Source organism: Bradyrhizobium uaiense (assembly GCF_010811875.1).
GTDB classification, from domain to species: Bacteria; Pseudomonadota; Alphaproteobacteria; order Rhizobiales; family Xanthobacteraceae; genus Bradyrhizobium; species Bradyrhizobium uaiense.
The window spans coordinates 1-53,775 of record NZ_VKHP01000028.1 but is presented as its reverse complement, the minus strand read 5'-3'; the positions used below and the strand labels follow the sequence as shown (position 1 = coordinate 53,775).

Below are 53,775 nucleotides of genomic sequence, written 5' to 3'. Positions count from 1 at the left end.
CCTGCTGCGCGGCTTCGCCAACTGGGCGATCTATCGCGACCATATCCCGAACAACGCGGTGAACTGGATCACGCAGAAGAATTTCGGCTTCAGCGACGCGGCCGATCTGTTCGTGTTCATCTCCGGCATCGACAAGCTAGCCCAGATCTCGGCCGATCAGATTTCGTCGATCGGCTCGCAGGACATGAACGACAACGTCTGGTTCGACCTCGTCAAGCGCATCCGCACGGCTATCGACAACAAGGAGGTCGACGGCGTCGTCATCACGCACGGCACCGACACGATGGAGGAGACGGCGTTCTTCTTGCAAAACGTGCTCGACACCGACATGCCGGTCGTGCTGGTCGGATCGATGCGGCCCTCGACCGCGATCGGCGCCGATGGTCCCGCCAATCTTTACGATGCGATGCGGGTCGCCTCGGCGCCGGAATCCCGCGGCCGCGGTGTGCTTGTGGTGCTCAACGACACCATCCATGCGGCGCGCTGGGTTCAGAAGACCAATACCACCAGCGTCCAGACGTTCCGCTCGCCCGATGCCGGGCCGATCGGTTACGTCGACACCGGTTCGCTGCGCTTCCTGCACCCGGCGGCACCGGTGAAAGCCGCCGCGCTGAAGCTGCCGGACGCTCCGCCCTTGCCGCGGGTCGACATCATCTATTCGCACGCCAACATGGACGCCGCGGAGGTCGAGGATGCGGTCAAGCGCGGCGCCAAAGGCATCGTGCTGGCCGGCGTCGGCGACGGCAATTCATCTAAGGGCGCGATCGATGCGCTGGCGGCGGCGGCGAAACAGGGCGTCGTGGTGGTGCGCTCGACCCGCGTCGGCTCGGGTTATGTGAACCGCAACGTCGAGGTCGAGGACGACAAGCTCGGCTTTGCGGTCTCGCTCGATCTCAATCCGCAGAAGGCCCGCGTCTTGCTCGAGCTCCTGATCGCCAACGGCATCACCGATCCCAAGGCGGTGCAGCAGGCGTTCGCCCAGCCGTGATCGTGCGGCCCGCGGGTCGCGCCGCTAGTGGCTCTTGGAGCGGTTTGGCTGCTCGCCGTGCCGCGAGCAGCAGGGCGCGGGCCTGTGCGATGCGTGACATCACGGTGGTGACGGGAACGCCGGTGACCTCGGCGATCTCCTTGTAGGAGAGGTCGATCACGTCGCGCAGGGCGATGACCTCGCCGAGCGGCGCGGGTAGCTCGCCAATGAGTTGCCGAATTGTCGGGACGTCGCGATGCTCCGACGCTGCGTTGTTGTTCGTCGGTGTAGCGCGGCGGCCGAGCATCTCGCCACGTCTTTCCTGGCAGACGGCTCTGAGAATCGCGAGCAGCCAAGGCCTGACGGCCGGACCGCGAACGCCGTCGAATTGCCGCAGCGCACGCAGATAGCAGTCCTGCACGGCCCGTTCGGCGTCCACCTCGGTTCGCATCAGGATTTGGGCGAGTGCATAGGCATCGTCGAGCCACGGCAGGGCCGCGTCACGAAACTGCTGCGCCGTTTTATTCCCGGCTTTCGCGCTTCGCATCATAGGGTTGCATCTCGTGAATAGCTTTACCAGCAATCGGCGGAGTGGTATCAGGCTCCCCACCGGGGTCGTGGACCGTCGCGCCAAGCGTAGGGACAGGAACGACACGCGCACGACACATGCGCATATCGGGCGACAAGTGATCGATCGTGCCAGCGTTGTGGTCGATCGGGCGTTCGGAGCGGATCATGTCCGAGACACAGGTGCCCAACCGTTTCTCGATCTTCCATCGCGGGCTGGCGAAAGGGCCGGCCTATGAGGCGTGGCGCGAAGGCATTTGCCGCGGCTTCTGCCGGCTCGACGTCGGACCGACCGACGACGTCAGCATCGATTGCCACAACGAATTCACGCTGCTGCACACGGTCGCGATCGCGACGCCGCGCGGCGGCTCGGCCCGCTTCGCCCGTACCCGACCCCTTCTGAACGACGGCTGCGACGACCTGGTGCTGATCTTTGCGACCCGCGGCACGGTGCAGGTCACGCAAGGCAGCAAGGCGATCGAGATTACGTGCGGCCAGATGTGTCTCACCGAGATGAACATCGTCGGCACTGCCGACCTCACCCAGTCCGGCAGCTTTACGACCACGCGGTTTCCGCGACGCCTCCTGCTTCAGGTCGCACCATCAGCGGAGACGCAACTGGCGCGCGCGCTCGGCCGCGACATTGCCTTGAGTGCGATGATCGAGCGCTATTCGGCGCTCTGCACCGATCTCGCCAGCGACCTGGACCTGCCGGGCCAGCAGGCGGCGGCGCATCACCTCGCCGATCTGGTCGGTCTCGTGCTCGGCAGCAGTGCCGAGACGAAGGAATTGGTTGCACGGGATGGCATCGCGACGGCGCGGCTGGAGCTGATGAAGGCCGATGTCCTGAAGAATCTCGACAACGGCAAGCTGACGATCGAGGCCATCGCAAAAGCAAACGCGCTGAGTACGCGGCAGGCGCAGCGCCTGTTCGCGTCCGAAGGCACCACGTTCTCGGAATTCGTGCTGGAGCAGCGCCTGCTGTTGGCGCGCCGGCTGCTGCTGCACGAGCAGGGCAGCGGCCGCAAGGTCAGCGACATCGCCTATACGGTCGGCTTCAACGACCTGTCCTATTTTCACCGCTCGTTCCGCCGGAAGTTCGGTATCGCGCCGGCGGAGATGCAGATGGAACTTGGGCGCCGGCATTGAACGCGTCCCGCTGGTGACGTAGAGCAGGGGTCTGGCTCCATCTTAAGCACGTGTGTCTCCATGCCTCTCTGGACCTGCGAACAATGCGGCGCGCAATTTCCTGAAACTGCGGCGCCGCCGCCGGCTTGCCCGATCTGCGAGGACGAGCGACAATATGTGAACTGGAAGGGGCAGGCTTGGCTGACGCGCGAGGAGCTCGCGCAACGTCACCAACTGGTCTGGCGCGACGATCTCGGCCTGGTCGGGATCGCGCTCGAGCCGCCATTCGCGATCGGGCAACGCGCGCTGCTGGTGCCGGATCGTGGGGGTTGCGTGATGTGGGACTGCGTGCCGCTCGCAACGGTGGAGGCGATCGCGCATGTCAGATCGCTCGGCGGGCTGAAGGCGATCGCGATCTCGCATCCGCATTACTATGGCGCGGTCGCCGACTGGAGCGCGGCGTTCGACGACGCGCCGGTCTATCTGCACGGCGACGACGCGCAATGGGTGACGCGGCCCACTCCATCGATCGTGCCGTGGCAGGGTGACAGCCACCGCATTTCCGACGACATCCTGCTGGTGCGCGGCGGCGGACATTTCGCCGGCGCCACCATGCTGCATTGGCGCAAGGGCGCCGACGGGCGCGGTGCGCTCTTGACCGGGGACATCGCGATGGTGGCGATGGATCGCCGATCGGTCAGCTTCATGTACTCCTATCCGAACTATATTCCGCTCAACGCTGCAGCGGTCCGCCGCGTCGCGCGCGCGGTCGCGCCGCTGGCGTATGATCGGATCTACGGCGCGTGGTGGGGCAAGAACATCGCCACCGATGCCAAGGCGGCGTTCGACCGTTCAGTCGAGCGCTATATCGCAGCGATTTCGGACTGATGGTTCCCCCCGCTCGCCTTGCCACGCGGCGCGTTCGCGCTATATCAGGGCTTTCCCGCCACTTAAGGTTTGTCCGAGTTTCCGCATGACCACAACTGCCGCCGCCGAATCCCAGCCGTTCCAGGCCGAGGTTGCCGAATTGCTGCACCTGATGGTGCATTCGGTCTATTCCGAGACCGATATCTTCCTGCGCGAGCTGATCTCGAACGCGTCGGATGCCTGCGACAAGCTGCGCTACGAGGCGATCGCCAATCCCGGCCTGATCACCGACGGCACGCCGCCGGAAATCAGGATCGTGCCGAACAAGACGGCCAACACGCTTGCCGTGGTCGACACCGGCATCGGCATGGAGCGGCAGGAGCTGATCGACAATCTCGGCACCATCGCGCGCTCCGGCACCAAATCGTTCCTGTCGAAGCTGACCGAAGCCAAGGACGGCGCCAATCTGATCGGCCAGTTCGGCGTCGGCTTCTATGCCGCGTTCATGGTCGCCGAGAAGATCGTCGTCACCAGCCGTCGCGCCGGCAGCGATGAAGTCTGGGTGTGGTCGTCGGAAGGCGGCAGCGGCTTCGAGATCGCCCCCGCCAGCGAGGAAGCCGCACAGCGCGTGGCGCGCGGCACCGAGATCGTGCTGCATCTGAAAAAGGACGCCGCCAAATATCTCGAGATCTACGAGATCGAGCGCATCGTCCGGGAATATTCCGACAACATCCAGTTTCCGATTCTGTTGGTGCCGGAGGAAGGCGAGCCGCGCCAGATCAATTCGGCCAGCGCGCTGTGGCAGCGCTCGAAATCCGAGCTCAAGCCGGAAGACTATGCGCAGGCTTACAAGCAGATTGCGGGCGCGTTCGACGAGCCGGCGATGACGCTGCATTACCGCGCCGAGGGCCGGCAGTCCTACGCCGTGCTGCTGTTCGCGCCGTCGCAGAAGCCGTTCGACCTATTTCAGGTCGAGCGCAAGGGCAAGGTCAAGCTCTACGTCCGCCGCGTCTTCATCGCGGACGACGCCGAGCTGTTGCCGGCTTACTTGCGCTTCATCCGCGGCGCGATCGACAGCGAGGACCTGCCGCTCAACATCTCGCGCGAGATGCTGCAGAACAATCCGCAACTCGCCCAGATCCGCAAGGCCGTCACCAGCCGCGTCGTCAGCGAGTTGGAAACGCTCGGGGAGAAGGAGCCGGAGACCTTTGCAAAGATCTGGGACGCGTTCGGCCCGGTCATCAAGGAGGGCCTGTGGGAAGACTTCGAGCGCCGCGAGAAGCTCTTGGCGCTGGCGCGTTTCACCACGACGTCGGGCGAGAACCGCTCGCTGAAGCAATATGTCGACGACTTCAAGCCGAACCAGACTGAGATCTATTATCTGGCCGGTGACAGCGTCGAGCGGCTGAAGTCGAACCCCAAGCTGGAATCGGCGCGCGCCCGCGGCATCGAGGTGCTGCTCTTGACCGATCCCGTCGATGCGTTCTGGACCTCGGCGCCAATTGATTTCGGCGGCAAGCCGCTGAAGTCGCTGAGCCAGGGTGACGTCGATTTCGGCCTGATCCCGCTCGTCGACGACAAGGCCGAGGACAAGGCGGACAAGCCCGAGGCCGATGCCGCGACCACGATCGCCGTGATCAAGGATGCGCTCGGCGAGCGCGTCTCCGATGTCCGCGCCTCGCAGCGGCTGACGTCGAGTGCGTCCTGCCTCGTTGCCGGCGGCGACGCGCGCGACCGCGCGCTGGAGCGGCTGCTCGCCCAGCAGAACCGCGGCGAGATCACCAAGCCGATCCTCGAGATCAACCTGCGCCACCCGCTGGTCGCCGCACTCGCGACCGACACCGCGCAGGGCAAGGACCTCTCGCTGCTGCTGTTCGAGCAGGCGCAGATCCTCGATGGCGAGATGCCCGACGACCCCGCCGCATTCGCGAGCCGCTTGAACCAGCTCGTGCTGCGCGGACTGGGGAAGTAGGCGAGATTCCCAGATCTGTAGCCCGTCATCCTGAGGCGCGAGCTCTTGCGAGCCTCGAAGGATGCACGGTCGAGCTGTTGCAGCGGGGCCCGTCGTGCTTCGAGACGGCCGCTGCGCGGCCTCCTCAGCATGACGGGACGGGCAGCCGTCGGTTCACCGACGAGCTTGACATGCCGCGGGTAATTGATGTTATGTTATAACATAACATCAAGCGAAAGCCGCATGTCCCGCCGCCGCCTATCCCTCCAGCAACTGTTTGATCTCGATGCAAAAACTCCCCGTCACCATCTTGTCCGGCTTCCTTGGGGCTGGAAAGACCACTTTGCTGAACCACGTCCTGAACAACCGCCACGGCCTGAAGGTTGCGGTGATTGTGAACGACATGAGCGAGGTGAACATCGACGCCGACCTCGTTCGCGATGGCGGTGCGAACCTGTCCCGGACTGACGAAAAACTGGTCGAGATGAGCAATGGCTGCATCTGCTGCACCCTGCGCGACGATCTCCTGAAGGAGGTGCGCGCGCTCGCCGAAAGCGGCCGCTTCGACTATCTGCTGATCGAATCGACCGGGATCTCCGAGCCGCTGCCGGTCGCCGCGACCTTCGAGTTTCGCGATGAAGATGGCGAGAGCCTTTCCGATGTCGCGCGCCTCGACACCATGGTCACGGTGGTCGATGCCGCCAATCTGCTGAAGGATTACGCATCGACCGATTTCCTCAGCCAGCGCGGCGAGGCGCTCGACGGCGACAAGCGCACGCTGGTCGATCTCCTGGTCGAGCAGATCGAGTTCGCCGATGTCGTCGTGCTGAACAAGGTCGATGCCGCGACGCCCGCGCAACGCGAAGCTGCCCGCACCATCGTACGCGCGCTCAATCCCGATGCCGACCTCGTCGAGGCGAGCTTTGCACAAGTCCCGTTCGACCGCGTGCTCGACACCGGCCGCTTCGCCTATGAACGGGCGCAGCAGCATCCGCTGTGGCACAAGGAGCTCTACGGTTTTGCCGAACATGTGCCGGAGACCGAGGAGTACGGCATCAAGAGCTTCGTCTATCGCGCACGGCGTCCGTTCGACCCGGTGCGCTTCCATGCCTTCCTGCGCGAGAGCTGGGCCGGCGTGATCCGCGCCAAGGGCCATTTCTGGATCGCGACGCGGCCGGATTGGTGCGGTGAGCTGAGCCAGGCCGGCGCGATCGTCCGCACCGAAGGCCTCGGCTCCTGGTGGGCGGCAATCCCGCGCGAGCGCTGGCCGGATCATCCCGACTGGCGGCTGATGATGCAGCGGAGCTGGAACGATCTCTATGGCGACCGCCGGCAGGAGCTGGTCTTCATCGGCTCCGGGATGAACGAGGACGACATTCGCCGTCGTCTCGATGCCTGCCTGATCGCGGGCAGGCCGGGCATGGACCCGCAAGCCTGGACCGAGTTGCACGATCCGTTTCCGCCGTGGAGGAGGGCAGGCGAGGCGGCGTGAGGTGATCGAAGTGCGCCCTCTATGCCCCGTCATCCTGAGGTGCGAGCGAAGCGAGCCTCGAAGGATGAATCGGCCACGGATGTCCCTGCGACGCACCATCCGATCCTGGCGAAAGTCGGGCCGTCGACCCTTCGAGACGCGCGCCAAGGCGCGCTCCTCAGGGTGACGGTGAACAGACGCCACAGGCTCCGGGGAAAACCCGGTCCAAATCCGCACCGTATCTGCTAGAGAGTTTCACAGCAGGGCGGAAACGGCGGCGTTGCGATGGCTGGCGGCAGCGAGATCTTCTACGGCAGCATTCCGGTGTTTCGCGGCTTCGCGCGGCTGATGGATCCCGCGCTGTATGCGCCGTTGCCCGATGACTGGACCGTCGGCGTCGCCGATATCGTGGAATCGACCAAGGCGATTGCGGCGCAGCGCTACAAGGCGGTCAACATGGCCGGCGCCGCGGTGGTCGCCTCGGTCACCAATGCGCTGGATGGCCGCGAATTCCCCTTCGTGTTCGGCGGCGATGGCGCGAGCTTCGCCGTCTCCCCAGCCGATCTCGACAAAGCGCGCGAGGCGCTGGCTGCGACCGCGCGCTGGGTGCGCGACGATCTCGATCTCGTGCTGCGCGTAGCCTTGATGCCGGTGTCGGCGATCCGCGCGGCGGGCGCCGACGTTCGCGTCGCGCGCTTCGGGCCGTCGGCCAATCTCTCTTACGCGATGTTCTCCGGTGGTGGTCTCGCTTACGCCGATGCCGCGATGAAGCGCGGCGAATTCGCGGTCGATCCGGCGCCGCCGGGCACCCAGCCCGATCTGTCCGGCCTGTCCTGCCGCTTCGAGGTGATGCCGTCCGCGCGCGGCGTCATCCTCTCGGTGCTGGTGCTGCCGGCAAAGGACGCCGATCCCGCTTCCTTCCGCAAGGTGATCGAGGACATTGTCGTCCGCATCGAGAAAAGCCCCGATGCCGGACGGCCGGTGCCTGCAGACGGCCCGCCGCTGCGCTGGCCGCCGCAGGGGATGGAGTACGAGGCGCGGGCGCGACGCGGCCGCTCGCTCGCGCTGCGCCGTGCCACGGTGCTCGCGTTCACGTTATGGGCCTACACGTTGATGCGGTTCAATATCCCGGTCGGCAAGTTCGTGCCGAAAAATTATGTGCGGCAGCTGGTCGAGAACTCCGACTTCCGCAAGTTCGACGACGGCCTGCGCATGATCCTGGACTGCACGCCGAAGCTCGCCGCCGAGCTCGAGCAGCGCCTGGTTGCGGCAGCCGCGCAAGGCGTCGTGCGCTACGGCCTGCATGAACAGGACGCTGCGATGATGACCTGCTTCACCCCGTCGGTGATGCGCGCCGACCACGTCCATTTCATCGACGGCGCCCGCGGCGGTTACGCCTCGGCCGCCACCGTGCTGAAGACGCGCGCGGCGTAGATTCGGGGCGAGGGAGCACGCAGTCCCCCTGCGGCTTACCTTCCGACGCGCGTCCAGGTTTCGCCGCCGCACAGGGCGCCGACGCAGCCTTCGACGCGCAGCGTGCTCTCGCCGGTCACCGAGATGCTGCTCGCATAGGTGCCGCCGTCGTCGGCATTGTAGATCTGTCCCGACCATTTGCCTGCGGCGACCGGCTGCATGCCGGAGAACAGCGGCAGCCCGATGATCGGCCGGTTAGCCAGCGACGGATTGGAATTCTTGTTGTCGACCTGCGGCTTGCCGGTCATCGGATCGATCGGGTCGCGCAGGCTCACCACCACGCCGCAGATGCCGCCACCGCATTTGCTGATCTTGACGCGGGCGTCGCCCGCCTGGGTCTGCCAGACGCCGAAAGGCTCAGGCGCGCCCTCCGCATGCGCGGCAGGCGCGGCGAGCGCCGTCGCGATGATTGCGATCACGAATCCGAATTTGCAGACCATGGCTGTTCCCCAAAAGGTCGGCCTGCATAACAAGTCGAAAGATTTCTGCAATGTCATATTCGTCCGGCCAGGCGCGTGTGGCCCGGAAAATTTTGTTGTGTATTCCGGCGATGGTCATACTCAGGCAGGGCTTGTGGCGATGCTATCCCCAGCGGGTCAGCCGAATCGATATGATGGTGGCGAGGCCGAATGCGACCATCGCAGCCCCGACCAGTGCAAACAGCGTCCAGGCCGGGGCGCTCACGGTAGCAAGCCACCAGCCGCCGATGCCGACCAGCAGCAGGCGGATGGTGCCGGCCAGCACCGGTCCACCGACCTTGGCCGCGCCTTGCGAAGAGAAATAAAGGCAGACGCCGACGCCGAAGAAGCCGAAGGCCGGACCCGCCAGCGCGAAATAGGACGAGGCGGCCGCGGTGACGCCGGGATCGCTGGTGAACAGCGCAATCCACAGCGTCGGCTTCAGTGCGACCACAAGGCCGACCAGCCCGACGACAAGTCCGGCGACCGTGCCGGCCGTCCACGCGACCTTGCGGGCCCGCGTGACAAGTCCGGCGCCGATCGCCATGCCGACCATCGGCACCGAGGCGACGCCGACCGCGAACGCGATCGGGATCAGCAGGAATTCCAGCCGCGAGCCCATGCCGTACCCGGCCAGCGTCTCGGTGCCGAAGCCTGCCAGGATCTTGGTGAAGATCAGGATGGTCAGCACGCTCTGCAACGGCGACAGGCAGGAGATCGCGCCGACCTTGAGGATGTCCAAAAACATCGCGCGCTGGAAGCTGAAGGCTTTGAAGTCGAGCTTCAACCGGCTGCGGCCGGAGGCGAGATACCAGGCGAGGAAGATCGCACCACACGTGAAGGCCGTGAGCTGGCCCGCGGCGACGCCGCGCATGCCAAGGCTCGGCACGCCGAACAGCCCGAGACCCAACACGCCGCCGACCGCGATCTGGATCATCGAAGTGGTGATCAGCGTCATCGAGGGGATTCGCATGTCGCCGGTGCCACGCACGACGGAGGCAAGCGTGTTGACCAGCCAGATCGAGATCGCGCCGGAGAACAGCACCTGCGAATAGTGCATCGATTGCTCGAGCACGCCGCCGCGGCCGCCGAGCAGCGCATAGAAGTTGCGGCCGAAGCCGAGCATCATCACGGTGAAGAACAATCCGCCGCAGGCCCCGATGATCGCCGCATGCAGCGCGAGATCCGCGGCGCGGTCGCGGTCGCCGGCGCCGATCGCGCGGCTGATCGCCGACGAAACGCCGCCGCCCATCGCGCCTGCCGACATCATCTGCGTCAGCATCGCGAACGGAAACACCAGCGCGATGCCCGCCAGCGGCTCGGTGCCGAGCCGGCCGATGTAAGAGGTCTCGGCCACTGCGACCAGCGTCGAGCCGAACATGGCGATAGTATTGGGGACCGCGAGTCTGAGCAGCGTCGGCAGGATCGGCGCCGTGAGCAGGTGATCGACCGGCACCGCGGGCGTGGCTGGTCGGATATCCTCGATCGCCGCTTCAATGGTCATGCGTCGCGACTCGCGGGTATCGGAGGGCGATTGAACGGCTTGTCCGCGAGCTCGCTTCGCCTCTCCCGCTTGCGGGGGAGGCCGACGCGCGCGCAGCGCGTGGCGGTTGGGGGCTCTCTCCAAGGAGTGACTCGTGGAGAGAGCCCCCACCCCGACCCTCCCCCGCAAGCGGGAGAGGGGGTCCACTGTCGATGCGGCTGGATATCGATGCCAAAACGATCGGGCTCGCAGGAATAAATGATGGTCGACATGTTACAGTGTGCGTCACATGCAAGCCACCCGTGCCCGCGCAGGGGTCACCACGGCAGGCCGCATAGGTCGATCTTGCCCTGGCGCGGCGCGCGGACGATGTCGTTGACGAATGGCGCTATCGCCTCGAAGCGGATCTGCCCCGAGGGCTGTTCGCAAACGACTTCGCCGGTGAAGGGATGCCAGCCGCGCGCCTGGTAGAACGCGAAATTGTGCGGCTCGCAGAATAAGATTGCAAATTTCACCGCATCGTTGGCACGAATGGTGTGCACGGCGGCGTCGAGCGCGAGTGACGCATAGCCGCGCCCTCGGCAATCCGCGCGGGTCGAGACCCCGCCGATGCCGCCGACATGCACCTTGTGGCCATTCCAGGTGATGGTCCGGAAATAGATACCGACATGGCAGGCCAGTCCGCTGTCGTCGGGCGCGTCGAGCAGCACGCGCAAAGCCGCATGAGCCCATTTGATATCGGCCCAGCTCTTGTTCTGCATGACATCCGGGCTCCAGACCGCCCGAAGCAGCGGCTCGGCGCGCTGCCATGACGCATCTCCGTTGAGAATGTCGATTTCGATGCTCATCGTCGCCGTCCTGGGTCTGCTTTGGGCTGTGCCGATCCGTCATACACGATCTGAAAATGCGGTGTTTCTCCGCCGTGGAACCTTCTATAAGGGGGACCCGTTAAGTGTAGTCTCCCACCCTCTGTTGGACATTACCCCATGACCTTCACGCTACCCGATCTGCCCTATGCCCACGACGCCCTTGCGCCCTACATGTCCAAGGAAACGCTGGAGTTTCACCACGACAAGCATCACCAGGCCTACGTCACCAACGGCAACAACGCGATCAAGGGGACCGAATTCGAAGGCAAGTCCCTCGAAGAGATCGTGAAGGGTTCGTTCGGCAAGAACGCGGCCGTCTTCAACAATGCCGGTCAGCACTACAACCACATCCACTTCTGGAAGTGGATGAAGCCGAATGGCGGTGGCAGCAAGCTGCCCGGTCGCCTGGAAAAGAAGATCAACGAGGACCTCGGCGGCTTCGAGAAGTTCAAGGCCGATTTCGCCGCCGCCGGCGTTGGCCAGTTCGGCTCCGGCTGGGCCTGGCTTCAGGTCAAGGGCGGCAAGCTCGAGATCGCCAAGACCCCGAACGGCGAGAACCCGCTGGTCCACGGCGCGGTGCCGATCCTCGGCGTCGACGTCTGGGAGCACTCCTACTACATCGACTACCGCAACCGCCGTCCGGACTATCTGAAGGCGTTCGTCGACAGCCTCGTTAATTGGGACTATGTCGACGAACTGTTCGGCAAGGCCGGCTAAGCGCAGGCGATGTCATTCCCGGGTGCGCAATTGCGCACCTGAGGGCGATGCGAAGCATCGTCCCCGGAATCCATCGGGCCGCACGCTTGATGGATGAAGGGATTCCGGGGTCGGTCCTGCGGACCGCCCCGAAATGACGACGAGAGCTTTTTTGGAAGGGCGGCAGCATCGATTGCCGCCCTTTTTGTTTTCTTGCGACATCATCCGCCATGCGGCACAAAGCCCCCATGGGGCAACTGACCAGCTATCTCCTCGTCTTCTTCGGCGGCGGCCTTGGTGCGACGCTGCGCCACCTGATCAACGTCACCTGCGCACGCTGCATCGGCATCGCGTTTCCCTGGGGCACCTTCATCATCAACATCACCGGCTCGACCGTGATGGGCCTGATCGCCGGCTATCTCGCCTTCAAGGGCGAGGCCTCGCAGCCCTGGCGACTGTTCCTGATGACCGGCATCCTCGGCGGCTACACCACCTTCTCCGCGTTCTCGCTCGACACCGCGCTGCTCTATGAGCGTGGCGAGCTCGGGCTCGCGGTGCTGTATGTCGCGGGTTCGGTGGCGTTGTCGATCATGGGGCTGTTCGCCGGATTGGCGATCGTGCGGCATTTGACCTGAGACGCGCCTCGCGCCGTCGTCATTCCCCGATGCGCAATTGCGCACCTGAGGGTACGCGACAGACGCGTGCGAGAAGGCGTGCAGCAAATCGAGTGATGTAAGCACCCCTCTCCCCACCCTCTCCCCTTGCGGGAGAGGGTGGGGAGAGGGGTGGCCCCGGGCGAGATGATCGATGAGTGTATCGCGCCCGCAAATTGTTCGCTTGTCGTCGTGATGAATACGGAGCGCGCACGTCGTGTGGCGCCCCTCTCCCCAACCCTCCCCCGCAAGGGGGGAGGGAGCCCTGCCGCCGGTGGCTCCCTCACGCGCGTGCGACTGAGTTGATCCAGGACGATGCGGAGAAGGCGTGCCGCCTTGCACACATAACCTGCAACCGGCCGCAACCCGTTCATCTCGGGAACCCGCCAACTCCCTGCGCCGGCGGCAATTCCCGCCTCCAAATTTCCCTTTGGTAACTTCGCCTTAACCATGATTAGCGTTTGGTTAGGGTCGGAATGCCGCGTGAAAAGCCCTCGTTTTGACATGTTGGCAGGGGAATCAGGACCCGGCTTTGGACGGGCCCCCCATGCGACAGATGTAAGAGGCTCTCGCGCAGTTTTTGCCGCGCCGGGCGCGCGGCCGTCGAACCGCTGCCGGTTGGCAGCCCGCCGAATTGGGACACTTGCGTTGAGAGGATATTGCCGATGAATCCCGCCGATGTGGCTCAATCAACTCTGCCACTGGCATCGAGCGATGTGTCGCTGATCGCATTGTTTTGGCAGGCCCATTGGGTCGTCAAATGCGTGATGTTGGGACTTCTGTCCTGCTCGGTGTGGGTCTGGGCGATCGCGATCGACAAGATCCTGCTCTACGCCCGCACCAAGCGGGCGATGGACAAGTTCGAGCAGGCATTCTGGTCCGGCCAGTCGATCGAGGAACTCTACCGGGCGCTCTCGGCCAAGCCGACCCAGTCCATGGCGGCCTGCTTCGTGGCGGCGATGCGGGAGTGGAAGCGCTCGTTCGAGAGCCAGTCGCGGTCCTTTGCCGGCCTCCAGGCCCGGATCGAGAAGGTCATGAACGTCTCGATTGCCCGGGAGGTGGAGCGGCTGGAACGGCGGCTCCTGGTGCTGGCCACCGTGGGCTCGGCCGGCCCCTTTGTCGGCCTGTTCGGCACCGTCTGGGGCATCATGTCGAGCTTCCAGTCGATCGCGGCCTCGAAAAACACCTCCCTGGCCGTGGTGGCGCCCGGTATCGCGGAAGCGCTATTTGCCACCGCAATCGGCCTGATTGCCGCAATTCCGGCGACTATTTTCTACAATAAGTTCACTTCGGAGGTGAACCGGCAGGCCGCGCGCCTGGAGGGGTTCGCCGACGAATTCTCCGCCATCCTGTCGCGTCAGATCGACGAGCGGGGCTGAGAGGCGTGATGGTCAGTTTTGCGAGCGCACGATCATGGCGATGAGCATGGCAGGGTCCGGCGGTGGTGGCAGACGCCGCCGCGGACGCAAGCCGGTCATGGCCGAGATCAACGTCACGCCGATGGTCGACGTGATGCTGGTGCTGCTCATCATCTTCATGGTGGCGGCGCCGCTGATGACGTCGAACATCGACATCGACCTGCCGGTCGCGAGCGGCGGCAAGTCGATCTCGTCGAACCAGCCGCCCTTGACGCTGTCGGTCAAGCGCACCGGTGGCGGCTGCAACTCGAATGTCGAGCTCTATCTGGGTGACGCGCCGGTCACGGCGGCCGATTTTCCGGCCAAGATCAAGGCGATCGGAGATGCCCGGTCCGATGCCGAAAAAGTGGTCTATCTGCGTGGCGACAAGGACGTCTGTTACACGGATATGATGAAATTGCTCGGGGAAGTCCGGGCCGCGGGATTCAAGGCGAATATCGTCATCATCCCGGAAGGCGGATAACCACCATGCCAAGGCACGGGGAAGCCTGATTTGAAGGTCAAGGTCGACAAGACTCTGGCGGCATCGATTGTCCTGCACGTCCTCGTGATCGGGTGGGGCCTCGTATCGTTTTCGACCAGGGCGTACGTGATGCCCGAAGAGGAATCCGTTGCCGTCGATGTGATCTCGCCCGACCAGCTCTCGCATGTCATGGCCGGCCAGAAGGACGGCAAGAAGGAAAATCCCAAGCCACTGGTCGACAAGGTCGCCGAAGCCAAGCCGGTCGACGACACCGTCGGCAAGGTCGAGGAAAAGAAGCCGCCTGTGGTGACCGATACCGCGCCGCAGCCGGCGCCGAAGGTGGAGAAGCCGGAAGACAAGAAGCCGGATCCGCCGAAGAAGGTCGAGAATAAGCCGAAGGAAGAGCCGAAGCCGGTCGAGAAGAAGCCCGATCCGGTGAAGCCCGACCCGATCGCGGAAGCGATCAAGAAGGAAGAGAAGAAGCCGCCGCCGAAGCCGGTCCAGCAGGCCGCCAAGCCGCCGCCGGAGCAGAAGCCGAAGGATCGCGTGTTCGACCAGAGCAAGATCGCAGCGCTGCTCGACAAGCGTGACCCGACGCGCGCCGCGGCGACCGGCGATACGCTCAATGCCAATGCGGCGCTCGGGACGGCGAAGGGCAAGGCCGCCGACAATTCCGCGACCTGGGGCGCGATGTTCCGGCAGCAGGTCGAGCGCTGCTGGAAGAAGCCTTACGGTGGAATAGAGGCACAGATGGCAGAGGCCGTGTTCTCCATCCATTTGAAGCGCGACGGCACGCTGGAAGGCATGCCGGTCGTGGTGGGAACGGCGAAGACGCCCTATCTTCGGGTGTATCAGGAGAGTGGCTTGCGCGCGATCATCGAGTGCCAGCCCTATCGATTGCCTCCAGGTTTCTTTGAGGAGTGGCAGTTCTTTGAGCCGGCCTTTACCGAGAGGCAGAGCTGAAAATGCGCGCCACTGTTTACGAGCATGAGTTCGAGCGATGATTGACAAGACCCGATTGCCTGAAACGCTATTCCGTCCGAGCCGCCGGCATATCCTGGCCGGAATGGCGTCCGCTGGCGCGATGCTGGGCGGACTCGCCGGTCCCGCGTTCGCTCAGAAGCGGATCACCATCACCGAGGGCGAGTTCGCTCCGGTGCCGATCGCGATCCCGAACTTTGCCGCCGGCACACCCGGCGACGCCGAAGTTGGCGTCGGCGTCACGCAGGTGATCACCAACAACCTGAAGCGCAGCGGCTTGTTCGCGCCGATCGATCAGGCGGCCTATCTCGAGAAGCAGATCAACATCGACGCTGCGCCGAACTTCAACAACTGGAAGAGCATCAACGCGCAGGCGCTGGTGACCGGCCGGATGACGCGCCAGGGCAACGGCCGCGTGAAGGCGGAATTCCGGCTCTGGGACGTCAACACCGGCCAGCAGCTTGCGGGCCAGCAGTACGACACCTCGGCCGAATACTGGCGGCGCATCGCGCACATCATCTCCGACCAGATCTACGAGCGCATGACCGGCGAGAAGGGCTACTTCGACACCCGCGTCGTGTTCGTCGACGAGAGCGGCTCGGCGGATCGCCGCGTCAAGCGGCTCGCGCTGATGGATCAGGACGGCGCCAATGTGCGCTATCTGACCCGCGGCTCGGATCTGGTGCTGACGCCGCGCTTCTCGCCGTCGACCCAGGAAATCACCTACATGGAGTTCGGGCAGGGCGACCCGCGCGTCTATCTGCTCAACATCGAGACCGGCCAGCGCGAGATCGTCGGCAACTTCCCGGGCATGTCGTTCTCACCGCGCTTCTCGCCCGACGGCCAGCGCGTGATCATGAGCTTGCAGCAGGGCGGCAACTCCAATCTGTTCGTGATGGATCTGCGCTCGAAGTCGATGACGCGGCTGACCGACACGCCGGCGATCGACACCTCGCCGTCCTACGCGCCTGACGGCACGCGGCTCTGCTTCGAATCCGATCGCGGCGGCAAGCCGCAGATCTATGTGATGCCGGCAACCGGCGGCGGCGCCCAGCGCATCTCGTTCGGCGACGGCACCTATTCGACGCCGGTTTGGTCGCCGCGCGGCGACTACATCGCGTTTACCAAGCAGGGCGGCGGGCAGTTCGCGATCGGCATCATGAAGCCCGACGGTTCGGGCGAGCGCATCCTGACCTCGGGATTCCACAATGAGGGGCCGACCTTCGCGCCGAATGGGCGCGTCGTGATGTTCTTCCGCGATCCCGGCGGCAACAGCGGTCCGTCGCTGTTCACCATCGACGTCTCCGGGCGCAATGAGTTGCGGGTCCCGACCCCCGGATTTGCTTCCGATCCGGCCTGGTCGCCGCTGTTGTCGTAAGCTCGCGCAGACCTGCTCCGGGGAACCCCGGTGCTGGTCGGCAGTTCTTACCTAGCGCACTGAATTTCATGGTGAATTTCGGTCGCCAGCGGGCCGTGGCAAGGACTCGCTAACGATGTTCCCTCAGAAAGACTTCACCTGCGATCAGTAAGAGTGCGAGCTGAAAAGGACGCGCGCTCTCACAATGCAGTTTGCAAGTCAGACGGGAGAACCGGACCAGTCGATGTCGCCGACGATCTCCGCGGCGTTGGTCGATTCCCTGTTCATGAACCCCGCGCCCATGATCTTCGGCGCCTTCGGCCCCGCCATTGCGGGCGCCGTGATTGCGTTCGTCACCGGCAATCTCCTGTCCTGGCTGTGCGTGCCGCTGTTCATCGTGGTGGGTCTGGCGCGCGCGCTGCAGATGTACCGCTACCAGCAGCGCAATTCCCGCCTCACCGTCGAAGAGTCCGTGGCCTGGGAGAAGCGCTACCGGATCGGCAGCCTCGCCTACGGCATTGCGCTCGGCCTGTGGGGCGCCGCCGTCCTGCTCACGACCAGCGACGCCGCCGCGCATATGCTCTGCGTCACCACGGTGGTCGCCTACACCTCGGCGGGGGTCGGACGGACCTTCGGCCGGCCGCAGATCTTCCACCTGCATCTGTTGATGTCGATCGGTCCCCTGATCGCCGCGCTGATGTATGTCGGTGGTCCCTATCACATCGCGTTGGCGCTGCTCAGCCTGGTGTTCTTCAGTGCCATCCGCCACCTCACCACGAGCCTGCAGCGCATCTACGTCAATGCCTGGATCGCCAAGGAGCGCGAGGCGGCGCTGGCGGGCCAGTTCGATACCGCGCTGAACAACATGCCGCACGGCCTCTGCATGTTCTCCGCCGACGGCCGCCTTGCGGTGATGAACCACCGCTTCATCGAGATGATGGAGCTGTCGGAGGATTTCGTGCAGCGCGGCGCCAGCGCGACCGATATCTGCAACGCCTGCGTGCTGTCGGGCGCGATCTCGGCCGCGGCCGCGCAGCAGATTCTCTACGAGATCGAGAGCTCGCAGCGCGGCGACATCGTCACCAGCGATCCCGATCCGGCGCAGAACCGTTCGCTCGACTGGACGTTCCAGCCGATGGCTGGCGGCGGCACCGTCGTGCTGGTCGAGGATATCACCGAGCGCAAGGACGCCGAGGCCAGGATCAGCCACCTCGCGCGCTACGACGAGCTGACCGCGCTCCCCAACCGCGTCAATTTCCGCGACGAGATCGGCCGGCTGCTCGCGATGCAGCACGGCGACCATCGCTCCGCATTGCTGTTCGTCGACCTCGACCAGTTCAAGCAGGTCAACGACACGCTCGGCCATCCCTGCGGCGACCAGCTGCTTTGCGCGGTCGCCGAGCGGCTGCGCGAGATGCTGCGGCCGGAGGATTTCGTGGCGCGGTTCGGCGGCGACGAGTTCGTCGTGTTCCAGCAGAACATCAACTCGCATGAGGATGCCGCAGCGCTGGCGCGGCGCATCGTCGACCGCCTCAGCGAGCGCTACAAGATCGACAACCACCTGGTCGAGATCGGCGCCAGCGTCGGCATCGCGATGACCGCGCCGGGCGTCGGCGCCGATACGCTATTGAAGAACGCCGACATGGCGCTCTACCGCGCCAAGGCCGATGGCCGCGGCACCTTCTGCTTCTTCCGCGACGAGATGGCGCAAACCGTCGAGGCCCGCCGCATCCTCGAGCTCGATCTGCGCAAGGCGCTGGCCAACGAGGAATTCGAGCTGTTCTACCAGCCGCTGATCAACCTGAAGTCCGGCAAGGTATCGACCTGCGAGGCGCTGTTGCGCTGGAACCATCCGGCACGCGGCACGGTCTCTCCGGTCGACATCATTCCGGTCGCCGAGGACATGGGCCTGATCGTCGACCTCGGCCGCTGGATCCTGCGCAAGGCCTGCATGGAATGCATGAAGTGGCCCGAGGCGGTCAGCGTCGCCGTCAACTTCTCGCCGCAGCAGTTCCATCAGCGCGACGTGCTGAGCGAGGTCCGCTACGCGCTCGAGGTCTCCGGCCTGCCGGCACACCGGCTGGAGATCGAGATCACCGAATCCTCGCTGCTGCACAACACCGAGCTGACCCACGACGTGCTGTCGCAGCTGCGCTCGCTCGGCGTGCGGATCTCGCTGGATGATTTCGGCACCGGCTACTCGTCGCTCAGCTACCTGCACAATTTCCCGCTGCAGAAGGTCAAGATCGACCGCTCCTTCCTCGAAGGCATCGACAGTGATCGTCCGCTGACCCTGCTGCGCGGCGTGGCTCGGCTGTCCGCGGATCTCGGCATGTCGGTCGTGGTCGAGGGCATCGAGACCAATGAACAGCTCGAACTGATCAGCGCCGACGGTGCGGTGACCGAAGCACAGGGATACCTGTTCAGCCGGCCGGTTCCCGCGGTGCGCATCCGCCAGCTGCTCAATGCCTCGCACGGCCGGCGGACCGACGAGCAGCTGCACGTGGTTCCCTCGCGCTCAATTGCTTGATCCAGCGCAATAAACTCAATCGATAGTTGTGAGAGCATCCGGCTGCACGGTTTGAAGTGCACCGTTGCGGTCGCGGGTTAACTGTATTGCCTCGATTGCTTTGACGAAAATTAAGAAGCTGTTAATCTTTTGCCACGCGCGTTGAAGTTGTTGGGTTGTTAGGGGAGTACTGCATGAGGTCCGCGGCCGAAGCCATCAAGCCCGCGTCAGGAAGGCTTGCGGACCCTCTCGACCAAGTCGACTACCGCCTCGCTCAGACCCCCGAACAGAAAGACGAAATCTACCGGCTTCGCTATCGCGCCTATCTGCGCGAGGGAGCGATCCGGCCCTCCGCCGATGAGCGCGTCGTCGATCAGTTCGACGATGCGCCGAATGCGTGGGTGTTCGGCGTCTATCTGCAGGGCGAGCTCTGCAGTTCGATCCGCATCACCGTGGCGACGCCGGAGTGGCGCTCCTCGCCGACGCTCGATGTGTTCGGCGATGTGCTGCTGCCGAAACTCGATCAGGGTCTGGTGTTCATCGACTCGACGCGCTTCGTCGCCGATCCCGAAAAGGCGCGGAACAATCCGGAACTGCCCTATGTCACCGTGCGCCTCGGCTCGACCGCGGGCGTGCATTTCAATGCCGATTACGGCCTGGCGCCGGTCCGGCCCGAGCACATGGCGTTCTACCGGCGCGTGTTCCTGCACGAGACCTGGTCGGAGCCGCGGCTCTATCCCGGGCTTGTGAAGCCGGTCGGGCTGATGGCCTCGCATCTGCCGACGGTGCGGGAGCGCGTGCTCGCGCGCTATCCGTTCCTGCGTTCCAGCGCCTTCGAGCGGCGGATGCTGTTCGACCGGGAGGGCCAGTTGCAGCCCGACGGTATTGTCCGGCCGTTCGAGCGCGCCTCGATCGTGCCGAATCCCTGAGAAAACCGGCGTCCCGATCGATTTGACGCCGACCACCTGTTGCGCAGGTCAAATTGTCCTGCAAAAGCGCCCGGTTCCCGCGAAGCTTGCCTTCCCTTCACCGTCGCGCCACATTTGCCACCCATTAACCATCGGGGGCGCTTTTCGCCATTGCTTGGCATTTGATGAGGTTCAGCAAGGTCTCGTCAAGGTTGACGGAACGTTCGCTTAACCATCGCCCTGTAGACCCAATGGACAGTACGAAGAGCGTGAGCGTGGAGGCTCCGGGAATGAAATATCTCCAGGGTATGAAGCTGGTTGCGGTTCTGGCGGTGGCGCTGTCGATGGGTGCCTGCGCCAACAAGAACCCGTTGGACGCCAATGGCGCGATCGGGGGCGCCGCGACCCCGGGCAGCCAGCAGGATTTCGTGGTCAATGTCGGCGACCGCGTGTTCTTTGAGAGCGATCAGACCGATCTCAGCCCGCAGGCGACAGCGACCCTCGACAAGCAGGCGCAGTGGCTGCAGACCTATGGCCGTTATTCCTTCACCATCGAAGGTCATGCCGACGAGCGCGGCACGCGCGAATACAACATCGCGCTCGGTGCTCGCCGTGCCCAGTCGGTTCGCGCCTATCTGGCCTCGCGCGGCATCGATCCGAGCCGCATGCGCACCATCTCCTACGGCAAGGAGCGCCCAGTCGCGGTTTGTAACGACATCTCCTGCTGGTCGCAGAACCGTCGCGCCGTCACCGTGCTGAACGCCAGCTCCTGACGCTACTCCCGAGGGATTTTTTTGAAGCCGGCGCCTTCGGGCGCCGGTTTTGTTTTTGGGCCGCGTGAAAGCCTGGCCCGCCTTCATCAAGATGAACGAAGCTGCGCGCAATTGGCCGCTTGCTTGTTCCACCGTCCGTACTAAACCGGTATCCGCGACGCTGTCCCGGATTTGAAGTGCCAGTCACAATTCCGGCGTACTCCGTCCCTCAATGTCGCTCGCTTTTCACGTCGATCTCGTCGTCAGGGCAAAATGTCATCCAGGCTTCATTTTCTTTCCTCCGCCGCGGCGATCGCGGCGTTGTTCGCGGTTTCTGTTCCGGCTTTTGCTCAATCCGACGATTCTGACGCCGAAATGCGGATCGAGCGGCTCGAAAACCAACTGCGGCAGCTGACCGGCCAGAACGAGGAGCTGCAGTACCGCAACCGCCAGCTCGAGGAGCGGCTGCGCCAGCTTGGCGGCCAGCCGCCCGGCGCTCCTGGACAGGCTCCGGCAGGTCAACCCAATGTCGCGGCCGTGCCGCCGGCGCAGCAGCCGCAGGGCTACCCGCAAGCTCAGCCGGGCTACCCCCAGCCGCAGCAGGGATATGGCCAGCCACAGCAAGGATACGGCCGGCAGCCGCAGGGCGGCTATGACCAGCAACAGATCGCTGCGCCCGCGCCGATCGTGCAGGAGCCGGCGCCGTCTGCGGCTCCCGGCCGCCGCGGTCGCGGCGATGCTTTCGATCCGAACCAGAATCCGAACGCTCCGGGCGCTCCGCGCGTACTCGGTGGTGGCGGGCAGATGCCGATGCAGGGCGATGCGGCGGTCGGTGCACCCGGCGGGCGCGGGGCGGGCGAGCCGCTCAATCTCGGCAACACCAGCCCGCAGCGTGGTGCCCCCGGCGCAACCGCGGCCCTGACAACGTTGCCGCCGTCGGCGACGTCGAAGGACGAGTTCGACCTCGGCATCGGCTACATGCAGCGCAAGGACTACGCGCTCGCCGAAGAGACGATGAAGAACTTTGCCCAGAAATATCCGAGCGATCCTCTGGTGGCGGACTCGCAATACTGGCTCGGCGAAAGCTATTTCCAGCGCCAGCAATATCGCGACGCCGCGGAAACCTTCCTCGGCGTGACCACCAAGTTCGACAAGTCCGCGAAGGCGCCCGACGCCCTGCTGCGACTTGGCCAGTCGCTGGCGGCGCTGAAGGAAAAGGAAGCCGCCTGCGCCGCGTTCGGCGAGATCGCGCGGAAATATCCGCGCGCGTCCGGCGGGGTCAAGGCTACGGTTGACCGCGAGCAGAAGCGCGTGAAGTGCTAAACCAGCGCGCGGAGGCCGCTTCCGGCCTTTCCGCAACAAGCTGGTTTTGCGATGCCTGACGACCGATCCGCCATCCCGGCACGGGACGCCAAGCGCCTGTTCGCAGGCCTCGCGCGTGCACCGGCGATTGTGCTCGCGGTGTCCGGCGGTCCCGATTCAGTCGCGCTGATGTGGCTGGCCGCGCGCTGGCGCCGCGCGCTTGCGTCAGGACCGCAACTGGTCGCCATCACCGTCGATCACGGCCTGCGTCCTGAAGCGGCGCGCGAGGCGCGCGACGTCAAGCAGCTGGCGCGAAGCCTCGACCTGCCGCATCACACGCTGCGCTGGCGCGGGCCCAAGCCGGGGACCGGCGTGCCCGCGGCCGCGCGTGAGGCGCGCTATCGCCTGCTCGCGCAAGCCGCGCGCAGGCACGGCGCCACGCACATCCTGACCGCCCACACCCGTGACGATCAAGCCGAGACGCTGTTGATGCGGATGCTGCGTGGCAGCGGCGTCGCGGGCCTCTCGGCGATGGCGCGCGAGATTGAGCGCGACGGCGTTTTGCTGACGCGGCCGCTGCTCGATATCTCCAAGGCGCAGCTGATCGCGACGCTGAAGAAGGCACGCATCGGCTTTGCCGACGATCCGACCAATCACGATCCGGCCTTCACGCGGCCGCGGCTGCGCGCGTTGATGCCGATGCTGGCGGAGGAGGGCGGCGATGCGCGGAACCTGGCACGGCTTGCCGCGCGGATCGCACGAGCCAATGTCGCGCTGGAGGTGCTGGTCGATGGCGCTGAGCGCTATCTCGCGTTGAAAGATGAGGATAACCCGCGCACCGGCTTCGACGCTGCGCTGTTTGCAGTGATGCCCGAGGAAATCCGCCTGCGTCTGCTCAAGCGCGCCATCGATCGTACCGGACATGAAGGGCCGGCCGAACTCGGCAAGGTCGAAACCCTGCTCGCGGCGGTGGATGCGGCCTTGGATGGGACCTTCGGACAACGCGAATCCAAGCTGAAACAGACCCTTGCCGGAGCGGTCATTAGCGTCGCCTCCGGCCGCATCAGGATCGAGCCGGCGCCGCCGCGCCGGGCGCGTTCCCGCTGAGCCGGGTTCGATTGCTTCAATCGCTGTCATAAACCGGCAAGGAGGCTTAACCACCCCGGAAAAACACCGGATTCGACGCCATTTTTTGACCGGGAATCGGGCTAGGATGCGGTAAATAGTCGTGCGTGGTTCCCTTGGCATCGACCCCAGCGGCACCTAGATTGTAGGCATCGACGGGATGGATTCCCTGGGGATTCCCACAGAGCCTGCCCAAGGATAGAGAGAGGCCGCGATCCGCGCGACCACGAAGGAAGACCATGAACGCCAATCTGCGGAATTTCGCCCTCTGGGTCATCATTGTCCTGCTGTTGCTGGCGTTGTTCACGCTTTTCCAGAATCCCGGTCAGCGTTCGTCGTCTTCCGACATCTCGTTCTCGCAGCTTCTCACTGAAGTCGATCAGGGCCATGTCCGCGACGTCGTGATCCAGGGCCCGGAGATTCACGGCACCTTCAACAACGGCACGAGCTTCCAGACCTACGCGCCGAGCGACCCGTCGCTCGTGAAGCGCCTCTATGACGCCAAGGTGCAGATCACCGCGAAGGCGCCCGGCGACAACGTGCCGTGGTTCGTCTCGCTGCTCGTCTCCTGGTTGCCGTTCATCGCGCTGATCGGCGTCTGGATATTCCTGTCGCGGCAGATGCAGGGCGGCGCCGGCAAGGCGATGGGCTTCGGTAAGTCGCGCGCCAAGATGCTGACCGAGGCGCATGGCCGCGTCACCTTCGAGGACGTCGCGGGTGTCGACGAGGCCAAGCAGGATCTGCAGGAGATCGTCGAATTCCTCCGCGACCCCGGCAAATTCCAGCGGCTCGGCGGCCGCATTCCGCGCGGCGTGCTGCTGGTTGGCCCTCCCGGCACCGGCAAGACGCTGATCGCGCGCGCGGTCGCGGGCGAAGCCAACGTGCCGTTCTTCACCATCTCCGGTTCCGACTTCGTCGAAATGTTCGTCGGCGTCGGCGCGAGCCGTGTCCGCGATATGTTCGAGCAGGCCAAGAAGAACGCGCCGTGCATCATCTTCATCGACGAAATCGACGCGGTCGGTCGTCATCGCGGCGCCGGCCTCGGCGGCGGCAATGACGAGCGCGAGCAGACGCTGAATCAGTTGCTGGTCGAGATGGACGGCTTCGAGGCGAATGAAGGCGTGATCCTGATCGCTGCGACCAACCGTCCCGACGTGCTCGATCCCGCGCTGCTGCGCCCGGGCCGCTTCGACCGCCAGGTCGTGGTGCCGAACCCGGACGTCGTCGGTCGCGAGCAGATCCTCAAGGTTCACGTCCGCAAGGTGCCGCTGGCGCCGGATATCAACCTCAAGACCATCGCGCGCGGCACGCCGGGCTTCTCGGGCGCCGACCTGATGAACCTCGTCAACGAGGCTGCTCTGACCGCCGCCCGCCGCAACAAGCGGATGGTGACGCAGGCCGAGTTCGAAGAGGCCAAGGACAAGGTGATGATGGGCGCCGAGCGCAAGTCGCTCGTCATGACCGAGGAAGAGAAGTTGCTGACGGCCTATCACGAGGGCGGTCACGCCATCGTCGGCCTCAACGTCGTCGCGACCGATCCGATCCACAAGGCGACCATCATTCCGCGCGGCCGTGCGCTGGGCATGGTGATGCAGCTGCCGGAGCGCGACAAGCTCTCGATGTCGCTGGAGCAGATGACCTCGCGCCTCGCCATCATGATGGGTGGCCGTGTCGCGGAAGAGCTGATCTTCGGCCGCGAGAAGGTGACCTCGGGCGCCGCCTCCGACATCGAGCAGGCGACCCGCCTCGCTCGCATGATGGTGACGCGCTGGGGCCTGTCGGAAGAGCTCGGCACCGTCTCCTACGGCGAGAACCAGGACGAGGTGTTCCTCGGCATGTCGGTCTCGCGCACACAGAACGCGTCGGAGGCGACCGTCCAGAAGATCGATTCCGAGATCAGGCGTCTGGTCGAGGAGGGCTACCAGGAGGCGACCAAGATTCTCACCGAGAAGCGCGACGATCTCGAAGCACTGGCCAAGGGCCTGCTCGAGTTCGAGACGCTGACCGGCGACGAGATCATCGACCTGCTGAAGGGCAAGAAGCCGAACCGCGAGTCGGTGCTGGAGCCGTCGACGCCGCGCGCGTCCGCCGTGCCGCCGGCCGGCAAGCCGCGCCCGCGTCCTGATCCGGACACCGGCATGGAGCCGCAGCCGCAGGCGTAAGCCGCGCCTGCCATGGCCGGCAGCCCCGGCAAACCGATTGTGCAAAAGCTCGGCCTCAAGCCGGGCTTTTGTATTTTTGTCGACGGGTTGTCCGTCCCCTATGGCGATGTGGTCGGCGCATTGCCCGCCGATGTGCGGATCGCGAAGACGGCGCGGGCGCCGCTCGATGCCGTGCATCTGTTCGCCGCCGAGGCGAGGGGGCTCGCCGCCAGGCTGCGGCACTACCGGGAGGCGATCGCGCCGGACGGCATGATCTGGGTGTCGTGGCCGAAGAAGAGCACGGGCGTCGCGACCGATCTCGACGACAGGGCCGTGCGCGAGGCCGGGCTCGCGGCCGGCCTGGTCGACATCAAGGTCTGCGCCGTCGATGCGGTGTGGTCGGGGCTGAAATTCGTGATCCCCGTCAAGGAGCGCGGCAGGCGCTGAGATCGCTGCGCCGAATAGGCTTGGCCGCGGTTGGAGCGCCGTGGCACCCTCGCGCCAAGTCGCTGGACGGCACGGTCGCGCCTTACTCAGAGCGCGGCAGGAAAACGGGGAGGGGTGGCCGATGCGCGAGGCATTCAAACCCGTCATCCTGAGGAGCCGCGAAGCGGCGTCTCGAAGGATCGACGGCCCGGCTGGTGGCCGATTCATCCTTCGAGGCTCGCTCCGCTCGCACCTCCAGCGACAAAGGCGAAGCCCTTGCGCGGGGATGACGGTGAAGGCAATGCAGTTGAGGCTAGTTCGAGCTCGCCGCCGGCGTCGCTGCGCCGGTCCTCTCATCCGATCGCACGTGGATGACGGCGATGTCGTCCTTGTACAGCCGTTTCCAGCCCTTGAGGTGGTCCAGCGCGTTTCCGGCCGGAGAGTCCGAACTCAGCAGCGTGGCGTCGATCCGGTATTTGTCGAGCAGGTCGAGCAGCTGTCCGACGTCGCGGGCGTCGAGCGCGGCGTAATAGTCGAGCACGAATTGCTCGCCGTACAGTTCGGCGCGGCCGTCGATGAACACCTTCACGTCGCGGCTCACCATGTAGCCGCCGAACGGCGCGGTGCTGAACACGCGCTGCGCCTTGTGCTGCTGGAGGACGTCGACCGCGGCAACGGGCGAGACCGCCGGGAGGAACTTGAACTCGTGCTGTGCGACGAACATCGTCGTCGTCACCCACGCTCCGATCACCATCGCGATGACAGCCAGGATCGTGACGACAGGGACCGAGCGGGCCTCCTCGAAGCGGGAGGCGGCTGCGCCTGCATTTCCCCATTGTTCTGATATCGGCTTGGCGAGCACCAGCGGCGCGATGAACGCGAACACCTCGATGTTGCGGACGTGACTCAGCGCCATCCAGATCAGGCCGAGCAGCAGCAGAATCCGCGGCACCGACAGGGTCAGTCTGCGATAGGTGATGAGCCCGATCAGGCCGAGCAGCGTGGCTTCGAAGAAACTGGGCTTGCTGAAATCCGCGGGCTTCCATTCCCCGATCAGTGTCAGCAGCTTGCCGAGGCTGAGGATTTTGGTCGCGCCCATGAGGCTATTCCAGCCGTAAGGCGTCACGCAGCTCGCAGCGAGGGCGGCGAGGCCGAACAGTCCCCATCGTGCGACGAGCTGACGGCGGCGGCTGGGCTCCGCGCTCCAGATCGCCTCCAGTCCGATCGGTCCGATCAGCGCCAGGCCGAGAACGAAGCCGCCATGCAGATTGGCCCATAGTGTCATCAGCGGCAGCAGCCACCATGACGGCGAGGTGCGGCGATCCGCAGCCGACATCAGGCCGCCGATGAACGCCAGCAACACCGGCAGCGCCAGCATGTGCGGCCGCGCGAGGAAGTGGATCGTCGACAACAGCAGCGCCAGCGCCGCGATCAGCAGCGCACGCGCCGGATCGAAATGCGGGCTCAACAGATGCAGGAAGACCGCGACCGTCGCGCCGATCGCGATCGACGTCAGGATGACCGGCCCGGCCCAATCGCCGCCGTACACGAGGGCGTACACCACCTGCGACAGCCACGAGCTCGAAATCCAGGGCTCGCCGAAACGGGTGAACGAGAACACGTCTGACGTCGGCATCGCGCCGTGGTCGAGGATCCACTGGCCGACCCTGATCTGCCACATCGTGTCGGTATCGCGCAGCTGGATCTCGCCGGCCGAGAGATAGAACAGATAGGCGCCGACGGCGGCGCAGAGCGGCAGCAGTCCTCGTGCCGCATTGCGGCTGCTCACGCTGCTGGTGACGGACAGTGACATGCGCTTTCTTGGTTCGGCCGGGGACATCCAGAGGCAACGCCACGCGTGACGCTAGCGGCGCACTCGACCACGGCTTCCGATAAATTCGGGTAAATGCGGCCCCGGGATCGCGCGGCCTGCGCGAGATCGGATGTCTCGATTGCGAGCAATCATCTTAGCTTGCGATTTACCATCGCAGTCCTGATCCGATCCTGCGGATTGCCGGAAGCTAGCGATATCTCGGCGATTCCGGTCGGTCAGGGCCTCCCTTGGGCCGGAGTGCCGCCGGCTCAATCCGAGGTGGCACGCGGCTGTCGCAAAATCCTTACAATTCCACCTTGTCATTCAGTCTGAATAGTTGTTCACTTCTTCAGACGGTTGCGGGATCAATCGTTCAAAACATTGAAGACGCGTGTGTTCTGCCGGTGGGCGCCGGCCGGGGCGCACGGTGGGGGGACGGAACGCCATGGTCTATCGGCGAACTCATCAGGTCGTGAAGCGGCTGGCTGCCCGGCGCAGCGCCATCCTGTCGGCTGCGCGCGACGCGGCGGCGGCGGGCGGCATGGCGGCCGTGCAGATCGCACCCGTCGCGGTGCGGGCCAATGTCGCAGCGGGGACGGTCTATCGCTATTTCCCGTCGAAGGCGGAGCTGATCTCGGAATTGATCACGGAGGTCTCGCGCGACGAGCTGTCCGCGATCCGCCGCGCCGCCGATGCCGCGCCCGGGCCATCGTCGGCACTGGCTGCCGCGGTGACGACGATTGCGGTCCACGTGCTGTCGCAGCGCAAGCTCGCCTGGGGCATCCTGGCCGAGCCCGTCGATGTCGACGTCACCGCCTCGCGCCTCGCCAGCCGCCGCGATATTTCCGGCGAGCTCGCCATGCGCATCGACGCCGCCGTGCGTGCCGGGCATCTGCCGGCGCAGGATACGGCGCTGGCCGCCACCGCCTTGCTCGGCGCGCTGCACGAGGCGCTGGTCGGTCCGCTGGCACCAAGCAATCTCGAGGATCCGATCAAGCTGCGCGATGCGGTGCAGACCGTGACGCTGCTTGCATTGCGCGCGGTCGGTGTGATGGACGCGCGCGCGCGCGGTCTCGTGGTGCAGGCGACGACCCCGGCGAAGGCGCTGGTCGGGGCTTAACATTCAGGCGCGCGGCGAACACTTCTGTCGCATAGGCGTTGTAGCTTTGCGGGCTGGGTTCAACCAACCTCTGGGAGCAACAGATGACGACGACCCATGGTTCGGCCAAATGGCAGGGCGGCATCAAGGACGGCAAGGGCGCGATCTCGACCAAGAGCGGCGCGCTCTCGGATTATCCCTACGGCTTCGCCAGCCGCTTCGAGGGCAAGCCCGGATCGAACCCCGAAGAGCTGATCGGCGCGGCGCACGCCGCCTGCTTCACGATGGCGCTGTCGCTGATCCTCGGCGAAGCCAAGCTCACTGCGGAGCACATGGAGACCAAGGCCGACGTGACCCTGGAGAAGGTCGCCGACGGCTTTGCCATCACCGCGATACACCTGACGCTATCGGCGAAGATCCCGGGCGCCGATAACGCGGCATTCCAGGAGCTGGCGGGCAAGGCCAAAGCCGGATGTCCGGTGTCGAAGCTGCTCAACACCAGGATCACGCTCGACGCATCGTTGCAGGGCTGATCGTCGCGCCCACTGCCGGGCGCGCTGATGCGTGGCCCGGCACGGAGGAAATGATCGTCAGATCTGCGCGTCGCCGTTCGGCCCGACCGAGGCGATGCGCAGCATGTTGGTGGTACCGGGCGCGCGCAGCGGCACGCCGGCGACGATGATGACGCGCTGGCCGGCCTTGGCAAAGCCGTCGCGGAATGCAATCGAGCCGGCGCGGTCGACCATGTCGTCGAGATCGTGCGCGTCCTCGGCCACCACGCAATGCACACCCCACACCACTGACAGCTTGCGGCCGGTGGCAAGATTCGGCGTGATCGCGACCACCGGCACCTTGGGCCGCTCGCGCGCCACGCGGATGCCGGTCGAGCCCGACGACGTCCAGCAAATGATCGCCGACAGATCGAGCGTCTCGGCGATCTGCCGCGCGGCGTCGGCGATGGCATCGCCGACCGTCGGCTCCGGATCGACGCGCTGCGCGTTGATCACGTTGCGATAGGTCGGGTCGCGCTCCACTTCCTCGCCGATGCGGTTCATGGTCGAGACCGCCTCGACCGGGAATTTGCCGGCAGCGGATTCCGCCGACAGCATGATGGCGTCGGCGCCTTCGTAGACCGCGGTGGCGACGTCGGAGACCTCGGCGCGGGTCGGCACCGGCGCCTGGATCATCGATTCCAGCATCTGGGTCGCGACCACCACAGGCCTGCCGGCGCGCCGCGCCATCCGGATCATCTGCTTCTGCAGGCTCGGCACCCGCTCCAGCGGCAGCTCGACGCCGAGATCGCCGCGCGCCACCATCAGCGCGTCCGCCGCATCGATGATGTCGGCGAGGCGATCGATGGCCTGCGGTTTCTCGATCTTGGCCATCACGGCGGCGCGGCCGCGGATCATCTTCTTGGCTTCGAGCACGTCCTCGGCACGCTGCACAAAGGACAGCGCGACCCAGTCGATCCCCTCCGGCAGCGCGGCCTCGAGGTCGGCGCGGTCCTTCGGGGTCATCGCCGAGACCGGCAGATCGGTGTCGGGCAGGCTGACGCCCTTGCGGTCCGACATCTTGCCGCCGATCACCACGCGCGTCACCGCACGCTCGGGCGAGGTCTCCTCGGCAATGAGGCGGACCTTGCCGTCGTCGAGCAACAGGGCGTGGCCCGGGCGGAGCGCGGCGAGGATCTCCGGATGCGGAAGCTGGACACGGCTGTTGTCGCCCAGTGCCTTGTCGGAATCCAGAATGAAGCTCTGGCCGTTCTTGAGCTGGGTCGAGCCTTCCGCGAAGGAGCCGAGCCGCAGCTTCGGCCCCTGCAGGTCGACCAGGATGCCGATCGGCCGGCCGTAGCTCGATTCGACATTGCGGATGGTCTTGACCAGTTCCCGCATCTTGTCATGCGGGGTGTGGCTCATGTTGATGCGGAAGACGTCGGCGCCCGCCTCGAACAGCTTGCGGATCATCGCGCTGTCCGAGGAGGCCGGGCCGAGCGTTGCGAGGATCTTGATTCGGCGCAGTCGTCTCATGGCTTGTTTCCGGGCGTTGCGGCTGGCGGCAGACCCGGCGCGCCCGGCGGTGCTGCGCCCGGCGGCGGGTTCGGCAGGCCTGGCATCGCCCCGGGGCTTCCCGGGCCGACGCCGCCCGGCATTCCCGGTACTTTCTGCGGCTGTTGTTCGTTGGCTTCGGTCAGTTGGACGGTCCATGCACGCTGCTCGCCGGTGTCGACCTCGAAGAAGCCGGTGCGGTCAAAACCGCGCGCTAGGCAATTCTCGGTACCCTTGATGGTGAATTCCTTGTCGCGCGAGCACATGAAGGCCTGGCCGGACCATTCACCGCCGCGATCATAGTCGAGAGCGTAGATGTAGTAATAGCGTGCGACAAGGTTGCCGCGCAGCAGGGTCTCGCAGGTCCGCGACGACACGTTCCACCAGCCTTCCGTGGTCCAGCCCTCGGCGTCCTTGTAGCCCAGCGCGATCCCGACGCGGCTCGATGTGTTGTTGCAGAGCCGGAAATCGGCGGCCGCCGGGCTCGTCCACAGGCACGCCGCAACGAGCGCCAGCCCCGGAAGGAGGCCGGCGAGGGTCAGGCGGATATTGCGGGGAGTTGAGGCGAGAGAATCTATTGGGCTCATGCGGCGAAGCTATATCAAATCATTGACGATTTCGCGTGTCCGGCAGGCACAGTCAACGGGCGGGCGCCCGTCTCCCACAGGGTGGGATCGCGGCACGTCTGGCCGAACCGGTCCATTTTGCGCGCCGATATGGCAAAATCTGTGACAATTCCCATCTGATATCAATATGGTGAGCGCCACAGCCGGGATCACGAAAATGAGCATTGACGACAAAACCAGAACGGAACTTGAGGCCGCGGTCTTCCGGCGCCTCGTCAATCATCTGCGCAACCGGACCGATGTGCAGAACATCGACCTGATGAACCTGGCCGGCTTCTGCCGCAATTGCCTGTCCAACTGGATGAAGGAAGAGGCCGACGCCAAGGGCCTTGCGGTGAGCAAGGACGAGAGCCGTGAGGCGGTCTACGGCATGCCCTATGAGGAATGGAAGGCGAAGCATCAGGGCAGCGCGACGCCGGAGCAGCTTGCGGCGATGAAGAAGGCCCAAAGCGGGCATTAAATCTCACTCTATGTGACATCCGTTCCGTGGCTCTCAGCATCTCCTGTGGGCGCGCTGTGGATGAGCGCGATGTTTCCTTGACGGAACGCGCTCCAAAATCGAGGGTCGCCCGCGACAAGCGGTGCGCGTGGCGCGTATTCGCGCGACATTTCATTGCCATTTCAGGAGTACGCGATGGCCACCACGTCTGCCGCCGTTCAGGATGAGCCCGCAACGCGATTTGCCAAGGACCAGCTCAGGTCCATCATCGAGCGCATCGAGCGGCTGGAAGAGGAAAAGAAGACGATCTCGGACGATATCCGCGACGTCTATGCCGAGGCCAAGGGCAACGGCTTCGACGTCAAGGCGCTGCGCACCATCGTGCGCCTGCGCAAGCAGGATGCCAACGAGCGCCAGGAGCAGGAGACCATCCTGGAGACCTACATGCAGGCGCTTGGGATGCTCTGACGTCAGCGTTTGGTCGGGCGGCTCGCGCACGACGCTCGGCCTTCGCTCAAAACAGGGATCAGGTCGCGCGCGGAGCGCGCCCTGTCATGGCCTTCGATTCATGCCCCTCGTCACACCGGCTCCATGCCGTAACGACGCTTGGGCGCATCGGCTTCCGCCGGCGTCAGATATCTGATCAGGTCGCGCGCGCTCTCTCCGTTGGAGGCCGTGGTAGCTAGCTGAAGCTTCCCCGGGGCCTGCATCGTGCACCGTTGATCACATGGTGAACGCAAGTCCGCGCACGGTCTGATCCGTAGTGTGTACGAGTGCGCGGAATGCCACGGTACTCGTCGATCCCCAGCGACGCGCAGGCGAACCCGTTCCGGCGGTCGTCTAAACGGTGGGTTCTAGTCGAGGGAAATCGAAAATGCCTTATCTCTCGATGAGGATTGATTAACGCGCTCTCCGCAATTTGCAAGATTTCCGTACGCCAACCTACGGTTTTCCGCGATGTCATGCGCCGGATGGCAACGCTTGCGCGTTGACTGAAACCCTCTTCGGCAATTAGCTTTTGTACAGTCCAGGCACCAATGTAATTAGCCGCATCTCCACGGGTGACAAGCTCGCGCCGAAGGGACCGTTGAGGAGTTGCCATCCGAAACATCCGAGGTCGTGCTGCATGAAGCGCAGTACCCAATGCTTTGGTCGCTCTGCCGAGGCGTCGGCCGACCGGCTGCGCCGCAAGGTGACGATTGATGTACATCAAACCAAAGCAAATCCATCACCGCTAAGCTGATTTATCCGAAAGCCGGGGGGCGCGAAAAGCCAGGGGGCGGGATATGAGGACTCGTTGCTTCAAGCCGCTGATGATTGCCAGTCTGACCGTTGTTTTCGCCGCGGCCGTCCACGCTGAAGACGCCGATGTCGGAAAGGCGGAATTTCAGGCTTCGTGCGCAAGCTGCCACGGTGCGGATGGAAAGGGTAAGGGACCGGTTAGCGAGCAGCTGAAGGTGCCGCCTGCCGATTTGACGGCGTTGGCGAAGCACAACAACGGGGTCTTTCCCATAAACGCCGTTTACGAAACCATAGACGGACGGAAAGCAATTTCCGCGCACGGCACCCACGAGATGCCGATTTGGGGAGAACGGTTCAACCCCGTCAAGAGCCTGCCTCACACTGTTGATCCAACCTACGACGCGCTCGATCTGTCGCGGGACTTGCGGGAAGTCGTCGTGCGAACGCGCATTCTCACCGTTATCGATTACCTGAATCGCATTCAGCAGAAGTAAGCGGCCCACGAAGGCGTCCGGGTCGGCGCTGCCGACGCTGCTCGGCAGCGGCAACGCGATCTGCCGCCATAGATGAGCGGCAGCCGCACGCGCCGCAAGGCAGTTGCCGCATCATTGATCCCTGTCAAGGCCGCTGCGAGCAGACTAGTGGTCGTATGGAAAGTGGAGGATCAACGATGACCAGCATAATGCTTGACGCCCAGCAAATTCAGAATGCCCCGGCTCCTGTTCGCCTCTGGCTTGAGCAGCAGATATCGGTGGTTCTGGGTCCGGTGTCGGTACCCGGAGCGTCGTCGCCTCGCCTGGTTGCCTGCACGGAAGCTCAGGCAGCGAACCTTCTCAATCGAATCAGACAGGCGCCGTCTGCTGTCGAAATGTTCTTCGGGCTCGCCCATCCCGAGATCTCGTTCGGCGACCCGCCAGTCGTGACGTTCCGGCTCCTCGATCTTCAGCGTCGCGCGGGCTTGGAGACCATCACCAAACTCCTGGAATGTCTCGACCTCATCAACCGGACGTTTGCGGAGATGTGTGACGATCCGGCAGCGCGGTTCTGTGATTTTGACGCCGCAGGGCATTGCTCGATTCTGCCAGCCACTCAGGGCCGCATCGCTGCATTGTGGAAGGCAATCGTCGCGGCGGAGCGGCCTGGCGTGCTGCCGATCGCCGCAGCCGAATAGGCGAGGCGGCGCGAGATGGACCCGAGAAGATCCTGCTGCAAGTTGGTGCGGAAGTGGTCCGACCGCCTGTCGTCATTCCTCGTCGTTATGACGTGGATGCTCCTGCTCTGGCCGGGGCAAGTGCAATCAGGGGAAATCCGGGATATGCAACCGCTTGCGCCCCTGGTCGGGAAGGTCATCCAAAGTGTCGTCGGCATAAGGGTCAGCACGGAGACTACAGCAGCCGCCCGGTCAATGGACTCTGGTGCCGAGCTTCCCAATGGACCGCCTCGCACGACGAACGACGTGTATGGTGCGGGCGTCATCATCAAGGCGGAGTCCGGATTGATCGTAACAACCAACCATCTGGTCAGCGGTGCCAAGACACTTGCGGTCCGATTGTCCGACGGGCGCCAGCTTGACGCCAGATTCGTGGTGGCTGACGAGAGATATGACCTGGCGATGCTGAGAATTTCGGCCTCCGGCCTGACCGCAGCCCGCGTCGGTCGATCGATCGACGCCGAGCCCGGGGATTTCGTCCTTGCGGTCGGCGGCTCCTCGGGATCCGCTCCAAGCGTTAGCTTCGGCATTGTCAGCGCTCTGCATCGTTCGCGGCCTGGCATCCCCTGCCAGGATCTCATTCAGACCGACGCCTTGCTGGATCGCGGCAGTTCAGGCGGAGCGCTATTCAATCTGCGGGGCGAAGTGATCGGCATTGTTGCCGCCGGCGCCGATGAGACTGAATCCGAGCGCGCCTTTGGCCTCGCTATTCCCTCCGATGCCATCGATCGTCTCTACATCAGAATGAATTAGGCGTTCCACGGATCGCGGATCGTTTTGAGGTGCGACCGATTTGATCAGCAGGCTGAATGGTGGCCGCTCAATGATCGTGCACCGAGATCAGTAGACCATGATCGGCGTTTCCAGAAGGTGATCGTTCACAGCAACGACACCGGGGATTGCCTCGGCGGCAATCCGGATCGCCGTGCGCTCGGCGGCGGTTGGCGCATATCCCCACAGGTCGACGACGCCGTTCTGTACGGTCGCGGTCAGATTGAATGTGTGTGCCCATGGTTGCCCGCGAAGCTCGCCGAGCAATTTCTTTCTGATGACGGAATCGGCGGGTGATATCTCCAGCTTCGGCCGGGCGCTCGCGACAGCCTGGAGCAGATTGGCCCGGCTGACGATGCCGACGAGGTGGCCGGTTTCATCGACGATGGGTATGCGCTTGATGCCATGTTTTTCGAGCAGCATCGCAATTTCATGCAGAGGCGTCTCCGGCGTTGCGGTCACGACCTTGCGGGTCATGATGTCTGAGATCTTGACCGCATGGGATTTCACGTAGTCGGACGCCATTTGTGCGTCTCCGACCAGAAGCCGCAGCCACCACGAATACGGTCGCTCGGTGCCCGCTTCAGTCCGATGCATCAAGTCGCTTTCCGTGACGATCCCGACGAGTTCGCTGTCCTTGCCCACAACGGGGACGGCGCTGATGCGGTGCTGGAGCAGCAGGGAAGCGACGAGCCGAACCGTTGCGTTGGAGTCCACCGTAATGACGGGTGACACCATGACGTCGCGTGCTTGCATGATCGTGCTCTCTGTAGACGGGAAGATGTCGCATCCTGCGGGATCGCGCGGATGCGTGATTTGACCCCGATCAATCGATTCGGAGTTCCCTGGCCCTAGTGTGGAGGCGCTCGCGGCACCTATACGATAGACGCTGTACGGCCAACCGTGTCTCAAGAGCGAGTTCAAGAGTAAGTCCGTCTCGTCGTATAGAACAGCCAGATTGCGACAACGGCCAGCAACACTGCCATTATCCGCCCGATGAGCATTGTGTTTGCCCGCTTTTCGATGGTTGGCCGGATGGCGTTCGCTGAAATCACGACAGCCGCATGAATTGCGGTAGCTATTGCAATGTACGTCGTCAGCAGGATCGCTGTCTGCTGAAGCAGTGGCCGTGCCTCATCGATGAACGTCGGAAAAATCGATAGATAGAAAACGCCGGCCTTGGGATTGAGTAGATTGGTAATCAAGCCCCTGAAGAAGAATTTGGAGTGCGCCGCCGCATCGACTGGCTTGACGATCTCTTGCGGAGCATCGCGCCATCCTTGCCAGGCAAGCCAAAGCAGGTAGAGCGCGCCACCCCAGCGAAGGGCTTCGTAAAGCGGGGTGGAGGCCGCCACGAGAGCTGCAAGGCCGAGGGATGATGCGATCCCAACTCCTAACAAGCCGCAGGCGACACCAGCCGTTGCGGCAAGACCGGCTCGCCGACCGACCGAAACGGCCAGTACCGCGAGATAGCCCATGTTAGGTCCCGGTGTCAGTTCGATGAGCGTGGCCGTGAGTGCGAAAGCAAATAGAGAGTTTCCACCCATGGTTCGATCCGTGCGTTTCCGAGGCGGGATTGCCCTAGATGTTGGTTTGATGGCTTGATCACGGTCAAATTTTCCATTTCGAGCTTACGTGGGTGCTGCCGGCAAGGGCGGCAACAGCCGCGAGCTTCTGCGAGTAGCTTTCGACGTGGGCAATCGGGCTGGCGGTCCCATCCTCTACCGGCGCTGCCCATGTGAGCTGACAACCCGCAGAGCGATCCTGCGGCGAAAACCAGCGGTTACAAAAGCTGCGCGGTTTATTGATCCAGGTCAGCCCGGCCTTCCGTTTTTGATCGATGCTGGCGGATCATCGCGTACAAAAAAACTCTAGGGAGTTTGCCATGTTGGCGTTGGATGTCATGCGTACGTCGTTCGTGACGATCAAACCCGCCGCGCCATTGCTCGATGCCGTTCGTCTATTGCTGGAAACCGGCCAGCGCGGCTTGCCTGTGCTCGATGGCTCAGGGGCGCTGATCGGTGTTATCTCCGAGGGCGACTTCCTTCACCGCCGCGAACTCGGCGTGCATTGGCCAGAGGGCTTTTGGCTCGAATGGCTGCTGAGCAGAGAGGAGGGGCGGCTGGTCCGCGAGCGGACTCGGGCCCTGAGTGTCGACGCCGTGATGAGCCGCAAGCCCGTTTGCGTCGATGAATGCGCGACTGTGGACGAGATCGTTGTCGAAATGGACAAGCATCAGATATCGCAAGTCATGGTCCTGCGGGATACTCGTGTCGTTGGCATCGTTGGCCGCGTGCAGCTGATCACCGCGCTTGAGCGAATACTCGCGCGATCCGAGGGCGACTGATGCGGAGACCGCCTGGCAGCCAGTTGTGGGGCGCGCGATTGATCCGAGCGCGCTTCCGGTCGAGTGCAAGAACAGCAAGAAGCAGGCTCATGCCGTGCCTTGCCCCTCAAGGAAAGCTATCGCTGAATTGACCCTGCTCAAGGTTTCCGTGGAGGCGATCGCGGATGCTGGCAGTGTCCATCGAGCGCTGATGAGGTTCGCCATGACTGACCGAATGAAGTTGCTGGCCGTCGAGCAACCTGTGAAATATGAAGCAGATAGTGGTTGCGAGAGGTCGGCTGATCGTCGCTGGCTGCTGGATGCGTTGGAAGACGACGAGGTTCGTGAGGCCCTGAAGGACGCTATGGCGCTCACATCCTCCGAGACGGACGGCATGCCGGCGCATGACTGACGAACGCGATCTGCCATCGGCTCGTCCGAACCCGAGGCGGGCCTACCGTGTCGACAGGATCGCGGCATTCCCGGGAGAGCAGCCCCAGGACGCGGAGGAGGACAGTCGCGCGCCCAGCCTTCTGCGCAGCATCCTGCAATCGCCAAGCTACCAAGAGGCGGATCGGGACGGAGATTTCCTGCAGAGCGAAGCTGCACGCGGCATCCGTCTCCAACTTGATTTCCTCAAGGCCGAGACCCTGCTCCGGGAACATCAGATCGCTCATACGATCGTCGTCTTTGGCAGCACTCGCATCTGCGAAGCACAAGCGGCCCGTCGGGCCGTCGTCTCGATAGCTGACGAGCTCTCGTTGAATCCCGATGATGACGATTTGCAGCGCCGTCTCAAGACGGCACGGAGTATTGCGGCGAAGAGCAAGTATTACAGGATCGCGCGCGAGTTCGGCCAGATCGTCGGTGCCGCGGGCGAAAAGGCCATCGGTGGCCGCCTCATGATCATGACCGGTAGCGGCCCGGGCATCATGGAAGCAGCCAACCGGGGTGCGCGCGACGTCGGGGCCCAGTCGATCGGACTGAACATCACGCTTCCGAAGGAGCAGGACCCGAACCAATATGTCACGCCCGAGCTCTGCTTCAGGTTTCACTATTTTGCGATGCGAAAGTTGCATCTCCTGATGCGCGCGCGGGCGCTGGTGGCATTCCCGGGCGGGTTTGGCACGATGGACGAACTGTTCGAAGTGCTGTCATTGGCGCAAACCCGAAAGATCGCGCCGGTGCCGGTCGTGCTGGTCGGCGAGTCGTATTGGCGTCGCGCGTTTGATCCAGACTTCCTCGTCGAGGAGGGTGTCATCGATCCGGAAGACCGGGACCTGTTTTGGTTTGCAGAGTCCGCCGAGGAAGCCTAGCAAGGCATTCTGCGGTGGTACCAGGCGGCGGGCCAGCCGCTTCTTCCGTTCGAAGCCGACGACGCCTCACGAGACCGGTCGATCAATCGAGAGGTCGAATCGTGAAGCTATCCTTTCATGGCGCCGATCGAGCGGTGACCGGGTCCTGTCACCTGGTCGAATGCCTGAATCGTCGCATCCTGGTCGATTGCGGTCTTTTTCAGGGAAGCCGCGACCTGGTGGAAGAGAACATCGCCGCTTTCGGGTTCGATCCTGCAACCATCGACTATGTTCTGCTGACCCATGCCCACCTGGATCACTGCGGCAGGATTCCATTGCTCGCCAAGCGAGGGTTCAGAGGCGAGGTGATCTCGACTCCGGCCAGTCGCGAATTGGCCCGTCTCGTGTTGGTCGATGCCGCACATCTTCAGGAGGAGGACGCGCAGCGGAGAGCCCGCCAATGGCGCAGGCGTGGGGAAGAGGATCCGCCTTCGCCGCTCTACAGCGTCGTCGAAGCGCTTGATTGCTTCGATCGATTTGGAAGGACGGCAGAGTATGGACAGGCGCTGCAACTCGCAGAGGGACTCCGCGCGACCTTCTTCGATGCCGGCCATATCCTGGGCTCCGCGAGCATCCTGATCGAGGCTGCCGAGCACGACCGCACGCGTTCGGTGCTGTTCTCGGGCGATCTTGGCAACGCGGGTCGCCCGCTGCTGCGGCTGCCGAGCCCTCCCGCTCGCGCCGACATTATCGTCATGGAATCGACGTATGGTGACAGGCGCCATCGGTCGCTGCAAGACTCCATCGAGGAGCTCTACGGCGCGGTCAGCAGCACGCTGGCGCGCGGTGGCAACGTCATCATCCCGACCTTCGCGCTCGAGCGCGCCCAGGAGATCCTCTATGCCCTGCGCCAGGGGGTGGCGTGCAGCAGGTTGCCGCCAGCCATGCCAATCTTCCTGGATTCGCCGATGGCGATCTCGGCGACCGAGATATTCAAGCGGCATCCCGAATGTCTGAGCTCCGAGGCCGCCTCCATGTTTCGTGAGGGCCGGGATCCGCTGCAGCCGGCAAATCTGCGTCTCGTCCGCGAGAGTGCTGATTCGGTCGCTATCAACAGGATAACGGGCGGTGCCGTCATCATGGCCGGGTCCGGGATGTGCACGGGCGGCAGAATTCGCCATCATCTCCGGCACAACATCTGGCGCAAGGAATCGGCGATCGTATTCGTCGGATACGCCGCCTCGGGAACGATTGCGCGGCAGATTATCGATGGGGCCAAGTCGGTGCGGCTGTTCGGCGAGGACATTGCGGTTCGCAGCGCGGTCTACACGATCAACGGATTTTCAGCTCACGCCGATCAGCCGGAACTGCTCGCATGGCGACGCGCGATCGAGGGATGGGAGGCGACCTTCCTGGTTCATGGCGAAGAGCCCGCGATGCAGGCGCTCGCTGCGCATTTGGACGGACAGCGGGTGGAGCTACCGCGTCTGGGCGACGTATTCGATCTATAGGCGGTCTGCGAAGATGAGCCGGACGATCCTCGGCCAAGCGAGTTCTTGGTCGTTTCAGCGCGTAGCCCTCTTGTCCTCGGGAGATTCAACGTAGAAGCCGGTATAGGTATCCACGAAGCAGAGGTGATCGTGCACCTCCTTGACGCCAGCGGTGTTCTCCGCGGCCACAATGGTCGCCTCGCGCGCATGGTCACTGGTGGCGATGCCATGCAAATGGACAACGCCGTTGCGGACGGTCACCTCGAATCCGATGGGATGCCAGCTCGCGGCGTCGACCTGCCGTAGGACACGATCGCGGATATGATCGTCGTCCACGGTCGGATCCGGAATCTCGTGCGCCAGACTGGCCACGGCCTGGAGCAGATTTGACCGGGTCACGATGCCGACAAGTTCCTTGCCGCGCATCACGGGTAACCGCTTGATGTCCTTTTTCTCCATCAGGCGCACCAGCTCCTCGAGCGGCGTTTGTTCTTTGACCGTGACCGGATCCAGTGTCATCACGTCCTCGATCCTGCGACCGCGCTCGTGGACGAAGTCGTCGGCTGCGCGGCCGGATCCGAACAGGAACTGGAGAATGGCCGAACGCTTGCGCCCGGTCCCGATCTCGCCGCGGCGCAGGAAGTCGCTTTCCGACACTATTCCCACCAACTTGCCGCCGTCGACGACCGGCAGGCCGCTGACGTGGTTTCGAAGCATGATGTTGGCGGCGTCCTCGATTGCGGTCCGGGGCGTGACGGTGACGACATTCTTCGTCATGATCTGATGGGCGCGCATCAATGCCTCCGATGGAGCTTGTCGATTCCAAATTAGTAGCTTTCGCGCGGCGCTCCTTCTGACGAGGCTCAGCCGGGCGAGCGAGCGCGACGTAGCGCCAATGCTCTCAGTCGTTTCGTCGCGATGCGTTCCCACATGTGGATGGCGATCAAAAGCGATCCGAACAGGAAAATCATCATAATAGCCTTCGCTGTTTCAATGGCCATTGCAGAAACTCCGAATGCGCGGTCGTTCAAAGTTGAACGCATCGCAGCGGAATGGCGTTGCTCTGGATCAATAAAGCGACGAGCTATTTGGAGATTTGTCTGCGCCATCAAACGTTCATGACGCATCTGGGATGTTGCTCGTCAAGTCGCTTCTAGTGAGCCTGCTTCTCCAGCCCCTGATCGTCCGGCGATTTCAGGTAGAAGCCCGAGAAACTATCGCCCCAGCAGAGGTGATCATGCACCTCGATGACTCCGGGAACGTTCTCGGCCGCGACGATCGCGGCCTTGCGAAATCTGCTTTCGGTAATCAAGCCGCTTAAGTGGACGATGCCGCCCCGGACGATGACACTGAGTCCCAACGGGCACCAGGCGTTCCCCTCGATCTCGTCGAGGATACGCCGCCGGATCTGGTCGTCGTTTTCGGTCGGAGCAGGTATGTCGCGTGCAAGGCGCGCCACCGTTCGCAGCAGATTGCTGCGGGTGATGATGCCGACAAGCTTGCCGCCGCGAACCACCGGGAGCCGTTTGACATTGTTCTTCTCCATCAGTTCGACGACCGTTGTCAGCGGTGCATCCTCGGCCACGGTAAATGGCGCGCGGGTCATGATCTCAGAGACCTTGCGTCCATGCTCGAGTACGTAGTCCTCGGCCCATTTTCCCGGTCCGAGGATGAAGGTCATCAACCAGTTGCGCTTCCGTCCGGTGCCGAGCTCGCTGCGATGAAGAAAATCGCCTTCCGTGATGATGCCGACGAGGGTGCCGTCGTGGTCGACCACTGGGAGCCCGCTGACGCGGTGCTGAAGCATGATGTTTGCCGCGTCGAGGATGGTGCTGTCCGGCGTTGTCGAGAGCACCTTGCGGGCCATGATCTGGTGCGCGTACATCCGAAGTTCTCCCATCGTTCTGGAGCGTGGCGTTCAGCTTAGCTCCTGATGGGTGGGGCATGTTGATCCGGCGCAAGCGGCAAAGTGCGTGCGGTTTGATCTGGCGCAAACGTCACGCGCGATCGCTGCGTTACAAAGTGCGGGTCCTGGCAAGCCGAACACGCACGGCCTTCAGAGAGGCGAGATCGTGTTGCCGGGTTGCATTGGATAAGGGCGGCGTTCACCGTTGCATCCCCGTCGGCGGAGCCGCCCTTCCCCTGAATAGTGCTAATGTCGAAGACCGAGGGTTGCATGCAAAAGGACTATGCCGACGTCTGCAAGCACATCTCCAGCAATCTGGGCCAGCTGCGCACGGGCATTCCTGAAACCATGCGAGCGTTCTCGGCGATGGCGCGGGCGGCCACCAGAAATGGCGCCGCTTGATGCCCGAACGAAGGAATTGATCGCGCTCGCGCTTGGCGTTGCCGCTCACTGCGACGGCTGCATCGGCTTCCACGCCGAGGCCTTGGTCAAGCTTGGGGTCGGCCGCAAGGAGGTCGAGGAGACGCTCGGAATGGCGGTCTACATGGGCGGCGGTCCCTCCTTGATGTATGCCGCCGACGCGCTGGGCGCTTACGACCAGTTTCAGGAACGTGCGGTGGTTTCCGAGCCGGCGATGGATTGATCCGGATCAACCTCGCGCGGTGCGAGGCCGTTGGCGAACTGCCCAAAGGGACAGGAGCTGCCGTGCTTCGATGGCTGGAAGATTGGTATGATGTGCTCTGGATATGCCAAGCGGGGCCTGCCGCAGCAACACGGGAGCGAAGCCGTCACTGTTGCGCAGCCACCACGTCAAGCGGCGAAAAATGCCGATGAAGTCGTGCGGAAGAAGCCGCGTGCCCGAAAGCCTCAGGACGACGCCTCATATTGGGCATCCCGGGCAGAGCGGACGAAGCGCCTAGCCGCACGATATCAGGACCAGGCGATTCTCGATCACTTCATGAAGATCGCGGCTGGATATGAGGAGCTCGCGCGCTCGGCCCGCAGCATCGGGCGGGATCCAGATTAGGCGGGCGACCGACGAAAGCTCAGGGGACCGAGGCGGGTTTGACCTGGCTCAGCCTTGGCAGAGTCGCCATGCCTAACAGCCGAGTGGATTGATCGCGATCAAGGGGTACGAGCCGGAGTGCGTTCAAAGTGGAGCCGCGTCAAAGGAGGCAGATTGCCATGACACGCAACGTCGGACTTATCGATCAGTACGCCCGGATCATCATCGGTCTGGCTTTGATCGCATATCCCGTGAAAGACGGCTCGCTTGGAGCCGGGTTGCTGGTCGCAGGGACTCTCGGGTTTGTCCTTATCGCGACAGCATTCTCGTACTGCCCGCTCTATACGTTGCTGGGAATCAACTCTCGGCCGAAGTCCAGCTCGGTCTAGAGATCTGGTAATGGGAATGAATGAAAACCTCACTCTTGCCGAGTTGCGATCCCGACTCGATCGTCTCGGCGCTGGCGGTGTTTTTAGTATCTCCGACCATGACTATGAGCGGTTGTTTGGGATCAATGAGGTGGCTGCTGCCAAGGTCGCACAATTTGCCAGGAAGCATCGTTGCGTGAGCGTTCCGGGAGAGGCTTCGGTGTACTTCCGAAAATCGAAGTCCGACGCATATAGCTCAGCCGAGCTGGTGCAGGACGCGCCGCCAATATCCAGCTGAACCCAAAATCCCTTCGACGACTCCTCAGTCGAGAGTGACGATGGTCAGAAGCAGCCGAAAGATTTCCCAGCCGGCGGCGACAAGCAATGCTCCAACAATGAGCAGACGGCCGTACCAAGAGACGGTGGGATCGCTTCGAGGCTGCCGGCGTCGCACCGGCTGACGGAACGTCGGCGTCGGTGTGGGGGTTGTAACGGCGCGAGCGCTCCTATCGCTCGCGTCGTCAAGTCTCTGTGCGTTCTGTTGCTGCGATCGATCCATCTGTGGTCAAGGCCGTCCATCGTACCAACGCAAGGATCGCACCCTCAGGAAAACCGGCCTTGATGCGGATCAACCCCGGTCCCGCGGTCCGCTAGTGGGTCGTGTGCGTATGTCATCCAACAGTGCGGCATGGCCGGCGGGGATATCGTTGCTCCAGCGCAGCGAATGACATCTGCCTGGATGGCAACCGAGCGCCGCAACGCATCGGCGGCTGTCGTGCGGCCTCGTGGTGCGAGATTGATGCTGCTCAAGCCACTCGGAACGGTGTGCGACCCATCCTCAGGGGAAGCAAGTTTCAGGTAAACCCTGCCTAGACACGAGTTGGCGCTAGATCTGCCGATGCAGTAACGCCACTCGCATAAAACGCCTGCGTCTGTCGCGTGCGCCTACAACGGTCGATCGTCCTCCGTGGAGGGCTCTTCCTGCAACGACACAAAGTCGCCGCCGCCATAGTCCTCTTCCGGCGGTGGGTAGGCGATTCTAGCCAGCTGATCTTCGACCCGCTTCACGCCACCGACGTTCTCCGCTGCAACGATCGTTGCCTTCTGCGCATTGTCGCTCCGGACGCTGCCACGCAGGCTGACAATACCATCGTGCACGCTGACGTTCAGCGCAGCGGGTCGCCAGGGTGCATGCGCCAGTGCCGCAATGACCGCCGCGCGGATCTGATCGTCACTGCCAGAAAAGGAGAGCCCGTCTAGGCGAAGGCTCGCGACAGCGGTCATGAAGTCCGTACGCGTAACCATCCCGACCAGCGTTTTATCGCGCATGACCGGAAATCGCGTGACGCCGTGCGATTCCATGAGTTGGACGACCTGCTCGAGCGGGGTGTCCTCCTCGACTGTGATCGGGTTAGGCGACATGATCTGACTGACCTTGCGACCGTGTTGGCGGGCGAAGTCGAGCGCGGCCTGGTTTGTACCCGCGAGCATGGCAAGCCAGCGACCGCGGCGCTTTTCCGTTCCAACTTCCACGCGCCTGATGAAATCTCCGTCCGACAGTATGCCGACGAGCGCTCTATCCTGATCGATGACCGGAAGGCCACTGAAATGATGGGACAGCATCGTCTTGATGGCGTCGATCACCGCTGCATCGGCAGCGATGGTGACGACGTTCCGTGACATGATCTCCCGTACGCGCACAGTGCGATTCCTCCAAGTTGAGCTGACGCATTTCAGCTAACTCTCGGAAAGGACACGGTGTGTTGATACTTATCAACCGGACGATCATGTAATCGCGCTGATATGTCACCTGTGACGGCAGGCAACCGAGCCTGGTAAGCCGATCGAAGATCGAGTGTCACCATGCCTTCTGGTTGTCCAACCAGTGGCTCGAACGGCGGAAATGCCAGTCGGTGCTCCGCATCGCTGACCTTTGATCCCCAGGTCGACGGCAGCCCGGCCCTAGACCGCGATCTCCGGCTGGACCTATGCCGGGGTCTTGCTCTCTGGTGCATTTTCCTCGATCACATCCCCAACAATGTCTTTAGCTGGTGGACGCTGCGCCATTACGGCTTCAGCGATGCGACCGAAGTCTTCATGTTCGTATCCGGCGTGACCTGTGCACTGAGTTACAACGGTGTCCGCGCTCGGTACGGGTGGGCCTCAGTTTTCGCGCATACATTGCTGCGAAGCTGGGAGATCTATGCAGCTTTTCTCATCCTGACCATGGCCCTTGCCATGATCGTGTACGCCTTCGGAAGCGATCGCCTGGCGGACGAAGTCAACGTGCGGGTCCTGCTGCAAAATCCTGGTGCAGCACTAATCTATGCCGCTATCTTGACATACCGTCCCGTGAACACGGATGTCTTGCCGACCTTCGTGTTCTTTCATCTATTGTTTGCGCCAGTCCTCTGGGGAATATTGGAATTTCCAAACGCGTCTCTGATGATCTCCGCGTTAATCTATGCGCTGGTCCAATTGTACGGCTGGAACTTGCCGGAGTGGCCAACCAATCAGTGGTACTTCAATCCACTTGCCTGGCAGTTCCTGGTCGTTCTTGGGGCGTGGTGGGCGGTTCGAGGCTATCGGATGTTGTGGCCGAGAATAGTCTCGGGGCCCGTCGTTGCACTCGCGATAGCCTACATCTGTTTTGGTCTCGTGATCGCATTGAGCTGGGAGATCCAGCCGTTGGCGTCTGCGATTCCTGGCTACATCGAGCGGTTGATCTATCCGATCAACAAGCCCGATCTGGACCCGTCGCGGTTGCTGCATTTCCTGGCGATCGCCATCGTCGTGGCGAGGTTCGTGCCACGTAATTGGCGAGGATTTGCCGTGGTCGGTCTGAAGGGAGCAATTCGCTGCGGCGAGCGTTCGCTCGAAACCTATTGTGCCGCCGTCGTGCTTTCCCTGCTGGCGAGTTTGTATCTCACCGAGGTGTCCAACAGCATCGCGGCGCAACTCGTGGTGAGCGCTGCAGGGGTCGCGACGCTCGTTTTGTTCGCGACATGCATGACCTGGATCGGCAAACGAAGCCGGCAACATCCGAAACTGTTATAGAGGGGCCGGACTGGGCTCCGCTTGGTGCAAAGACGGTCGCTATCTAGACCGCTCGGCTATGCCGGGCCGTGGTGCGGCCAAGGTGAGCGTCGAACGCCGCAGCGACGCTTCGGACCAGGAACTCTGCGTCATTGCTGACACAAAGGCGGTCACCCCTCATCGTCACGGCGCCGTCCGCGATAAGCTTGTCGAGCCGGGAGCGATCGACGACAACCGAACTCGGATCCCGGTGGTGCTGGCGGCATATCCGCGGCAGGTCGACGGCCATGTCGCACATGATGCGCTCGATGATGTCGGAACGGAAACGGTCCTCCGCCGTCAGCATGTAGCCCTTGACCGTGGCAAGTCGGTCTTCGGCGATGCGCGCGAGGTAATCGCGTGTCGCAACTGCATTCTGCACGAAGCCCTGCGGCATGCGGCCGATTGCGCTGGCACCGAGTCCAATCAGGACCTCGGCAGAATCGTCAGTGTAGCCCTGGAAGTTGCGCCGCAGCCGGCCCGCGCGCTTCGCTGTGGCCAGATTGTCGTTAGGGAGCGCGAAATGGTCGAGGCCGATGCGGACGTATCCGGCATCGGTGAGTGCCCGCGCGATCGCTTCGGACTGACGATGCCGCTCGAGGCTGCCCGGCAGCGACGCCTCGTCGATCATGCGTTGGTGCTTCTTGAAGGATGGAATGTGGGCGTATCCGAACACGGAGAACCGGCCGGGCCGCAGCGCGATGCATTTGTCGATGGTGTCCAGACAGGAATCGACAGTTTGGGCGGGCAGGCCGTAGAGCAGGTCGACGTTGATGCGGCCGACGCCAGCACGACGCAGCCGTTCGAGCGCTTCCGCGGTCTGCTCAAGGCTCTGCGAGCGGTTGATCGCGTGCTGAACGACGGGATCGAAGCTCTGGACGCCGAGGCTCGCGCGGTTGACGCCGCTGTAGCCCAACGCCTCCGCCATCGGCTCGGTCAGGGTGCGGGGATCGATCTCGACGGCGATCTCGGCGTCGGGCTGCACGAAGAATGAGTGGCGCAGGGCGCTGACGAGGTCGGCGAACGTTTCGGGCGTCATGACCGTCGGGGTGCCGCCGCCGAAATGGATGTGGGAGACCGGCAAACGCTGACCGATCGCCTCCGCGACGAGATGCGCTTCGGTGCGAAGGCCGGCAGCGTAAATGGCCACCGGTTCGTCGCGGCTGGTGATGGAGGTATGGCACCCGCAGTACCAGCACATCGACCGGCAAAACGGCACATGCAGGTAGATCGAGGCCGGCCGCCGAGTTGGAACCGACCTGAGCCATGTCCGGTAATCAGCCTCGCCGATCTCCGCAGAAAAATGCGGCGCTGTGGGGTAGCTGGTGTAGCGTGGCAGCCTGTCCTGCCCGTAGGTGATCGCCAGATTCGACCGCATTCGATTCCCGCCTCTCAGTTGCGGCCGATTTTCGAAGCCTGGCGCGTCCTTCTCACGCCGCCATGGTCCGGCTTGTCACCGCGCGGTTGCGCAATTGCACTCGTCGCGAGGTCGGGAGTGAGATCACGCCGCTCTGCTCGAGCTGGGTAAAGGTGCGTGACACCGTTTCGATCGTCAGACCGAGGTAGTCGGCGATATCTTGTCGCGACATTGGAAGCTCGATGGCTGCATTCTTGACGGCGCGACGCGCCATATCGTGCAGGAAGCCGACGACACGATCTTCGGCGCTGCAGATCAGGAGCATCAGGTGCTCCTGGAAGCGACGCAATTCCTGGGCCGTCGCATCCCATAGCTGCCGTGCCAGATCCTTTTCGTGAGTCGCACGGACCATGAGCGCGGCGCGCTTGACCACGATAACCCGCGCCTCGGAGACGGCCTCAGCCGAAGAGATATGGGTCTCGCCGGCCTCGAAGCCGAAGATATCGCCGGGCAGATAGAATGCGCCGATCTGGCGACGTCCATCTTCCAGAATCTTGTAGGTTCGGACGGCGCCTGAAACGACCTGGTAGAGGTATTCCGCGGCCTCGTCTTCGCCATAGATCTCGCTGTTGCGCGCGAATCGCATCGATGTCCCGATCATGCCGAAAGGCCCCTCAACGTGCACGTGCCGGCTGAGGGTGCTGGTCGGGTGGCGGCTGTTCTCGTGAGAAATTGCGGTCTGGGTCTGCATGGCGACGCTCCATGGATGGGAAGATCGATGGAGACAGATTGATCGCATCTCCTGAATTCGGAAATTTGGATATTTCCCCTAAGTAGAAGCCCCTTACGTATTTATACGTAGGCGCGGGACATAAGCCTCCGCACGCTGCGAGACAACGGTCTCGCAACGCATGAATTGAGAGCTGGATCAGGCGACGTGCTTGTCAGGAAAGGAGGCTCGCGTGCTGGCGCGATTCTCGTCGTCGCGCTGGCGCAGCCAACGCGTCGTGCTGCGATCGGTCAGGGCGAGCACGAGCGCAAAGATCGCGAAGATGAGACAGACGGCTGAAACGACAATTAGTGTACTCATTGCCATGTCGGGCTCCTCGATTTGATCAACCAGCCGCCTTGATGTCCTCCGGGGACTCCACGTAGTAGCCGGAGTAGCCATCGACGAAGCAGAGGTGATCGTGAACTTCCTTGACGCCAGAGGTGTTCTCGGCGAGCACGATTGCGGCCTGACGTGCGCGGTCATCGAAGATCAGGCCGTGCAGATGCACGGCGCCGTTGCGCACCCAGACCTGGAAGCCGGCCGGCCGCCAGCCGGTGGCATTGATTTCGCGCAGGATCCGTTTACGGATGTGGGTATCATCGGCCGTCGGATCAGGCACTTCGCGAGCCAGTGACGCGACGGCCTGCAGGATATCCGCCCGGGTAACGATTCCGACCATGACCTTGCCGTTCACTACCGGCACCCGCTTCACGCCGTGCTTGTGCATCAGATGCACGATCTCGTCGAGCGGCGTCTGCTCATCGACGGTGACCGGGTTCGTCGTCATGACATCTTCGACCTTGCGGCCGCGCTCGTGCACGAAATCGGTCGCCGCGCGACCCACGCCGGTGAACAGTTCCAGCCATGCTGAGCGCTTGTGCCCTGTGCCGATCTCTCCGCGCTCCAGGAAATCTCCCTCGGAGACCATGCCCCTGAGCGTCCCGTCTTCGTCCATCACCGGCAGCCCGCTGAGGTGACATCGCAGCATAATGTTGGCCGCATCCAGGATCTTCGTGTGCGGGCTGACGGCGATGATATGTTTGGTCATGATCTGATGCGCACGCATGTCGGACCCTCCGTGTTGATAGTTGAACAATAAAGCTGCGTGACACTCTGCATATTGACCTGGCTCAACGGTCCGTTTGGCCGCGCTCCAGAGATTTCAAGAACAGCATAAAGTCGCCCACCTGGTCGGGCTCGAAGCTGAACTGAGGCATGGTCGGATGACCGGTGACGATCCCTTCCGCTAACGCCTCCTGCAGCATCTCGACTGGATAGCGTTCGTGTAATGTCCGGAACGGTGGTGCTATCCTCAGCGGGCTCGGGCTCACCCGGTCGATCGCATGGCAGCGGGCGCAGTAAAGCTGCGCAAGGCGACGGCCTTGCTCTTGATCAGCGGCGGCTGGAGCCAACGCGGTGCAGATCGCGCTGACAACAACGGCGAAGCCGTAGCCGACTGAATGACGGAACGTCATGACGGTATGCCTCAGGTCAATTGACGCTCAATGGGACATCAGGACTGGAACCGTCATCACGCGCAGCATGGCGCGCGTCACGCCGCCGAGCAGGGTTTCCTGCAGCCGGGAGTGGCCGTATCCACCCATCACCAGAAGGTCGAGGCTCTCATCCGCCGCAATCGACAGCAGGATCGACTGGACTTCCGATCGGGACGCCGGCAACGACGTGATCTTGGCCGGAAGACCCGCCTTTGCAAGATAGTGCACCAGATGGTCGGTGGAGCTTTCCGCGGGGATTGGGTCAGGGCCGTCAATGGCGATGACCACGAGAGCGTCGGCTGCGTGTAGCAGAGGCATCGCGTCATGCAGCGCGCGGGCGGCAAGCCGGCTGCCATCCCAGCAGATCCCGATGCGCTTCGCCGAAAATGCGCCGTGGAACGTGTATGGCATGAAAAGGACGGGGCCACCGGCCCGGAACAGGAGCTCGCGCGGGATCACGTTGTCGTAGCTGTTGTATTCGCCCAGCGGCTGCACCACCACTGTCAGATCGTGCAGTCGTGCGTTCGCGCAGATGATCTCGCGAGCATCGATGGGGAGCGCACCCACGGCGCGGCTCGTGTAGGATATCCCCGCATTCCGCGCCTCGATGTCGAAGACCCGCAGCGCCGCATCGGCGCGTTCGAGTGCCTGTTCGTGTTCGACCTCGTACAGCGAAGCGACCGCCGCGCCCCCTTCAACGACCAACGGCACGCTGGCAGTCTCGTAGCCGATTGCCATTGCGTCCAGATGGGCACCGGTGCCGAGCGCGAGCGAGACCGATCCGTCGATCGCAGGACGTGGCGACAGCTCCGTCGGAATGTGGACCAGGATGTTCTTGAACATGGGCCATTCTCCAAAAGGGTGTAAAAGCAAGTGCCATCAAAGCACGGGTCGAGGCGAGCCAATTTGATCTGCCTCATGCGCGTTCGTGGATTCTGATTGAGCGAGATCAATTCATTGAGCGCTCCTTCGCGCAAATGTTGTGCCCAGTTTGGAGGGCCGGCATGGCGCGCGTTGCGTTGGTTACAGGTGGAAGCAGAGGAATTGGCGCAGCGATTTCGCGGGCCCTCGCTGCTGCCGGATGCCGGGTGGCGGCCAGCTATGCCGGAAATGCGGAGGCCGCGTGGTCGTTTCAGGATCAGACCGGAATTCCCGTATTCCAGTGGGATGTGGCGAACTTTCAGGCCTGTGCAGCCGGCGTTCGCGAGGTGGAGGCGGCGTTGGGCCCGATCGACATCCTGGTCAATAACGCCGGTATCGTGCGCGACGCCACACTGCATCGCATGACGAAGCCGCAATGGGACGCGGTGATCCGAACCGATCTCGATTCGCTATTCAACATGTGCCGGGCCCTTATCGAGGGCATGCGGGCGCGCAAGTTCGGTCGGATCATCAACATCTCGTCGATCAACGGGCAGAAGGGTCAAATCGGCCAGACGAATTATGCAGCCGCGAAGGCCGCCGAGCTCGGCTTCACTCGCGCGCTCGCGCTTGAAAGCGCGCGATTTGGGATCACGGTGAACGCGATCTGCCCGGGCTATATCAATACCGAGATGCTGTCCGCGGTGCCGGCAGATGTCATGCAGAACTCCATTCTGCCGCAGATCCCGGTCGGGCGGCTGGGACAGCCGGAAGAGATTGCCCGTGTCGTCGCCTTTCTTGCCGCCGACGAAGCGGGGTTCATCACCGGGTCGACGCTGTCGATCAATGGCGGCCAGCACATGTGTTGAAGGGGAGCGACGACTATGCTCGCAACCGATGTAATGCGCAGTTCGTTCGCGACGGTCAAACCGACCGCCACTGTGCTCTATGCCGTCGAACTGCTGCTTGAGACCGATCAGCGCGGCCTGCCGGTAATTGATGACGCCGGCGACCTCGTCGGCGTGGTTTCGGAGGGCGATTTCCTTCACCGTGACGAGCTCGGCATCAGTCCCCCGTCCGGAAACTGGCTGGAGTCGCTGCTCGGCATTGCGGAGAATACACCCGAACGCGAACGCATGCGCACGCAGCAGGTCGGCTCGCTCATGAGTAGCTCGCCGATCACCGTCGATGTCGAGGCATCGATCGAGGACGTCGTCGCGCAGATGGATATCTACAATGTCGCCCAGATTCCGGTGCTCGGCGCCGGAACCGTCGTCGGTATTGTCAGCCGCAGGGAGCTGCTTGCGGCATTGGCGCGCCGATTGAGAGAAGCAGAGAAAGAAGGTACCGGAGCTACTTCATGAGCGAGATGACCCTGCAATCACATGCGCACGCCGTCGTTTGGATCGACCACCTTGTTGCGAGGGTTTTCGGCGTTGGATTGACGGGCGTCGCCACGACAACCGTCCATGCGCATTTGGCGTCGCAGCATCTGCATCACAAGGCGAATATGATCGGCGATGGCCGCGTCCAGGCCGACGCCACATTCCTCGCCAGGGTGGGCGAGGCCGTGAGCCGTTGCAGCGATTTGCTCGTCATCGGTCCAGGTATCGAGAAGGCCGAACTGACGCAGTATCTCAGGGCGGAGCGGCCCGACCTCAATTTGCATGTTGAGTCGAGCGATCACCCGACCGACGCGGAGATCGTGGCGCTTGGGCGGAAGCGATTCCACCTCGGAGGCGAGCGATGACAGTCCAGGCAGTTCTCGACCAGCCCGCATCTCCTGCTAACGACGATGTGACAGGTGCCGGGGCACCTGCTTCAGTTCAGCCCGAAAGCGAGCCATTGACGGGTACTGAATCGCTCGACCAACTCGTTCACGCGGCAATGGCTCGATGGACCGGCGGGCTTTCACCGGCGAGCCTTGCGCTCGCTTTCGCTGATTGGCAACTCCATCTGGCGGCCTCACCCGGTAGACGGCTTCAACTGGGCTTGAGTGCACTTGCTGATGCATCGCGTTTCGCGCGCATGGTGTCGACGCCGCACGCGGCCTGGCAGCCCTGGTTCATGGTCAAGCCTCAACCAGGTGACAACCGGTTTGCCGGCCAGGATTGGACGTTGTCGGCCTTCAACGTCATGGCTCAGGCGTTCCTGCTGGCGGAGCAATGGTGGCAGTCGGCGACCAGCGGCCTGCACGGCGTCTCGAAAGCAAATGCAGCGGTCGTGGATTTCACCATCCGGCAATGCCTCGACGTCGTTGCTCCGTCCAACTTTGCGTTCAGCAATCCCGAGGTGCTGCGCGAGGCAATGGATTCGGGGGGCGGCAACTTCGTGTCGGGCTGGCATAACTGGCTGGAGGATTGCAGGGACCAGTTGACCGCCAAACAACCCGGACCTGCTCCGTTTGTGGTTGGGAAGGACGTTGCCGTGACCAAAGGCAAGGTTGTCTACCGGAATGAGCTGATCGAGCTCATCCAGTACGCGCCTGCAACAGCCGACGTTTGCCCCGAGCCGGTGTTGATCGTGCCGGCGTGGATCATGAACACGGTGAAGCCGCGCTCGACCAGGAACCGGACCAGCGAATTCTGCGGCGAGAGATCGAGGATGTAATAC

55 protein-coding genes and 2 pseudogenes are annotated in these 53,775 nt (G+C 63.4%); 37 read left to right on the top strand and 20 right to left on the bottom strand.

All coding sequences use genetic code 11. The features are described 5' to 3' along the window. Window positions 1-988: asparaginase (locus tag FNJ47_RS10065; protein ID WP_235999745.1), on the top strand; the 988-nt coding region annotated here is incomplete at its 5' end. Here FNJ47_RS10065 and FNJ47_RS10060 read toward each other — a convergent pair. Further along, the gene (locus FNJ47_RS10060) at window positions 945-1,517 is read right to left on the bottom strand and encodes a sigma factor-like helix-turn-helix DNA-binding protein (RefSeq protein ID WP_163152919.1); all 573 of its coding nucleotides are present in this window, start codon (window positions 1,515-1,517) and stop codon (window positions 945-947) included. The two genes, FNJ47_RS10065 and FNJ47_RS10060, sit on opposite strands and share 44 nt — an antisense overlap. Before the next feature lie 185 nt (window positions 1,518-1,702). Between FNJ47_RS10060 and FNJ47_RS10055 the strand changes: the two genes are divergently transcribed. The 5 genes from FNJ47_RS10055 to FNJ47_RS10035 all read left to right on the top strand — a co-directional run bounded on the left by FNJ47_RS10055 (window position 1,703) and on the right by FNJ47_RS10035 (window position 8,385). Beyond that, window positions 1,703-2,683 carry an AraC family transcriptional regulator gene (locus FNJ47_RS10055; RefSeq protein ID WP_235999742.1) on the top strand — a complete coding sequence of 327 codons (981 nt, stop codon included), beginning with the start codon at window positions 1,703-1,705 and terminating at the stop codon, window positions 2,681-2,683. Window positions 2,684-2,743: 60 nt separating this feature from the next. Continuing rightward, window positions 2,744-3,550: an MBL fold metallo-hydrolase gene (locus tag FNJ47_RS10050; RefSeq protein WP_163152918.1), complete on the top strand. Its 807-nt coding sequence runs from the start codon at window positions 2,744-2,746 to the stop codon at window positions 3,548-3,550. 85 nt (window positions 3,551-3,635) lie between these two features. Further along, window positions 3,636-5,501: a molecular chaperone HtpG gene (htpG, locus tag FNJ47_RS10045; protein ID WP_163152917.1), complete on the top strand. Its 1,866-nt coding sequence runs from the start codon at window positions 3,636-3,638 to the stop codon at window positions 5,499-5,501. 265 nt (window positions 5,502-5,766) lie between these two features. After that, window positions 5,767-6,972: a zinc metallochaperone GTPase ZigA gene (zigA, locus tag FNJ47_RS10040; protein ID WP_163152916.1), complete on the top strand. Its 1,206-nt coding sequence runs from the start codon at window positions 5,767-5,769 to the stop codon at window positions 6,970-6,972. A gap of 264 nt (window positions 6,973-7,236) precedes the next feature. After that, window positions 7,237-8,385, top strand: coding sequence for a DUF3095 domain-containing protein (locus tag FNJ47_RS10035; RefSeq protein ID WP_163152915.1), 1,149 nt, complete (start codon window positions 7,237-7,239; stop codon window positions 8,383-8,385). A gap of 35 nt (window positions 8,386-8,420) precedes the next feature. On the opposite strand, the gene FNJ47_RS10030 is transcribed toward FNJ47_RS10035, so the two are convergent. The 3 genes from FNJ47_RS10030 to FNJ47_RS10020 form a co-directional block, all read right to left on the bottom strand. Then, the gene (locus FNJ47_RS10030) at window positions 8,421-8,864 is read right to left on the bottom strand and encodes a DUF2147 domain-containing protein (protein WP_163152914.1); all 444 of its coding nucleotides are present in this window, start codon (window positions 8,862-8,864) and stop codon (window positions 8,421-8,423) included. Between the two features lie 142 nt (window positions 8,865-9,006). Continuing rightward, window positions 9,007-10,386 carry an MATE family efflux transporter gene (locus FNJ47_RS10025; RefSeq protein ID WP_163152913.1) on the bottom strand — a complete coding sequence of 460 codons (1,380 nt, stop codon included), beginning with the start codon at window positions 10,384-10,386 and terminating at the stop codon, window positions 9,007-9,009. A 296-nt stretch (window positions 10,387-10,682) separates the two neighbouring features. Beyond that, a complete protein-coding gene (locus tag FNJ47_RS10020) occupies window positions 10,683-11,213 on the bottom strand; it encodes a GNAT family N-acetyltransferase (RefSeq protein WP_163152912.1) in 531 nt (176 codons plus the stop codon). Between the two features lie 138 nt (window positions 11,214-11,351). On the opposite strand from FNJ47_RS10020, the gene FNJ47_RS10015 reads away from it, so the two are divergent. From FNJ47_RS10015 to FNJ47_RS09955, 13 genes are all read left to right on the top strand, one after another. Further along, window positions 11,352-11,951, top strand: coding sequence for a superoxide dismutase (locus FNJ47_RS10015; protein WP_163152911.1), 600 nt, complete (start codon window positions 11,352-11,354; stop codon window positions 11,949-11,951). A 227-nt stretch (window positions 11,952-12,178) separates the two neighbouring features. Beyond that, entirely contained in the window at window positions 12,179-12,565 is a 387-nt protein-coding gene (gene crcB / locus FNJ47_RS10010) for a fluoride efflux transporter CrcB (protein ID WP_163152910.1), read from the top strand. Window positions 12,566-13,248: 683 nt separating this feature from the next. After that, window positions 13,249-13,962: a protein TolQ gene (gene tolQ / locus FNJ47_RS10005; protein WP_016846954.1), complete on the top strand. Its 714-nt coding sequence runs from the start codon at window positions 13,249-13,251 to the stop codon at window positions 13,960-13,962. Between the two features lie 34 nt (window positions 13,963-13,996). Further along, window positions 13,997-14,464, top strand: coding sequence for a biopolymer transporter ExbD (locus tag FNJ47_RS10000; protein WP_028340645.1), 468 nt, complete (start codon window positions 13,997-13,999; stop codon window positions 14,462-14,464). A gap of 30 nt (window positions 14,465-14,494) precedes the next feature. Continuing rightward, window positions 14,495-15,427, top strand: coding sequence for a cell envelope integrity TolA family protein (locus FNJ47_RS09995; RefSeq protein WP_163152909.1), 933 nt, complete (start codon window positions 14,495-14,497; stop codon window positions 15,425-15,427). Between the two features lie 103 nt (window positions 15,428-15,530). Next, a complete protein-coding gene (gene tolB, locus FNJ47_RS09990) occupies window positions 15,531-16,823 on the top strand; it encodes a Tol-Pal system beta propeller repeat protein TolB (protein ID WP_430649368.1) in 1,293 nt (430 codons plus the stop codon). A gap of 184 nt (window positions 16,824-17,007) precedes the next feature. Beyond that, entirely contained in the window at window positions 17,008-19,332 is a 2,325-nt protein-coding gene (locus FNJ47_RS09985) for a putative bifunctional diguanylate cyclase/phosphodiesterase (protein WP_163152907.1), read from the top strand. A gap of 173 nt (window positions 19,333-19,505) precedes the next feature. Beyond that, window positions 19,506-20,240 (top strand): N-acyl amino acid synthase FeeM domain-containing protein, encoded by a 735-nt coding sequence (locus FNJ47_RS09980; RefSeq protein ID WP_163152906.1) that lies wholly within the window; start codon window positions 19,506-19,508, stop codon window positions 20,238-20,240. Window positions 20,241-20,509: 269 nt separating this feature from the next. After that, the gene (gene pal, locus FNJ47_RS09975; protein WP_163152905.1) at window positions 20,510-20,992 is read left to right on the top strand and encodes a peptidoglycan-associated lipoprotein Pal; all 483 of its coding nucleotides are present in this window, start codon (window positions 20,510-20,512) and stop codon (window positions 20,990-20,992) included. Between the two features lie 252 nt (window positions 20,993-21,244). Beyond that, a complete protein-coding gene (ybgF, locus tag FNJ47_RS09970) occupies window positions 21,245-22,294 on the top strand; it encodes a tol-pal system protein YbgF (RefSeq protein ID WP_163152904.1) in 1,050 nt (349 codons plus the stop codon). 51 nt (window positions 22,295-22,345) lie between these two features. After that, window positions 22,346-23,380 (top strand): tRNA lysidine(34) synthetase TilS, encoded by a 1,035-nt coding sequence (tilS, locus tag FNJ47_RS09965; RefSeq protein ID WP_163152903.1) that lies wholly within the window; start codon window positions 22,346-22,348, stop codon window positions 23,378-23,380. 257 nt (window positions 23,381-23,637) lie between these two features. Further along, window positions 23,638-25,560, top strand: a complete 1,923-nt coding sequence (gene ftsH / locus FNJ47_RS09960; protein ID WP_163152902.1) for an ATP-dependent zinc metalloprotease FtsH — start codon at window positions 23,638-23,640, stop codon at window positions 25,558-25,560. 12 nt (window positions 25,561-25,572) lie between these two features. Further along, window positions 25,573-25,986: a DUF3052 family protein gene (locus tag FNJ47_RS09955; protein ID WP_163152901.1), complete on the top strand. Its 414-nt coding sequence runs from the start codon at window positions 25,573-25,575 to the stop codon at window positions 25,984-25,986. Between the two features lie 292 nt (window positions 25,987-26,278). Here FNJ47_RS09955 and FNJ47_RS09950 read toward each other — a convergent pair whose 3' ends face one another. Then, a complete protein-coding gene (locus FNJ47_RS09950; protein ID WP_163152900.1) occupies window positions 26,279-27,778 on the bottom strand; it encodes a hypothetical protein in 1,500 nt (499 codons plus the stop codon). A 445-nt stretch (window positions 27,779-28,223) separates the two neighbouring features. Between FNJ47_RS09950 and FNJ47_RS09945 the strand changes: the two genes are divergently transcribed. Further along, window positions 28,224-28,898 (top strand): TetR/AcrR family transcriptional regulator, encoded by a 675-nt coding sequence (locus FNJ47_RS09945; protein ID WP_163152899.1) that lies wholly within the window; start codon window positions 28,224-28,226, stop codon window positions 28,896-28,898. Between the two features lie 83 nt (window positions 28,899-28,981). Next, window positions 28,982-29,410, top strand: a complete 429-nt coding sequence (locus FNJ47_RS09940; protein ID WP_163152898.1) for an OsmC family protein — start codon at window positions 28,982-28,984, stop codon at window positions 29,408-29,410. Between the two features lie 57 nt (window positions 29,411-29,467). On the opposite strand, the gene pyk is transcribed toward FNJ47_RS09940, so the two are convergent. Both pyk and FNJ47_RS09930 read right to left on the bottom strand, forming a co-directional pair. After that, window positions 29,468-30,904 carry a pyruvate kinase gene (gene pyk, locus FNJ47_RS09935; RefSeq protein WP_163152897.1) on the bottom strand — a complete coding sequence of 479 codons (1,437 nt, stop codon included), beginning with the start codon at window positions 30,902-30,904 and terminating at the stop codon, window positions 29,468-29,470. Further along, entirely contained in the window at window positions 30,901-31,509 is a 609-nt protein-coding gene (locus tag FNJ47_RS09930) for a DUF1036 domain-containing protein (protein ID WP_163152896.1), read from the bottom strand. The genes pyk and FNJ47_RS09930 overlap by 4 nt, the downstream gene beginning before the upstream one ends. Window positions 31,510-31,705: 196 nt before the next feature. Between FNJ47_RS09930 and FNJ47_RS09925 the strand changes: the two genes are divergently transcribed. The 5 genes from FNJ47_RS09925 (at window position 31,706) to FNJ47_RS09905 (ending at window position 35,192) form a co-directional block, all read left to right on the top strand. After that, window positions 31,706-32,008: a DUF1244 domain-containing protein gene (locus FNJ47_RS09925; RefSeq protein WP_163152895.1), complete on the top strand. Its 303-nt coding sequence runs from the start codon at window positions 31,706-31,708 to the stop codon at window positions 32,006-32,008. Between the two features lie 174 nt (window positions 32,009-32,182). Continuing rightward, window positions 32,183-32,455, top strand: coding sequence for a DUF2312 domain-containing protein (locus FNJ47_RS09920; RefSeq protein WP_050422683.1), 273 nt, complete (start codon window positions 32,183-32,185; stop codon window positions 32,453-32,455). An 845-nt stretch (window positions 32,456-33,300) separates the two neighbouring features. After that, window positions 33,301-33,723 carry a c-type cytochrome gene (locus tag FNJ47_RS09915; protein WP_235999739.1) on the top strand — a complete coding sequence of 141 codons (423 nt, stop codon included), beginning with the start codon at window positions 33,301-33,303 and terminating at the stop codon, window positions 33,721-33,723. Window positions 33,724-33,899: 176 nt separating this feature from the next. Continuing rightward, the gene (locus FNJ47_RS09910; protein WP_163152893.1) at window positions 33,900-34,400 is read left to right on the top strand and encodes a hypothetical protein; all 501 of its coding nucleotides are present in this window, start codon (window positions 33,900-33,902) and stop codon (window positions 34,398-34,400) included. 144 nt (window positions 34,401-34,544) lie between these two features. Then, window positions 34,545-35,192, top strand: coding sequence for a S1C family serine protease (locus FNJ47_RS09905; RefSeq protein ID WP_235999730.1), 648 nt, complete (start codon window positions 34,545-34,547; stop codon window positions 35,190-35,192). 87 nt (window positions 35,193-35,279) lie between these two features. On the opposite strand, the gene FNJ47_RS09900 is transcribed toward FNJ47_RS09905, so the two are convergent. Together FNJ47_RS09900 and FNJ47_RS09895 are read right to left on the bottom strand one after the other, a co-directional pair. Then, on the bottom strand, window positions 35,280-35,966 hold the full coding sequence (locus FNJ47_RS09900) for a CBS domain-containing protein (protein WP_165445630.1): 687 nt from the start codon (window positions 35,964-35,966) through the stop codon (window positions 35,280-35,282). 164 nt (window positions 35,967-36,130) lie between these two features. Further along, window positions 36,131-36,757 carry a LysE family translocator gene (locus FNJ47_RS09895; protein WP_163152892.1) on the bottom strand — a complete coding sequence of 209 codons (627 nt, stop codon included), beginning with the start codon at window positions 36,755-36,757 and terminating at the stop codon, window positions 36,131-36,133. Window positions 36,758-37,095: 338 nt separating this feature from the next. Between FNJ47_RS09895 and FNJ47_RS09890 the strand changes: the two genes are divergently transcribed. From FNJ47_RS09890 to FNJ47_RS09875, 4 genes are read left to right on the top strand one after another with little or no spacing between them, the layout of a single operon-like run. Continuing rightward, window positions 37,096-37,557, top strand: a complete 462-nt coding sequence (locus tag FNJ47_RS09890) for a CBS domain-containing protein (protein WP_163152891.1) — start codon at window positions 37,096-37,098, stop codon at window positions 37,555-37,557. Next, window positions 37,523-37,948: a hypothetical protein gene (locus FNJ47_RS09885; RefSeq protein WP_163152890.1), complete on the top strand. Its 426-nt coding sequence runs from the start codon at window positions 37,523-37,525 to the stop codon at window positions 37,946-37,948. Before FNJ47_RS09890 ends, FNJ47_RS09885 begins: the two co-directional genes overlap by 35 nt. After that, window positions 37,941-38,852 carry an LOG family protein gene (locus FNJ47_RS09880; RefSeq protein ID WP_165445629.1) on the top strand — a complete coding sequence of 304 codons (912 nt, stop codon included), beginning with the start codon at window positions 37,941-37,943 and terminating at the stop codon, window positions 38,850-38,852. Before FNJ47_RS09885 ends, FNJ47_RS09880 begins: the two co-directional genes overlap by 8 nt. 14 nt (window positions 38,853-38,866) lie before the next feature. Next, on the top strand, window positions 38,867-40,342 hold the full coding sequence (locus FNJ47_RS09875) for an MBL fold metallo-hydrolase (RefSeq protein WP_347341647.1): 1,476 nt from the start codon (window positions 38,867-38,869) through the stop codon (window positions 40,340-40,342). Window positions 40,343-40,396: 54 nt separating this feature from the next. Here FNJ47_RS09875 and FNJ47_RS09870 read toward each other — a convergent pair whose 3' ends face one another. The 3 genes from FNJ47_RS09870 to FNJ47_RS09860 all read right to left on the bottom strand — a co-directional run bounded on the left by FNJ47_RS09870 (window position 40,397) and on the right by FNJ47_RS09860 (window position 42,206). Continuing rightward, window positions 40,397-41,116: a CBS domain-containing protein gene (locus tag FNJ47_RS09870; protein WP_163152889.1), complete on the bottom strand. Its 720-nt coding sequence runs from the start codon at window positions 41,114-41,116 to the stop codon at window positions 40,397-40,399. Window positions 41,117-41,184: 68 nt separating this feature from the next. Next, window positions 41,185-41,430: a hypothetical protein gene (locus FNJ47_RS09865; protein WP_163152875.1), complete on the bottom strand. Its 246-nt coding sequence runs from the start codon at window positions 41,428-41,430 to the stop codon at window positions 41,185-41,187. Window positions 41,431-41,474: 44 nt separating this feature from the next. After that, window positions 41,475-42,206, bottom strand: a complete 732-nt coding sequence (locus FNJ47_RS09860; protein ID WP_163152888.1) for a CBS domain-containing protein — start codon at window positions 42,204-42,206, stop codon at window positions 41,475-41,477. Window positions 42,207-42,497: 291 nt separating this feature from the next. Between FNJ47_RS09860 and FNJ47_RS09855 the strand changes: the two are divergent. From FNJ47_RS09855 to FNJ47_RS09845, 3 genes and pseudogenes are all read left to right on the top strand, one after another. Next, window positions 42,498-42,870: pseudogene (locus FNJ47_RS09855) on the top strand (carboxymuconolactone decarboxylase family protein). 542 nt (window positions 42,871-43,412) lie between these two features. Continuing rightward, window positions 43,413-43,622 (top strand): YgaP family membrane protein, encoded by a 210-nt coding sequence (locus FNJ47_RS09850; RefSeq protein ID WP_165445628.1) that lies wholly within the window; start codon window positions 43,413-43,415, stop codon window positions 43,620-43,622. A gap of 16 nt (window positions 43,623-43,638) precedes the next feature. Further along, window positions 43,639-43,899, top strand: coding sequence for a hypothetical protein (locus FNJ47_RS09845; RefSeq protein ID WP_163152886.1), 261 nt, complete (start codon window positions 43,639-43,641; stop codon window positions 43,897-43,899). 647 nt (window positions 43,900-44,546) lie between these two features. Here the strand turns inward: FNJ47_RS09845 and FNJ47_RS09840 are convergent. Continuing rightward, on the bottom strand, window positions 44,547-45,284 hold the full coding sequence (locus FNJ47_RS09840; protein WP_163152885.1) for a CBS domain-containing protein: 738 nt from the start codon (window positions 45,282-45,284) through the stop codon (window positions 44,547-44,549). Between the two features lie 180 nt (window positions 45,285-45,464). Here FNJ47_RS09840 and FNJ47_RS09835 point away from each other — a divergent pair, with 180 nt between their 5' ends. Further along, the gene (locus FNJ47_RS09835; RefSeq protein ID WP_163152884.1) at window positions 45,465-46,658 is read left to right on the top strand and encodes an OpgC domain-containing protein; all 1,194 of its coding nucleotides are present in this window, start codon (window positions 45,465-45,467) and stop codon (window positions 46,656-46,658) included. Window positions 46,659-46,701: 43 nt separating this feature from the next. Here the strand turns inward: FNJ47_RS09835 and hemN are convergent, their stop codons facing one another. The 6 genes from hemN to FNJ47_RS09805 form a co-directional block, all read right to left on the bottom strand. Further along, window positions 46,702-48,054 carry an oxygen-independent coproporphyrinogen III oxidase gene (gene hemN, locus FNJ47_RS09830; RefSeq protein ID WP_163152883.1) on the bottom strand — a complete coding sequence of 451 codons (1,353 nt, stop codon included), beginning with the start codon at window positions 48,052-48,054 and terminating at the stop codon, window positions 46,702-46,704. 52 nt (window positions 48,055-48,106) lie between these two features. After that, complete coding sequence (locus FNJ47_RS09825) at window positions 48,107-48,784, bottom strand: helix-turn-helix domain-containing protein (RefSeq protein WP_175068365.1); 678 nt, start codon at window positions 48,782-48,784, stop codon at window positions 48,107-48,109. A 177-nt stretch (window positions 48,785-48,961) separates the two neighbouring features. After that, entirely contained in the window at window positions 48,962-49,123 is a 162-nt protein-coding gene (locus FNJ47_RS09820) for a hypothetical protein (protein ID WP_163152882.1), read from the bottom strand. 25 nt (window positions 49,124-49,148) lie between these two features. Then, window positions 49,149-49,871 (bottom strand): CBS domain-containing protein, encoded by a 723-nt coding sequence (locus tag FNJ47_RS09815; protein ID WP_163152881.1) that lies wholly within the window; start codon window positions 49,869-49,871, stop codon window positions 49,149-49,151. Window positions 49,872-49,935: 64 nt separating this feature from the next. After that, window positions 49,936-50,280, bottom strand: coding sequence for a c-type cytochrome (locus tag FNJ47_RS09810; RefSeq protein ID WP_163152880.1), 345 nt, complete (start codon window positions 50,278-50,280; stop codon window positions 49,936-49,938). Between the two features lie 27 nt (window positions 50,281-50,307). Then, window positions 50,308-51,144 (bottom strand): universal stress protein, encoded by an 837-nt coding sequence (locus FNJ47_RS09805; protein ID WP_163152879.1) that lies wholly within the window; start codon window positions 51,142-51,144, stop codon window positions 50,308-50,310. Between the two features lie 161 nt (window positions 51,145-51,305). On the opposite strand from FNJ47_RS09805, the gene phbB reads away from it, so the two are divergent. Continuing rightward, a complete protein-coding gene (gene phbB / locus FNJ47_RS09800) occupies window positions 51,306-52,031 on the top strand; it encodes an acetoacetyl-CoA reductase (protein ID WP_163152878.1) in 726 nt (241 codons plus the stop codon). Between the two features lie 15 nt (window positions 52,032-52,046). After that, window positions 52,047-52,526, top strand: a complete 480-nt coding sequence (locus tag FNJ47_RS09795) for a CBS domain-containing protein (RefSeq protein ID WP_163152877.1) — start codon at window positions 52,047-52,049, stop codon at window positions 52,524-52,526. A gap of 17 nt (window positions 52,527-52,543) precedes the next feature. Here the strand turns inward: FNJ47_RS09795 and FNJ47_RS09790 are convergent, their stop codons facing one another. Beyond that, window positions 52,544-52,831, bottom strand: a complete 288-nt coding sequence (locus FNJ47_RS09790; RefSeq protein ID WP_163152876.1) for a hypothetical protein — start codon at window positions 52,829-52,831, stop codon at window positions 52,544-52,546. 77 nt (window positions 52,832-52,908) lie between these two features. Here FNJ47_RS09790 and FNJ47_RS09785 point away from each other — a divergent pair. After that, a pseudogene (locus tag FNJ47_RS09785) lies at window positions 52,909-53,643 on the top strand (poly-beta-hydroxybutyrate polymerase N-terminal domain-containing protein); the annotation flags it as partial. Window positions 53,644-53,775 lie beyond the last annotated feature (132 nt).

Excerpts from the sequence above, each read along its gene's own strand:
- FNJ47_RS10060 (WP_163152919.1), bottom strand. The coding sequence starts at position 1,517 with ATGATGCGAAGCGCGAAAGCCGGGAATAAAACGGCGCAGCAGTTTCGT.
- FNJ47_RS10055 (WP_235999742.1), top strand. The coding sequence starts at position 1,703 with ATGTCCGAGACACAGGTGCCCAACCGTTTCTCGATCTTCCATCGCGGG.
- FNJ47_RS10050 (WP_163152918.1), top strand. The coding sequence starts at position 2,744 with ATGCCTCTCTGGACCTGCGAACAATGCGGCGCGCAATTTCCTGAAACT.
- htpG (WP_163152917.1), top strand. The coding sequence starts at position 3,636 with ATGACCACAACTGCCGCCGCCGAATCCCAGCCGTTCCAGGCCGAGGTT.
- zigA (WP_163152916.1), top strand. The coding sequence starts at position 5,767 with ATGCAAAAACTCCCCGTCACCATCTTGTCCGGCTTCCTTGGGGCTGGA.
- FNJ47_RS10035 (WP_163152915.1), top strand. The coding sequence starts at position 7,237 with ATGGCTGGCGGCAGCGAGATCTTCTACGGCAGCATTCCGGTGTTTCGC.
- FNJ47_RS10030 (WP_163152914.1), bottom strand. The coding sequence starts at position 8,864 with ATGGTCTGCAAATTCGGATTCGTGATCGCAATCATCGCGACGGCGCTC.
- FNJ47_RS10025 (WP_163152913.1), bottom strand. The coding sequence starts at position 10,386 with ATGACCATTGAAGCGGCGATCGAGGATATCCGACCAGCCACGCCCGCG.
- FNJ47_RS10020 (WP_163152912.1), bottom strand. The coding sequence starts at position 11,213 with ATGAGCATCGAAATCGACATTCTCAACGGAGATGCGTCATGGCAGCGC.
- FNJ47_RS10015 (WP_163152911.1), top strand. The coding sequence starts at position 11,352 with ATGACCTTCACGCTACCCGATCTGCCCTATGCCCACGACGCCCTTGCG.
- crcB (WP_163152910.1), top strand. The coding sequence starts at position 12,179 with ATGGGGCAACTGACCAGCTATCTCCTCGTCTTCTTCGGCGGCGGCCTT.
- tolQ (WP_016846954.1), top strand. The coding sequence starts at position 13,249 with ATGAATCCCGCCGATGTGGCTCAATCAACTCTGCCACTGGCATCGAGC.
- FNJ47_RS10000 (WP_028340645.1), top strand. The coding sequence starts at position 13,997 with ATGGCGATGAGCATGGCAGGGTCCGGCGGTGGTGGCAGACGCCGCCGC.
- tolB (WP_430649368.1), top strand. The coding sequence starts at position 15,531 with ATGGCGTCCGCTGGCGCGATGCTGGGCGGACTCGCCGGTCCCGCGTTC.
- FNJ47_RS09985 (WP_163152907.1), top strand. The coding sequence starts at position 17,008 with ATGCAGTTTGCAAGTCAGACGGGAGAACCGGACCAGTCGATGTCGCCG.
- FNJ47_RS09980 (WP_163152906.1), top strand. The coding sequence starts at position 19,506 with ATGAGGTCCGCGGCCGAAGCCATCAAGCCCGCGTCAGGAAGGCTTGCG.
- pal (WP_163152905.1), top strand. The coding sequence starts at position 20,510 with ATGAAATATCTCCAGGGTATGAAGCTGGTTGCGGTTCTGGCGGTGGCG.
- ybgF (WP_163152904.1), top strand. The coding sequence starts at position 21,245 with ATGTCATCCAGGCTTCATTTTCTTTCCTCCGCCGCGGCGATCGCGGCG.
- tilS (WP_163152903.1), top strand. The coding sequence starts at position 22,346 with ATGCCTGACGACCGATCCGCCATCCCGGCACGGGACGCCAAGCGCCTG.
- ftsH (WP_163152902.1), top strand. The coding sequence starts at position 23,638 with ATGAACGCCAATCTGCGGAATTTCGCCCTCTGGGTCATCATTGTCCTG.
- FNJ47_RS09955 (WP_163152901.1), top strand. The coding sequence starts at position 25,573 with ATGGCCGGCAGCCCCGGCAAACCGATTGTGCAAAAGCTCGGCCTCAAG.
- FNJ47_RS09950 (WP_163152900.1), bottom strand. The coding sequence starts at position 27,778 with ATGTCACTGTCCGTCACCAGCAGCGTGAGCAGCCGCAATGCGGCACGA.
- FNJ47_RS09945 (WP_163152899.1), top strand. The coding sequence starts at position 28,224 with ATGGTCTATCGGCGAACTCATCAGGTCGTGAAGCGGCTGGCTGCCCGG.
- FNJ47_RS09940 (WP_163152898.1), top strand. The coding sequence starts at position 28,982 with ATGACGACGACCCATGGTTCGGCCAAATGGCAGGGCGGCATCAAGGAC.
- pyk (WP_163152897.1), bottom strand. The coding sequence starts at position 30,904 with ATGAGACGACTGCGCCGAATCAAGATCCTCGCAACGCTCGGCCCGGCC.
- FNJ47_RS09930 (WP_163152896.1), bottom strand. The coding sequence starts at position 31,509 with ATGAGCCCAATAGATTCTCTCGCCTCAACTCCCCGCAATATCCGCCTG.
- FNJ47_RS09925 (WP_163152895.1), top strand. The coding sequence starts at position 31,706 with ATGAGCATTGACGACAAAACCAGAACGGAACTTGAGGCCGCGGTCTTC.
- FNJ47_RS09920 (WP_050422683.1), top strand. The coding sequence starts at position 32,183 with ATGGCCACCACGTCTGCCGCCGTTCAGGATGAGCCCGCAACGCGATTT.
- FNJ47_RS09915 (WP_235999739.1), top strand. The coding sequence starts at position 33,301 with ATGATTGCCAGTCTGACCGTTGTTTTCGCCGCGGCCGTCCACGCTGAA.
- FNJ47_RS09910 (WP_163152893.1), top strand. The coding sequence starts at position 33,900 with ATGACCAGCATAATGCTTGACGCCCAGCAAATTCAGAATGCCCCGGCT.
- FNJ47_RS09905 (WP_235999730.1), top strand. The coding sequence starts at position 34,545 with ATGCAACCGCTTGCGCCCCTGGTCGGGAAGGTCATCCAAAGTGTCGTC.
- FNJ47_RS09900 (WP_165445630.1), bottom strand. The coding sequence starts at position 35,966 with ATGCAAGCACGCGACGTCATGGTGTCACCCGTCATTACGGTGGACTCC.
- FNJ47_RS09895 (WP_163152892.1), bottom strand. The coding sequence starts at position 36,757 with ATGGGTGGAAACTCTCTATTTGCTTTCGCACTCACGGCCACGCTCATC.
- FNJ47_RS09890 (WP_163152891.1), top strand. The coding sequence starts at position 37,096 with ATGTTGGCGTTGGATGTCATGCGTACGTCGTTCGTGACGATCAAACCC.
- FNJ47_RS09880 (WP_165445629.1), top strand. The coding sequence starts at position 37,941 with ATGACTGACGAACGCGATCTGCCATCGGCTCGTCCGAACCCGAGGCGG.
- FNJ47_RS09870 (WP_163152889.1), bottom strand. The coding sequence starts at position 41,116 with ATGCGCGCCCATCAGATCATGACGAAGAATGTCGTCACCGTCACGCCC.
- FNJ47_RS09865 (WP_163152875.1), bottom strand. The coding sequence starts at position 41,430 with ATGGCGCAGACAAATCTCCAAATAGCTCGTCGCTTTATTGATCCAGAG.
- FNJ47_RS09860 (WP_163152888.1), bottom strand. The coding sequence starts at position 42,206 with ATGTACGCGCACCAGATCATGGCCCGCAAGGTGCTCTCGACAACGCCG.
- FNJ47_RS09850 (WP_165445628.1), top strand. The coding sequence starts at position 43,413 with ATGACACGCAACGTCGGACTTATCGATCAGTACGCCCGGATCATCATC.
- FNJ47_RS09845 (WP_163152886.1), top strand. The coding sequence starts at position 43,639 with ATGAATGAAAACCTCACTCTTGCCGAGTTGCGATCCCGACTCGATCGT.
- FNJ47_RS09840 (WP_163152885.1), bottom strand. The coding sequence starts at position 45,284 with ATGTCACGGAACGTCGTCACCATCGCTGCCGATGCAGCGGTGATCGAC.
- FNJ47_RS09835 (WP_163152884.1), top strand. The coding sequence starts at position 45,465 with ATGCCTTCTGGTTGTCCAACCAGTGGCTCGAACGGCGGAAATGCCAGT.
- hemN (WP_163152883.1), bottom strand. The coding sequence starts at position 48,054 with ATGCGGTCGAATCTGGCGATCACCTACGGGCAGGACAGGCTGCCACGC.
- FNJ47_RS09825 (WP_175068365.1), bottom strand. The coding sequence starts at position 48,784 with ATGCAGACCCAGACCGCAATTTCTCACGAGAACAGCCGCCACCCGACC.
- FNJ47_RS09820 (WP_163152882.1), bottom strand. The coding sequence starts at position 49,123 with ATGAGTACACTAATTGTCGTTTCAGCCGTCTGTCTCATCTTCGCGATC.
- FNJ47_RS09815 (WP_163152881.1), bottom strand. The coding sequence starts at position 49,871 with ATGCGTGCGCATCAGATCATGACCAAACATATCATCGCCGTCAGCCCG.
- FNJ47_RS09810 (WP_163152880.1), bottom strand. The coding sequence starts at position 50,280 with ATGACGTTCCGTCATTCAGTCGGCTACGGCTTCGCCGTTGTTGTCAGC.
- FNJ47_RS09805 (WP_163152879.1), bottom strand. The coding sequence starts at position 51,144 with ATGTTCAAGAACATCCTGGTCCACATTCCGACGGAGCTGTCGCCACGT.
- phbB (WP_163152878.1), top strand. The coding sequence starts at position 51,306 with ATGGCGCGCGTTGCGTTGGTTACAGGTGGAAGCAGAGGAATTGGCGCA.
- FNJ47_RS09795 (WP_163152877.1), top strand. The coding sequence starts at position 52,047 with ATGCTCGCAACCGATGTAATGCGCAGTTCGTTCGCGACGGTCAAACCG.
- FNJ47_RS09790 (WP_163152876.1), bottom strand. The coding sequence starts at position 52,831 with ATGCAAATTGAGGTCGGGCCGCTCCGCCCTGAGATACTGCGTCAGTTC.